This window comes from Bradyrhizobium nitroreducens (assembly GCF_002776695.1).
Classification (GTDB): Bacteria; Pseudomonadota; Alphaproteobacteria; order Rhizobiales; family Xanthobacteraceae; genus Bradyrhizobium; species Bradyrhizobium nitroreducens.
The window spans coordinates 7219015-7276685 of the sequence record NZ_LFJC01000003.1 but is presented as its reverse complement, the minus strand read 5'-3'; the positions used below and the strand labels follow the sequence as shown (position 1 = coordinate 7276685).

General features: G+C 65.0%; 43 protein-coding genes (2 of these 43 only partly in view). 21 read left to right on the top strand and 22 right to left on the bottom strand.

What is annotated here, in order from left to right; all coding sequences use genetic code 11:
- Positions 1-474 carry the 3' end of an MFS transporter gene (locus TSA1_RS34445; protein ID WP_100180194.1) on the top strand. It extends 735 nt beyond the left edge of the window, so 474 of the gene's 1209 nt are visible here — the last part of the coding sequence; the start codon falls outside the window, past its left edge; its stop codon occupies positions 472-474.
- A gap of 250 nt (positions 475-724) precedes the next feature.
- Positions 725-2440, top strand: coding sequence for an N-acyl-D-amino-acid deacylase family protein (locus tag TSA1_RS34440; RefSeq protein ID WP_100180193.1), 1716 nt, complete (start codon positions 725-727; stop codon positions 2438-2440).
- Between the two features lie 183 nt (positions 2441-2623).
- On the opposite strand, the gene TSA1_RS34435 is transcribed toward TSA1_RS34440, so the two are convergent.
- On the bottom strand, positions 2624-3973 hold the full coding sequence (locus tag TSA1_RS34435) for an MFS transporter (RefSeq protein ID WP_100180192.1): 1350 nt from the start codon (positions 3971-3973) through the stop codon (positions 2624-2626).
- Positions 3974-4118: 145 nt separating this feature from the next.
- Here TSA1_RS34435 and TSA1_RS34430 point away from each other — a divergent pair, with 145 nt between their 5' ends.
- The 4 genes from TSA1_RS34430 to TSA1_RS34415 are packed head-to-tail and all read left to right on the top strand — an operon-like array spanning position 4119 to position 8719.
- Positions 4119-4772 (top strand): ABC transporter ATP-binding protein, encoded by a 654-nt coding sequence (locus TSA1_RS34430; protein ID WP_100180191.1) that lies wholly within the window; start codon positions 4119-4121, stop codon positions 4770-4772.
- Positions 4769-7231: an ABC transporter permease gene (locus TSA1_RS34425; protein WP_100180190.1), complete on the top strand. Its 2463-nt coding sequence runs from the start codon at positions 4769-4771 to the stop codon at positions 7229-7231. Before TSA1_RS34430 ends, TSA1_RS34425 begins: the two co-directional genes overlap by 4 nt.
- The gene (locus TSA1_RS34420; RefSeq protein ID WP_100180189.1) at positions 7221-8303 is read left to right on the top strand and encodes a lipocalin-like domain-containing protein; all 1083 of its coding nucleotides are present in this window, start codon (positions 7221-7223) and stop codon (positions 8301-8303) included. Before TSA1_RS34425 ends, TSA1_RS34420 begins: the two co-directional genes overlap by 11 nt.
- A 29-nt stretch (positions 8304-8332) precedes the next feature.
- Positions 8333-8719 carry an MAPEG family protein gene (locus TSA1_RS34415; RefSeq protein WP_100180188.1) on the top strand — a complete coding sequence of 129 codons (387 nt, stop codon included), beginning with the start codon at positions 8333-8335 and terminating at the stop codon, positions 8717-8719.
- A 132-nt stretch (positions 8720-8851) separates the two neighbouring features.
- Here the strand turns inward: TSA1_RS34415 and TSA1_RS34410 are convergent, their stop codons facing one another.
- The 3 genes from TSA1_RS34410 to TSA1_RS34400 all read right to left on the bottom strand — a co-directional run bounded on the left by TSA1_RS34410 (position 8852) and on the right by TSA1_RS34400 (position 14736).
- The gene (locus TSA1_RS34410) at positions 8852-10045 is read right to left on the bottom strand and encodes an ABC transporter substrate-binding protein (protein ID WP_100180187.1); all 1194 of its coding nucleotides are present in this window, start codon (positions 10043-10045) and stop codon (positions 8852-8854) included.
- A gap of 321 nt (positions 10046-10366) precedes the next feature.
- The gene (locus TSA1_RS34405) at positions 10367-13534 is read right to left on the bottom strand and encodes an efflux RND transporter permease subunit (RefSeq protein ID WP_100180186.1); all 3168 of its coding nucleotides are present in this window, start codon (positions 13532-13534) and stop codon (positions 10367-10369) included.
- Positions 13531-14736, bottom strand: a complete 1206-nt coding sequence (locus TSA1_RS34400) for an efflux RND transporter periplasmic adaptor subunit (protein WP_174719203.1) — start codon at positions 14734-14736, stop codon at positions 13531-13533. Before TSA1_RS34400 ends, TSA1_RS34405 begins: the two co-directional genes overlap by 4 nt.
- A 542-nt stretch (positions 14737-15278) precedes the next feature.
- Between TSA1_RS34400 and TSA1_RS34395 the strand changes: the two genes are divergently transcribed.
- From TSA1_RS34395 to TSA1_RS34365, 7 genes are all read left to right on the top strand, one after another.
- The gene (locus TSA1_RS34395; protein ID WP_174719202.1) at positions 15279-16433 is read left to right on the top strand and encodes an iron-containing alcohol dehydrogenase; all 1155 of its coding nucleotides are present in this window, start codon (positions 15279-15281) and stop codon (positions 16431-16433) included.
- A gap of 17 nt (positions 16434-16450) precedes the next feature.
- Positions 16451-18001 carry an AMP-binding protein gene (locus TSA1_RS34390; protein WP_100180183.1) on the top strand — a complete coding sequence of 517 codons (1551 nt, stop codon included), beginning with the start codon at positions 16451-16453 and terminating at the stop codon, positions 17999-18001.
- A gap of 414 nt (positions 18002-18415) precedes the next feature.
- Complete coding sequence (locus TSA1_RS34385; RefSeq protein WP_100181498.1) at positions 18416-20014, top strand: ABC transporter substrate-binding protein; 1599 nt, start codon at positions 18416-18418, stop codon at positions 20012-20014.
- A gap of 127 nt (positions 20015-20141) precedes the next feature.
- Positions 20142-21089 carry an ABC transporter permease gene (locus TSA1_RS34380; RefSeq protein ID WP_100180182.1) on the top strand — a complete coding sequence of 316 codons (948 nt, stop codon included), beginning with the start codon at positions 20142-20144 and terminating at the stop codon, positions 21087-21089.
- A gap of 9 nt (positions 21090-21098) precedes the next feature.
- On the top strand, positions 21099-21992 hold the full coding sequence (locus TSA1_RS34375) for an ABC transporter permease (RefSeq protein WP_100180181.1): 894 nt from the start codon (positions 21099-21101) through the stop codon (positions 21990-21992).
- Complete coding sequence (locus tag TSA1_RS34370; RefSeq protein WP_100180180.1) at positions 21992-22999, top strand: ABC transporter ATP-binding protein; 1008 nt, start codon at positions 21992-21994, stop codon at positions 22997-22999. Before TSA1_RS34375 ends, TSA1_RS34370 begins: the two co-directional genes overlap by 1 nt.
- Positions 22996-23991, top strand: a complete 996-nt coding sequence (locus tag TSA1_RS34365; RefSeq protein ID WP_100180179.1) for an ABC transporter ATP-binding protein — start codon at positions 22996-22998, stop codon at positions 23989-23991. The genes TSA1_RS34370 and TSA1_RS34365 overlap by 4 nt, the downstream gene beginning before the upstream one ends.
- On the opposite strand, the gene TSA1_RS34360 is transcribed toward TSA1_RS34365, so the two are convergent.
- Entirely contained in the window at positions 23986-24762 is a 777-nt protein-coding gene (locus tag TSA1_RS34360) for a hypothetical protein (RefSeq protein WP_100180178.1), read from the bottom strand. The two genes, TSA1_RS34365 and TSA1_RS34360, sit on opposite strands and share 6 nt — an antisense overlap.
- A 136-nt stretch (positions 24763-24898) precedes the next feature.
- On the opposite strand from TSA1_RS34360, the gene TSA1_RS34355 reads away from it, so the two are divergent.
- Entirely contained in the window at positions 24899-25474 is a 576-nt protein-coding gene (locus TSA1_RS34355) for a hypothetical protein (RefSeq protein WP_245448489.1), read from the top strand.
- 5 nt (positions 25475-25479) lie between these two features.
- Here the strand turns inward: TSA1_RS34355 and TSA1_RS34350 are convergent, their stop codons facing one another.
- The 7 genes from TSA1_RS34350 to TSA1_RS34320 all read right to left on the bottom strand — a co-directional run bounded on the left by TSA1_RS34350 (position 25480) and on the right by TSA1_RS34320 (position 34360).
- Positions 25480-27468 (bottom strand): acetyl/propionyl/methylcrotonyl-CoA carboxylase subunit alpha, encoded by a 1989-nt coding sequence (locus tag TSA1_RS34350; protein ID WP_100180177.1) that lies wholly within the window; start codon positions 27466-27468, stop codon positions 25480-25482.
- Positions 27465-29081 (bottom strand): acyl-CoA carboxylase subunit beta, encoded by a 1617-nt coding sequence (locus TSA1_RS34345; protein WP_100180176.1) that lies wholly within the window; start codon positions 29079-29081, stop codon positions 27465-27467. Before TSA1_RS34345 ends, TSA1_RS34350 begins: the two co-directional genes overlap by 4 nt.
- A gap of 97 nt (positions 29082-29178) precedes the next feature.
- Positions 29179-30045: a beta-keto acid cleavage family enzyme gene (locus TSA1_RS34340; protein WP_100180175.1), complete on the bottom strand. Its 867-nt coding sequence runs from the start codon at positions 30043-30045 to the stop codon at positions 29179-29181.
- 198 nt (positions 30046-30243) lie between these two features.
- Positions 30244-31044 carry a helix-turn-helix domain-containing protein gene (locus tag TSA1_RS34335; protein WP_100180174.1) on the bottom strand — a complete coding sequence of 267 codons (801 nt, stop codon included), beginning with the start codon at positions 31042-31044 and terminating at the stop codon, positions 30244-30246.
- Positions 31045-31279: 235 nt separating this feature from the next.
- A complete protein-coding gene (locus tag TSA1_RS34330) occupies positions 31280-31936 on the bottom strand; it encodes a glutathione S-transferase family protein (protein ID WP_100180173.1) in 657 nt (218 codons plus the stop codon).
- Positions 31936-33099 carry an acyl-CoA dehydrogenase family protein gene (locus TSA1_RS34325; protein ID WP_100180172.1) on the bottom strand — a complete coding sequence of 388 codons (1164 nt, stop codon included), beginning with the start codon at positions 33097-33099 and terminating at the stop codon, positions 31936-31938. Before TSA1_RS34325 ends, TSA1_RS34330 begins: the two co-directional genes overlap by 1 nt.
- Before the next feature lie 124 nt (positions 33100-33223).
- Positions 33224-34360, bottom strand: a complete 1137-nt coding sequence (locus TSA1_RS34320; protein WP_100180171.1) for an acyl-CoA dehydrogenase family protein — start codon at positions 34358-34360, stop codon at positions 33224-33226.
- 267 nt (positions 34361-34627) lie between these two features.
- Here TSA1_RS34320 and TSA1_RS34315 point away from each other — a divergent pair, with 267 nt between their 5' ends.
- Positions 34628-36178, top strand: a complete 1551-nt coding sequence (locus TSA1_RS34315) for an acyl-CoA synthetase (RefSeq protein ID WP_174719201.1) — start codon at positions 34628-34630, stop codon at positions 36176-36178.
- Between the two features lie 84 nt (positions 36179-36262).
- Positions 36263-37486 carry an ABC transporter substrate-binding protein gene (locus TSA1_RS34310; protein ID WP_100180169.1) on the top strand — a complete coding sequence of 408 codons (1224 nt, stop codon included), beginning with the start codon at positions 36263-36265 and terminating at the stop codon, positions 37484-37486.
- A gap of 67 nt (positions 37487-37553) precedes the next feature.
- Here TSA1_RS34310 and TSA1_RS34305 read toward each other — a convergent pair whose 3' ends face one another.
- The gene (locus TSA1_RS34305; protein WP_245448488.1) at positions 37554-39086 is read right to left on the bottom strand and encodes a glycosyltransferase family 2 protein; all 1533 of its coding nucleotides are present in this window, start codon (positions 39084-39086) and stop codon (positions 37554-37556) included.
- A gap of 52 nt (positions 39087-39138) precedes the next feature.
- A complete protein-coding gene (locus tag TSA1_RS34300; RefSeq protein WP_100181496.1) occupies positions 39139-39909 on the bottom strand; it encodes a helix-turn-helix domain-containing protein in 771 nt (256 codons plus the stop codon).
- Positions 39910-40095: 186 nt separating this feature from the next.
- Between TSA1_RS34300 and TSA1_RS34295 the strand changes: the two genes are divergently transcribed.
- From TSA1_RS34295 to TSA1_RS34285, 3 genes are all read left to right on the top strand, one after another.
- On the top strand, positions 40096-42357 hold the full coding sequence (locus TSA1_RS34295) for a marine proteobacterial sortase target protein (protein WP_100180168.1): 2262 nt from the start codon (positions 40096-40098) through the stop codon (positions 42355-42357).
- 103 nt (positions 42358-42460) lie between these two features.
- Positions 42461-43030, top strand: a complete 570-nt coding sequence (locus TSA1_RS34290) for a class GN sortase (RefSeq protein WP_100180167.1) — start codon at positions 42461-42463, stop codon at positions 43028-43030.
- Between the two features lie 162 nt (positions 43031-43192).
- Positions 43193-44185: a glycosyltransferase family 2 protein gene (locus tag TSA1_RS34285; RefSeq protein WP_100180166.1), complete on the top strand. Its 993-nt coding sequence runs from the start codon at positions 43193-43195 to the stop codon at positions 44183-44185.
- Positions 44186-44196: 11 nt separating this feature from the next.
- Here the strand turns inward: TSA1_RS34285 and TSA1_RS34280 are convergent, their stop codons facing one another.
- Positions 44197-45843, bottom strand: coding sequence for a glycosyltransferase family 2 protein (locus tag TSA1_RS34280; protein ID WP_245448487.1), 1647 nt, complete (start codon positions 45841-45843; stop codon positions 44197-44199).
- Positions 45844-46056: 213 nt separating this feature from the next.
- Between TSA1_RS34280 and TSA1_RS34275 the strand changes: the two genes are divergently transcribed.
- Together TSA1_RS34275 and TSA1_RS34270 are read left to right on the top strand one after the other, a co-directional pair.
- Positions 46057-48276, top strand: a complete 2220-nt coding sequence (locus TSA1_RS34275) for an acetate--CoA ligase family protein (protein WP_100180164.1) — start codon at positions 46057-46059, stop codon at positions 48274-48276.
- Between the two features lie 152 nt (positions 48277-48428).
- Positions 48429-49262: an MlaD family protein gene (locus tag TSA1_RS34270; RefSeq protein ID WP_100180163.1), complete on the top strand. Its 834-nt coding sequence runs from the start codon at positions 48429-48431 to the stop codon at positions 49260-49262.
- A gap of 66 nt (positions 49263-49328) precedes the next feature.
- On the opposite strand, the gene TSA1_RS34265 is transcribed toward TSA1_RS34270, so the two are convergent.
- From TSA1_RS34265 to urtC, 7 genes are all read right to left on the bottom strand, one after another.
- Entirely contained in the window at positions 49329-52208 is a 2880-nt protein-coding gene (locus TSA1_RS34265; RefSeq protein WP_245448486.1) for an autotransporter outer membrane beta-barrel domain-containing protein, read from the bottom strand.
- Positions 52209-52524: 316 nt separating this feature from the next.
- The gene (locus TSA1_RS34260; RefSeq protein WP_100180161.1) at positions 52525-53565 is read right to left on the bottom strand and encodes an aliphatic amidase; all 1041 of its coding nucleotides are present in this window, start codon (positions 53563-53565) and stop codon (positions 52525-52527) included.
- A 36-nt stretch (positions 53566-53601) separates the two neighbouring features.
- Positions 53602-53979, bottom strand: a complete 378-nt coding sequence (locus tag TSA1_RS34255) for an FmdB family zinc ribbon protein (protein WP_100180160.1) — start codon at positions 53977-53979, stop codon at positions 53602-53604.
- A 97-nt stretch (positions 53980-54076) separates the two neighbouring features.
- Positions 54077-55306 carry a formamidase gene (fmdA, locus tag TSA1_RS34250; RefSeq protein WP_018316778.1) on the bottom strand — a complete coding sequence of 410 codons (1230 nt, stop codon included), beginning with the start codon at positions 55304-55306 and terminating at the stop codon, positions 54077-54079.
- A gap of 28 nt (positions 55307-55334) precedes the next feature.
- Positions 55335-56024, bottom strand: a complete 690-nt coding sequence (urtE, locus tag TSA1_RS34245; RefSeq protein ID WP_097661593.1) for an urea ABC transporter ATP-binding subunit UrtE — start codon at positions 56022-56024, stop codon at positions 55335-55337.
- A gap of 10 nt (positions 56025-56034) precedes the next feature.
- Entirely contained in the window at positions 56035-56790 is a 756-nt protein-coding gene (gene urtD / locus TSA1_RS34240) for an urea ABC transporter ATP-binding protein UrtD (protein ID WP_100180159.1), read from the bottom strand.
- Between the two features lie 64 nt (positions 56791-56854).
- A protein-coding gene (gene urtC / locus TSA1_RS34235) for an urea ABC transporter permease subunit UrtC (RefSeq protein ID WP_174719200.1) crosses the window boundary here: on the bottom strand, positions 56855-57671 show its 3' portion. The gene runs 329 nt beyond the window's last position; only the last 817 of its 1146 coding nucleotides appear in the window; its start codon lies off the right edge, out of view — the gene reads right to left on this strand; the stop codon is at positions 56855-56857.

Below are 57671 nucleotides of genomic sequence, written 5' to 3'. Positions count from 1 at the left end.
AGCGGGTATGGCGCGTCCTATTCCTCGGCCAACGTCATGCTGACCGCGTTCCTCGGCTGCAGCGCCGCGGGCGTGCTGGCCGGCGGCTTCCTCGCCGACCATACCGAGCGCCATGGCTATGTCGCCGCCGCCTGTTTTGCCGTGAATGCAGCGCTCGTGCTGCTGATCGCGCTGGTCACGTTGCCGGGCTGGGCGCTCACCGCCGCGATGGCGACGGCAGGTTTCCTCTCCGGCGTGATCGCGCCGTCGCGGGACATGCTGGTGCGCAATGCCGCGCCGGCGGGCGCCGCGGGCCGCGCCTTCGGCATCGTCTCCACCGGCTTCAATCTCGGCGGCATCGTCTCACCGCTGCTGTTCGGCTGGATCATGGACCAGAGCGCGCCGCATTGGGTGTTCGGTGCGTCCGTGATCTTCATGCTGGCGACGGTGGTGCTGTCGCCGTTCACGGAGCGGAAGCGGGCCAAGGCCAATTGATCGGTCGGTATCGCTGCGAATTCAGCTGTCGTCCCTGCGAAAGCAAGGGACCCATATCCACAGGGAGTGATTGTCGCGCGAAGCTGATAACTACGAGTCTTCGCCAAACATCTCCCTGTGGTTATCGCGACGAGCGCAAGCGCTCGCGCGGAGGTCCCGGATCGGCGCGCGCTTAAGGGCGCGCTTGTCCGGGATGACGAACCAATAAATCAAACGCAACAAGCAAAACAGCAAAACGGGAAGAAACACCATGAGCACCCCTGATCTCGTCATCCGCGGCGGCACCGTTGCGGATGGAAACGGCGGCGAGCTGTTCGAGGCCGACGTCGCCATCACCGGCGGGACGATCAGTGAGGTGGGCAAGGTCGCCGCGAAGGGCCGCGAAGAGATCGACGCGCGCGGCAAGCTGGTGACGCCGGGCTTCGTCGACGTCCACACGCATTATGACGGCCAGGTCACCTGGAGCCAGGACATCACGCCATCCTCACAGAACGGCGTCACCACCGCGATCATGGGCAATTGCGGCGTCGGCTTTGCGCCGTGCAAGCCTGAAGACCACACCCGCCTGATCCAGCTGATGGAAGGCGTCGAGGACATTCCCGAACCGGTGCTGAGCGCCGGCATTCCCTGGGCCTGGGAGAGCTTTCCGGACTACATGGACTGGCTCAGCAAACGCGATTTCGACATCGACGTCGGCGCGCAGCTGCCGCATGCGGCGCTGCGCGTCTATGTCATGGGCGAGCGCGGCGCGCGCCGCGATCCCTCGACTGCGGAGGACAATGCGGCGATGGCGAAGCTCGCTGGCGAAGCGGTGCGCTCGGGCGCGCTCGGCTTCTCGACTTCGCGCACGCTCAACCACCGCACGTCCACGGGCGATTTCACGCCGACCTTGAAGGCGGGCGAGGACGAGCTCACCGCCATTGCCGGTGCCATGCACCGGCAGGGCCGCAGCGTGCTGCAATTCGTGCTCGACCTCTCGACCATCCACGAGGATCTGCCGATGATGCTGCGGGTGGCCGACAGCACGAAGTGTCCGATCTCGTTCTCGATCACGCAGAATGACAGATCGCCGAACCGCTGGCGCCAGACCCTGGACGAGATCAATGCGGCCGCCAAGCGCGGCCTCTCCATCACTGCACAGATCGCCGCGCGACCGGTCGGGCTGCTGCTCGGGTTAGAGCTGTCGCGCAACCCGTTCCAGACCCATCCGAGCTACAAGGCGATCGCGCACCTGCCGCTTGGCGAGCGGCTGGCGCGGCTGCATCAGAGCGAAGTGCGCAAGGCGATCCTGAGCGAGACGGCGACCGCGACCGACGATCCGCTGTTCTTTCGGCCCAACTACGACAAGATGTTTTTGCTCGGCGATCCCCCCGATTACGAGCAGCCGCCGGAGAACGCGCTGGGCCCGCAGGCGCGCAGGCAGGGACGCCAGCCGGAAGAGCTTGCCTATGATGCGATGCTGTCGGACGAAGGCCGCGGCATGCTCTATGTGCCCTTCCTCAATTATTCCGACGGCAATCTCGATGCGACGCGCGAGATGCTGATCGACCCGCAATCGGTGCCGGGCCTGTCCGACGGCGGGGCGCATTGCGGCATCATCTGCGATGCCAGCTTCCCGACCTATCTCTTGACGCACTGGACGCGGGACCGGACGCGCGGCGAGAAGCTATCGATCCCGTTCGTGGTCGCGGCGCAGGCACGCAAGACCGCGCTCTCCGTCGGCCTCACCGACCGCGGCTTGATCGCACCCGGCTACAAGGCCGACGTCAACGTGATCGACTATGACCGCCTGCACCTGCATCCGCCCAAGGTGCATTACGATCTGCCGGTCGGCGGACGGCGGCTGTTGCAGGATGTCGACGGTTATGACGCCACGATCGTCTCGGGCGTGGTGACGCGGCGGCAGGGCGAGGCCACGGGTCGGCGGCCGGGCAAGCTGATTCGGGGTGCGCAGGGGATGAACTAGGCGGTTGTTGCCGCTTACCCTCCCCTGGAGGGGGAGGGTCGCTACGCATGCAGCGAAGCGGAATGCGTAGCGGGGTGGGGTGACAGTCTCTCCGCACGAGAAGGTGCCCGTGTTGAGGGATCACCCCACCCCGCTCGCGCTTCGCGCGATCGACCCTCCCCCTCCAGGGGAGGGTAGGAGCCCTTACGTCGGGGACACCGCGCCCTTCAGCGCCGTGGCTTGCGCGGCCGCACCGCGCGTCAGTCTGGCCTTTTCCGTGTTCGGCCAGAGCAGCAGCAGGCCGAGCAGGCCGGAGCCGACCATGATCACGGCGTTGATGGTGAAGCCTGTCATGTAGCCGTCGAGCGTGCTGCCGGCGCGCTGGATCATCGCTCCCATCACCGCCGGCGCGATGATGCCGGCGAGCGTGTAGAGCGCGCTGTAGATGGCGAGGACGGCGCCGCGCTGCGACGTCGGCGTGAACTCGCCGAGCATGGGCGGGCACACGACATAGATCGCCCCGCACAGGCCCGAGCCGACCACGAGCAGCGCGATCTGCAGGCCTGCGCCCTGAACATGCGGCATCGTCGCCAGGATCAGTCCGCCGATCACCAGCGGCACCGAGCCAAGCACGCCGCGCGCCGCGCGGGTGTTGTAACCGCGCGCCATCATCACTTGCGAGATCCACCCCGTGAGAATGACGGTGGTGGCACCGAACACCCAGGGCAGGATCGAGATGAAGCCGGCCTGGCTCTGCGAGAAGCCGAGTCCCTTGACGATGAACGGCGTGAACCAGGTCAGGCCGAGCGAAAGCGCCCAATAGGCGCCGAAGGTCGCCGCGACGCAGCCGATGAAAGTGCGCGAGGTGAGAAGCTGCAGGTAAGGGATCTTCTGCTCGGACGCGGCCAGGACCTGGGTGTCCTCCAGCGGCCCCTCCTTGCCGAGCGCGAGCCAGGCACAGACCCAGATCAGGCCGACGACGCCGAGCGCACCGAAGGCATAGTGCCAGGAATGATTGACGATGACCCAGTTCAACGCCGGCACTGCCAGGATCACGCCGAAGGCGGAGCCCTGCGACAGGATCGCGGTCGGCAGCGTGCGCTTCTCGTCGGGGAACCATTTGTAGATGGCATGCGCCGCGACCGAGAAGGCCGGGCCTTCACCCGCGCCCAGCGCGATACGGCAGATCAACAGCGTGGTGAACGAGACGGTGCCGACCATCGGAAACTGCGCCAGCGCCCAGATCACCGCGAGCACGAGCAGCACCCAGCGCGTCGGCACCTTGTTGACGATAAAGCCGACCACGATGCCGGCGATCGAGAACAGGAAGAAGAATGAGGAGCCGAGCAGGCCGAACTGCTCCGGGCTGAGCTTCAGATCGGTCATGATCGGAACGCCGGCGAGGCCGACGACGATCTTGTCGGCAAAATTCACGACCATGAAGAGAAAGAGGAGAAACGTGACGGTCCAGGCGCCCTTCGGCGTTGGCTTTGCCGAACCCCTGGATTCCCCTGCCGTCCTGTCCGCCGTTTCAGGCGTTCCCTGAGCGCTCATCGTTCTCCCCGCATGTCTTTTATGGCACTTTTTTGATTTTGCCGTCCTGGAAGCTAACAACGCCTTCGAGACCAACGCAACCCGGCATTTCCGCAGCAAGTGTGCTACGCAACAATTCCGCTAATTCCGTCCGGCGCCATTCATCGTGCTGAGCATCCGAAACCTTTCCAAGACCTTCTCCTCGGCCGGCGAACCGGCCCATGTGCTGCGCGGCGTTAATCTCGACCTCAAGGCCGGCGAGCGCGTCGCGCTGACCGGCGAGTCCGGCAGCGGCAAGAGCACGCTGTTGCACCTGATCGCAGGGTTAGATGCCGCCGATGGCGGCACGATCCGGCTCGAGGACGTCGAGGTCACCAATCTCTCCGATGCGGGACGCGCAGCCTTGCGGCGCGATCGGATCGGCCTGGTTTTTCAGCAGTTCAACCTGATCCCGAGCCTGTCGGTCGCGGACAATCTGGCCTTTCAGGCACGGATCGCCGGCCGTCATGACGCGGCCTGGATGAAAGAGCTGATCGAACGGCTCGGGCTCGGCCCGCTCCTGAAGCGCTATCCCGAGCAATTGTCCGGCGGACAGCAGCAACGCATCGCGATCGGTCGGGCGCTGGCGACAAAGCCCTCGCTGCTCTTGGCGGACGAGCCGACAGGCAATCTGGATGAGGCCACCGCCGAGGACGTGCTCGCACTAACGCGCGATCTCGTCGCGCGCACGGGCTGCGGCTTCCTGATGGTGACGCACAGCATGCATCTGGCCGGCACACTCGACCGCCACCTCACCCTACATGCGGGGCGGATCGCATGAGGCGCGCGCTCTGGATCCTCGCGGTGCTGCTGAGCCACTGGCGGCGTCACAAGATGCAGTTCGCGACGCTTCTGGTCGGGCTGATCGCGGCGACCGCGCTGTGGAGCGGCGTGCAGGCCATCAACCAGCAGGCCCGCAGCGCCTATGACCGCGCCGCAGCGACGTTCGGCGGCACCCGCACCGCGATGCTGGTTGCGCCGAATGCAACAACCTTCTCGCAGGACCTGTTCGTCAAGCTGCGCCGCGCCGGCTGGCCGGTGTCGCCCGCGCTGGAGGGCCGGGTGCAGATCAACGGGCGCTCGGTGCGGCTGCTCGGCATCGAGCCGGTGACGCTGCCGGTCGAAATCGGCAATGCGCCGCGGCTCGGTGCCTCGGACCTCGGCAGCTTCGTAGCGCCGCCGGGCCAGACATTGGTGGCACGGGAAACGCTGAGAGACCTGCAGGAGACGGAAGGCGCGGCACCGCCGATCAGCAACGGCGCAAGGCTGCCGCCGCTGCGGGTGCTGCCGCAGCTCGTGCCCGAGGTGCTAGTGGTCGATATCGGCGTGGCGCAGCGCCTGTTGAACAAGCCGGATCAGCTCTCGCGGCTTCTGATCGGCAAGCCGAAGAGCAAGCCCGCGCCGCTGGCAAGCATCGTCGGCGACCAGTTGCAGCTGATCGAGCCGACCGCGGAAACCGAGCTGGAACGCCTCACCGACAGCTTTCATCTCAACCTGACCGCGTTCGGCCTGTTGTCGTTCTTCGTCGGCCTCTTCATCGTCAATTCGGCCGTCGGCCTCGCCTTCGAGCAACGGCTGCCGATGCTGCGGACGCTGCGCGCCTGCGGCGCCTCGGCACGGCTCGTCAACACGGTGCTGGTGGTCGAGCTGGTCGCACTGGCGCTGGTCGCAGGATTGATCGGCCTCGTGTGCGGCTATTTCATCGCGGCGGCGCTGTTGCCCGACGTCGCGGCGTCGTTGCGCGGACTCTACGGCGCGCAGATTCCGGGGCAGCTCAGCCTGCGGCCGGAGTGGTGGCTCGCCGGCATCGGCATCAGCATTGCCGGTGCGCTCGTTGCGGCGACGACCAGCCTGATCAAGGCGATCAGGATGCCGGTGCTGACGACCGCGCAGCCGCGCGCGTGGCAGCAGCGGCAGCGGCGCTGGCTGATCCTGCAGAGCTGTGCGGCCGGTGTCGTGTTCGCGCTTGCGCTGCTGTTGCTGCGCTATGGCGAATCGCTGATTGCGGGCTTCGGCGTGCTGGCGGCCCTGATGCTCGGCGCGGCCTTGATCCTGCCGGCCCTCCTCGAACTCCTCCTGCTCGCAGGCCAATGGACCGCGCGAAGACCGCTTGCGCTGTGGTTCTGGGCGGACAGCCGGCAGCAGCTCTCCGGATTGTCGCTGGCGCTGATGGCACTGCTGCTCGCGCTCGCCGTCAATGTCGGGGTCTCCACCATGGTGGAGACGTTCAGCCGCACCTTCATCGGCTGGCTCAACGGTCGGCTTGCCGCCGACGTTTACATCAGCGCCTCCGACAACGCGCAGGGCACGGCGATCCGCAACTGGCTGAAGGAGCGCAGCGACGTGCAGGCGGTCCTGTCGGGCGGCCGCGCCGAGGTGCAGCTTCAGGGCCAGCCTGTCGAGCTGTTCGGCCTGCCGGATCACGCGCTCTATCACGAGCGCTGGCCGCTGCTGGAAGCCGCGCCGCGCGCCTGGACCCGGCTGGTGCCGGGCAATGCCGCCTTCATCAGCGAGCAGCTCAGCCGCCGGCTGAATGTGCGCGTCGGCGACGTCGTCGAGGTGCCGGCACCTAGCGGAAGCTGGGAGCTCGACATCGTCGGCATCTATGCCGATTACGGCAATCCCAGGGGACAGCTGACCGTCAACGTCGCGGCGCTGATCCGGCAATTTCCGCAGACGCCACAGACACGGATCGGGCTTATCGTCCCACGGGAAAAGATTCCCGGCCTGATCGCGGCCCTGCAGAAGCAGTTCGCGCTCGGCGACCGCAGTGTCGCCGACCAGGCCACGGTGAAGGCGGAATCGATCCGCATCTTCAACCGCACCTTTGCGGTGACATCGGCGCTGAATGCGTTCACGCTCGGCGTCGCCGGCATCGCGCTGTTCACGAGCCTGTTGACGCTGGCCAACTCCCGCCTGCCGCAGCTTGCGCCGCTGTGGGCGATCGGCATCACGCGGCCGCGGCTGGCCGCGATCGAATTGACCAAGACGCTGTCGGTCGCGCTGTTCACATCGCTGCTCGCCGTGCCGCTCGGGCTATTGGTGGCGTGGTGCCTGATCGCGATCGTGAACGTGAAGGCGTTCGGCTGGCGGCTGCCGTTCCATGTGTTTCCGCTGCAATTGATCGAGCTGGTCACGGTGGCGCTGCTGGCCTCGCTGCTTGCGGCGCTGCTGCCGGTGATACGGCTGGCGCGGATGCAGCCGGCCAGCCTCGTCAAGGTGTTCGCCAATGAGCGCTGATCGAATCTCGCGCCGCGCCTTCGCCGGCGGCATCGCCGCGCTGGCGCTCGCACGCCGCGCCGGCGCACAAGGCTATGCCGGGCTCGGCGAGCGCGCGGACGGATTTGCGAAGGTCGTGCCGGGAAAGCTGTTCGCCTTTCCGGCCGATCACGGGCCGCATCCGGAGTTTCGCATCGAGTGGTGGTATCTGACGGCAAACCTCGTCGATTCCAGCGGCGCGGCTTGCGGGCTGCAATGGACGCTGTTCCGCCAGGCGGCGCAGCCGGGCCCGCAAGGCGAAGGCTGGGCCAATCAACAGGTCTGGATGGCCCACGCGGCCGTGACGCGCGCCGGCACCCACCGCTTCAACGATATCTTTTCACGCGGCGGCATCGGGCAGGCCGGCGTCGCGGCAAAACCGTTTGCGGCCTGGATCGACGATTGGGAGATGAAGGGTCTCGAGCGCACCGACGATCGTAGCCTGGCGCCGCTGACGCTGAAGGCGTCCAGCACCGATTTCAGCTACGCGCTGACGCTCGAGGCCGATCGTCCGGTCGTGCTGCAGGGCGATCGCGGTTACAGCCGCAAGTCGGAGCGCGGCCAGGCGTCCTATTATTACAGTCAGCCGTTCTACCGCGCCCGCGGCACGTTCACCATCGACGACAAGCCGGTCGATGTCTCGGGTCAGGCCTGGATGGACCGCGAATGGAGCAGCCAGCCGCTCGACACCGATCAGACCGGCTGGGACTGGCTGTCGCTGCATCTCGCGTCCGGCGACAAGCTGATGCTGTACCGGCTGCGGCAGAAGGACGGCAGGGACTATCCGTTCGGCAATTGGATCAGCGCCGCCGGCGACACGCAGATGATTGCGGGCAGCGATATTCAAATGACACCGAAGGCGACGACGGAGGTCGCGGGACGCAAGCTGCCGGTGGAATGGCAGATCGCGATCCCGTCGCGATCGTTCGCGATCCTCTGCAAGCCGCTCAACCCGAAGGCCTGGATGGGGTCCGGCTTCTCCTATTGGGAAGGGCCGATCCACTTTGCCGGGACGCATGACGGCGTTGGCTATCTCGAGCTGACCGGCTATTGAAGCAGCGACCTCTTCAAGGGATTTTCGCGATGTACCACTTCACCGCCCTCGTCACGCTGCTGGCGATCGCGTTTTATTTCTTCACCTGCATCAACGTGTCGCGCTCGCGCAGCAAGACCGGCGTCAAGGTGCCGGCAATGTCGGGCCATCCGGATTTCGAACGCGCCTTCCGCATCCAGATGAATACGCTGGAATGGATGCCGATCTTCCTGCCGGCGCTGTGGCTGTTCGCGGTCTATATCGGCGACGGCATCGCGGCAGGGATCGGCGCGGTCTGGATCATCGGACGCGTCGTCTATTTCATCGGCTATTCGAAGGCGGCCGCCAAGCGCGGCCCGGGCTTTGCGATCCAGGGCATCGCGGCAATTGCCCTGTGGGCAGGGGCGCTGGGGGCGGTGGTGTTGCGGCTGGTGTGAGGCAACGCCGCCGCCACACCCTCGCTGTCGTCCCGGATCGGCGCTACGCTCCCGACAACGCTGGCGCGTTGCCGGGGACTGCGCTTGTCCGGGACGACGGCGACAGTGTGGCGCTCGCTGTGCCCTTTCCCCTCACTTCGTCAGCGGACAGCCGCTTTCCTTGGCGGTGAAGAAGGCCTTGTCGCCGGGGACGGTGGCGAGCAGCTTGTAGTAATCCCAGGGCTTCTTCGACTCCGAGGGCTTCTTGACCTCGAACAGATACATGTCGTGGACCATGCGGCCGTTCTCGAGCACCTTGCCGCCCTGCGCGAAATCGTCGTCGACCGGCAGCTCCTTCAGCTTCTTGACGACGGCATCGGGATCCTTGGTGCCGGCGGCCTTGACCGCCTTGAGATAGCTCAGCGTCGCCGAATAGGTGCCGGCCTGGATCATGTTCGGCATCCGCCCGGTGCGCTTGAGGAAGCGTTCGCCGAGATTGCGGCTCTTGTCGTTGACGTCCCAGTAGTAGCCTTCCGTCAGCACCAGTCCCTGCGCGGCCTGCAGGCCGAGGCCGTTCACCTCGGCCAGCGTCATCAGCAGGCCGGCGAGCTTCTGGCCACTGGCGACGATGCCGAACTCGGACGCCTGCTTGATCGAGTTGGTGGTGTCGAGGCCGGCATTGGCGAGGCCGACGATCTTGGCCTTGGAGCTCTGCGCCTGCAGCAGGAAGGAAGAGAAGTCCGAGGAGTTGAGCGGCACGCGCACCGAGCCGACGACCTTGCCGCCATTGGCGGTGACGATCTCGCTGGTGTCCTTCTCCAGCGCATAGCCGAAGGCATAGTCCGCGGTGAGGAAGAACCAGGTGTCGCCGCCGGCCTTGGTCAGCGCGCCGCCGGTGCCGACGCCGAGCGCGCGGGTGTCGTAGGCCCAGTGGAAACCGTAGGGCTGGCAGGCATCGCCTGTCAGACGCGAGGTCGCGGCGCCGACGACGATGTCGATCTTCTTCTTTTCCTTGGACAGCTCGTGGATCGCGAGCGCGACCGATGAGGTCGTCAGCTCCGTGATCATGTCGACGTTCTCGACGTCGTACCAGCGCCGCGCGATCGAGGTGGCAAGGTCGGGCTTGTTCTGGTGGTCGGCGGTGACGAGCTCGATCTTCTGGCCCAGCACCTCGCCGCCAAAATCCTCGATCGCCATCCTGGCCGCCTCGACCGACCATTTGCCGCCGTAATCGGCGTAGACGCCGGACTGGTCGTTGAGGATGCCGATCTTGACGCCTTGTGCGGCGGCTGGCGCCGCCAACACCAGGGCGGAAGTTGCGACGGCGGCCAAAAGTGCTGATTTCATCTGTTAACTCCCAGCAGTGTTCTGTTTTGAAATCGCGCGGATATTAGTGAAGAACCCCGGGCCTGCCCATCCATTTCAGGTTGGTCGTTAGTATGGAGGTGTGCCGAGGATGGCGCGACAAAACGAGCTGTCGTCCCGGACAAGCGCGCCTTAAGCGCGCGCAGATCCGGGATCCATAGCCACAGGACTTGGTTAGGCGAAGACTCGTGGTTGCCATTCTTCGCCAAACCACTCCCTGGGTTTATGGGTCCCGGATCTGCGCTGACGCTTGTCCGGGACGACACCGAGGATGGCGATAGGCCGGTGGCCACCTGACTCTCGTCAGGCCACCACCGCCGGCTTCTTCCCCTCGTTCCGCCCTTCCGCCAGGTTCCGCACCACCACGTAGAAGATCGGCGTGAACAGAAGTCCGAACAGCGTCACGCCGATCATGCCGAAGAACACGGCGACGCCGACGGCCTGCCGCATCTCCGAGCCGGAGCCCGACGAGATCACCAATGGCAAGACACCGAGGATGAAGGCGAAGGACGTCATCAGGATCGGCCGCAGGCGCAGCCGGCAGGCGTCGATCACGGCCTCCAGCCGCGGCTTGCCCTCGTTCTCGATGTCGCGCGCGAACTCGACGATCAGGATCGCGTTCTTGGCCGCCAGCCCCACCAGCACGACGAAGCCGATCTGGGTGAGGATGTTGACGTCCTGCCCCATGATGCGCACGCCGATGGTGGCAGCGAGCAGGCACATCGGCACGATCAGGATCACCGCGAATGGCAGGGTCCAGCTGCCATATTGCGCGGCGAGCACGAGATAGACGAACAGCACGCAGATCGGGAACACGTAGAGGCCCGCATTGCCGCCGGTGATCTGCTGATAGGACAGATCGGTCCATTCGAAGGTGAAGCCGCTCGGCAGGGTGTCGTCCGCCAGCTTCTTGATGGCGTTGAGCGCCGTGGTCGAGCTGGTGCCCGGTGCCGGCTCGCCCTGGAGCTCGGACGCGGCATAGAGATTGTAGCGCGCGACGCGGTCGGGACCAGAGACATCCCTGAACTCGACCACGCTGCCGAGCATCACCATGTCGCCCGCGGCGTTTCGCGTGCGCAGGCGCGCGAGGTCGCTCGGCTCTTTCCGGAACGGGAAATCGGCCTGAGCCGTGACGTGGTAGGTGCGCCCGAACAGGTTGAAGTCGTTGACATAGGTCGATCCGAAATAGGTCTGGATCGTGTCGTTGATGCCCGAGATGGGCACACCGAGCTTTTGCGCCTTGGTGCGGTCGATGTCGACGAACAGCTGCGGCGTGTTGGCCGAGAACGGCGAGAACACCGTGGGAGCGAGCAGCGAGGGCGATCTGCGCGCCGCGGCGACAAGCTCGTCGGTGGCTGCGGCGAGCATCTCCGGTCCGCGGCCCTGGCGGTCCTGGATGCGGATGGTGAAGCCGCCGCCGGTGCCGATGCCCGGCACGGCCGGCGGCGGGATCACGATGATGAAGGCGCCCTGGATCGCGGACAGGCGCTTGCGCAGCTCGGCCGTGATCGCATTCGCCGTGAGCCCTTTCTTGATCCGGGCCTCGGGCTCGTCGAACACCGGGAATAGCGCGGCCGCATTGCCGGCCTGGGTGCGGGTGGCGCCGGAGAAGCCGGCAAAGGCAGCGACGCGGATGATGCCGGGCGTATCCAGCGCGATCCGCTCGATCTCGCGCACGACCTCGGTGGTGCGCGCCAGCGAGGCCGCGCCGGGCAGTTGCGCGGAGACGATGACGTAGCCGCGATCCTGCGCCGGAATGAAGCCTTGCGACGTGGTCGCGATCAGCCAGCCGGCACTGCCGATCAGCACGACGTAGATCAGGATCATCACCACCGAATGCCGAATGACGAGATTGGCAAGACCGGCATAGCCGTGCGCCAGCCGGTCGAACACACGGTTGAACACGCCGGTGAAGGCACCCCACGCCCGCGCGATGACGTTCCAGGCGGCCGGCGGCCGCTTCTCCGCGTGCGGCGTGAGGATCTGCGAGGCCAAGGCCGGCGACAGCGTCAGCGAGCAGAAGCAGGAGATCGCGGTCGCGACGGCAATGGTGACGGCGAATTGCTGGAAGAACTGCCCGGAGATGCCGCCGAGGAAAGCGGTCGGCACGAACACCGCGCAGAGCACCAGCGCGATCGAGACCAGCGCGCCGCCGACCTCCTCCATCGTCTTCAGCGCCGCGTCGCGCCGGCTTAGGCCGTGCTCGAGATGCCGTTCGACATTCTCGACCACCACGATGGCGTCGTCGACCACGATGCCGACGGCGAGCACGAGACCGAACAGCGTGAGATTGTTGATGGAGAAGCCCAGCGCCGCCATCACCGCAAAGGTGCCGACCAGCGACACCGGGATCGCGATGATCGGAATGATCGCGGGCCGCCATCCCTGCAGGAAGACCAGCACGACGATGACCACGAGCAGCATGGCCTCATAGATGGTCTTGATCAGCTCGTGGACGGACTGGGCGATGAACTCGGTGGGATTATAGCCGATATTGTAGTCGAGGCCCTTCGGAAAACTCTCCTTCAACCTCGTCATGGTGTCGGTGATGTTCTTGGCGGTGGCGAGCGCGTTGGAGCCGGGCCGCTGCGTCACCAGCATGGCAACCGCGGATTTGCGCAACAGGAAGCTGTTGGTGGAGTAGGAGAGCGCGCCGAGCTCGATGCGTGCGACGTCGCGCAGCCGCACCGTGCGGCCGTCGGAGCCGGCCTTGATCAGGATGTCTTCGAACTGCTTCTGGTCCTTCAGACGGCCGGTGAAGGTGAGGTTGGGCTGGAAGGCGCGATCGGCGATCGGCGGCTCGGCGATCTGGCCGCCGGCGATCTGCACGTTCTGGGCGCGGATCGCCGCCAGCACCTCGGCCGAGGTCAGGCCGAGATTGGCGATCCGATCGGGATCGAGCCACAGCCTCATTGAGTAATCGCGCGCGCCGAACATCTGGATGTCGCCGACGCCGTCGAGACGCAGCAGCTGGTCGCGGACCTGGAGCAGCGCGTAGTTGGAGATGTAGAGCTGGTCGAAGGTGTCGTCGGGCGACAGCATGAACACGACCATCAGGATGTCGGGCGAGTTCTTGCGCGTGGTGACGCCGTTGCGCTGGACCTCCTCGGGCAGGCGCGGCTGCGCGATCGCGACGCGGTTCTGCACCAGCACCTGGGCCTTGTCGAGATCGGTGCCGAGCTTGAAGGTGACGGTGATGGTGAGCTGGCCGTTCGAGGTCGCCTGGCTGTAGAGATACAGCATGTCCTCGACGCCGTTGATCTCCTGCTCGATCGGAGCTGCCACCGTGTCGGAGACGGTCTGCGCGGAAGCGCCGGGATATTGCGTGGTGACGACGACGGTCGGCGGCACCACTTGCGGATATTCGGACACCGGCAGCGTGGTGTAGGCGAGCGCGCCGACGATCAACAGCACGATCGACAGCACCATCGCCAGGATGGGCTGGTTGATGGAGAGACGGCCGAGATTCATGACTTGCCACCGGCTGGAGCTTGCGCGGTCTTCGGCGCGACCTTGGCACCGACACGGGCACGCTGGATGCCGTTGACGATGACGCGGTCCTCCGCCTTCAACCCGTCGCGGATCACGCGCAAGCCGTCGTCCAGCGGGCCAAGCACCACGGGACGCGCCTCGACGGTGTCGTCGGGCTTCACCACGAACACGATCTTGCGGGACTGGTCGGTCGCGACGGCGACGTCCGGAATCAGCAGTGCTTCATAGGGCGCGCTGCCGATCAGCCTGACGCGGCCGAACTGGCCGGGCAGGATCGACAGATCGGTGTTCTTGATCACCGCGCGGCTGCGCAGCGTGCCGGTCGAGACGTCGAGGCGGTTGTCCAGGAAGTTGATGGTGCCTTCATGCGACGGCTTGGTCTCACCGGCGAGCGTCACCTGTACCGGGTTCGCGGTGTCGCGCGAACTCGGGCGCCGCCCCTCGAACCACAGCTTGCTGTATTTGATGAAGGTGGCCTCATCCATGTCGAAATAGACGTAGATCGGATCCAGCGTGACGATCGAGGTCAGCAGCGTCGACGTGCCGGTATCGCTGCCCTGCACGAGATTGCCGGGACTGACGAGATGGCGGCTGACGCGGCCCGTCAGCGGCGCCGTCACATGCGTGAATTCGATGTTGAGGCGAGCCACCTTCAGCGCGCCTTCGGCCTGCATCTCGGCGGCGTGCGCTGCCTGCAGGGCCTGACGCCGCTGATCGACCACCTGCTCGGAGACGGCGCTGGTCTGCACCAGGCTGAGGCCGCGATCGAGCTCGCGCTTGGCCAGCTCCACCTTGGCCCGCGCATCCGACAGCTGGCCCTCCGCCTGCGTCGCCACCGCCTCGAACGGGCGCGGGTCGATCACGTAAAGCAGGTCGCCCTGATGCACGATGGCGCCGTCCTGGAATTCGACCGAGTTGACGAAGCCGCCGACGCGCGGGCGCACCTGCACCTCCTCGACCGCCTCGAAACGTCCGGTGAACTCGTCCCAATCGGTGACGGTGCGCTTGACCGGCTGGGCCACCGTCACCGGCGCCGGCGGCGGAGCCGCTGCTTGCGAGGCCGGCTTGTCGCAACCGGTGAGGGCGAATGCCGCACCAAGCAGCGCGGCGGTTGCACTCAATCGAGTCAGAAGGAAATCGTGCCTTTTGACAAACCGCTCGCTTCGATCCGGTCCGCTCATCCCAGGTCCTCGCATAAAAGCCGCAGAAAACGCAGGGTACGTCTCTACCTGCGGGCGCCACAAGATGGGTGGCCAGGATGAACTCTTCAAGACCGCGATGCGCGCAATGCCTGGACAGACGCCCTGGCCGGATGACGGGTTGACAGCGAGATGGCCGGCTTCGCACGGGACGATGAGCCGGCGGATTGCCAAGGGCGTTATTCGCCGGGCTCGTGAAATTGGGAAGGGCAAGATGTCTGCGGCGCGATCGGTGTCACCCTCCCCTGGAGGGGTCCGGGACGAGCATAGCTCGCCCGTGGGTCGCAGCGCATGGAGCCCAGCGGAATGCGATGCGGGGTGGGGTGATCTCTCCACACGGGCACTGTTGGACGTGGAGAGACCGTCACCCCACCCCGTCTCACATCTCGCTGCGCTCAATGTGAGCCGACCCTCCCCCTCCAGGGGAGGGTAAAGAAGGGCCAGCGTCTTCGCGCATGACGGAGGCCGGCGGCTCGGCTAGATTACCTCCACAAAAACAAGACGAATTGTCCGGGAGGACAGGCGTGCACCAGGGACGTGTCGTTTTCGGCGCGATCGAGGAGGTCGTGTTCGGCCATCCTGCAGCAGGCGCCATCGTCGCGCAGATGGACCGGCTGGGAGCGCGCCGCGCCTTCCTGATGGTGTCGGGCACGCTCAACCGGCAGACCGACGAGATCGGGAAGATCACACAAGCATTGGGCTCCCGCTGCGCCGGCCTGTTCGACGCCATGCCGGCGCATACGCCGCGCGAGGCGGTGATCGCGGCAACAAATGCGGCCCGTGAAGCGGCTGCCGACCTGATCGTCACCGTCGGCGGCGGCTCGATCACCGACGGCGCCAAGGCGGTGCAACTCTGTCTCGCCAACGGCATCGACACGATCGACGGCATCGACCGCATCCGCGTGCATAAGGGCGTCGCGCCCGAGATGATTGCGCCGACGGTGCGGCAGGTCAGCGTGCCCACCACGATCGCCGGCGGCGAGTTCAGCGCGATTGCCGGCGTCACCGACCGCAGCGCGCATGTGAAGCAGATGCTGCGGCACCCGCTCAGCGTCCCGCGCGCGACCATCCTCGATCCCGCCATCACCGTGCACACGCCGGAATGGCTGTTCCTGTCGACCGGCATCCGCGCCGTCGACCATTGCGTCGAGGCGATCTGCTCGCGTGAGACCCATCCCTATGCCGACGCGCAATCGGTGAAGGGCCTCGCCATGCTCGCCGACGCGCTGCCGCGGGTGAAGGCGGACCCTGCCGATCTCGACGCGCGGATGGACGCGCAGATCGGCACCTGGCTGTCGATGGGTGCGCTTTCAGCCGGCGTGCCGATGGGCGCGAGCCACGGCATCGGCTATGTGCTGGGCGCAGGCTTCGACGTGCCGCACGGCTACACCTCCTGCGTCATGCTGCCGGCGGTGATGCGCTGGAATGCGCGCGACAACGCGGAGCGGCAGATGATCGTCGCCGCCGCGATGGGCTATCCCGGCCACGCCGCCGCCGACGTGCTCGATGCCTTCATCCGCGCGCTCGGCATGCCGCGCAGCCTTCGCGAGGTGCATGTGGCGCCCGAGCATTTCGACGACATCGCCGAGCAGGCGATGCGCACGAACTGGATTCCGCGCAATCCGCGCAAGATCGAAGGTCCTGCCGATTTGCGCGAAATCCTGCTTCTCGCCGCATGATCCAAGCCGGAGGATAGATGTACACAGGTCACCAAGCCCGCCTGCGCCCGCTGCAGCCCGCCTTCATCATGGCCTCGACCGGCGAGGCCGTCACCTATCGCGAGCTCGAAGCGCGCAGCAACCGGCTGGCCCATCTCTTCCGCAAGCACGGCCTGAAGCGGCTCGACCATTACTCGATCTTCATGGAGAACAATTCGCGCTACCTCGAGGCCTGCGGCGCGGGCGAGCGCTCCGGACTGTATTACACCTGCATCAACTCCTTCCTGACGCCGGGCGAGCTCGCCTATCTGCTCGTCAACAGCCAATCAAAGATCTTGATCACGTCGGTGGCGAAGCTCGACATCGCCCGCGAGGCGATCCAGGCTTGTCCCGACATCAGGCTCTGCATCGTCGCCGACGGCCCCGGCGAGAGCGAGCGCATCGTCGGCCTTGCGGACGTGACCGCGGACATGCCGGCGACACCGATCGCCGACGAATGGCTCGGCACCGCCATGCTCTATTCGTCAGGCACGACAGGGCGGCCGAAAGGCATTCTGCGTCCGCTGCCGGAGGAGCCGCCGAAGCACAATCTGCCGCTGTTCGATTTCCTGACCAAGCTCTGGCACTACCGCGAGGGCATGGTCTACCTCTCGCCGGCCCCGCTCTATCACTCCGCGCCGCAAGCCGCCGTGAACCTCACGATCCGCATGGGCGGCACCGTGATCATCATGGAGAGTTTCGATCCCGAGCGTTACCTCGAGCTGGTTCAGCGCTGGGGCATCACGCACACCCAGCTGGTGCCGACGATGTTCTCGCGCATGCTGAAGCTGCCGGAAGAGGTCCGCAAGCGCTACGACCTGTCGTCGCTGGAGATCGCGATCCACGCCGCCGCGCCCTGCCCGGCCCTGGTCAAGGACGACATGATCAAATGGTGGGGGCCGATCATTCACGAATATTACGGCGCCACCGAAGGCCTCGGCTTCACCGCCTGCAACAGCGAGGAATGGCTGAGCCACCGCGGCACCGTCGGCAAGGTTCTGCTCGGCGACCTCCACATTCTCGACGAGAACATGAAGGAATGCCCGATCGGCACGCCCGGTCAGGTCTGGTTCAAGACGGGCTCGCCCTTCGAATATTTCAACGACCCGGAGAAGACCAAGGAAGCGCGCTCGGCCGACGGCAGCATGAGCACCGTCGGCGATGTCGGCTATGTCGATGCCGACCGCTTCCTGTACCTCACCGACCGCGCGACCTTCATGATCATCTCCGGCGGCGTGAACATCTATCCGCAGGAATGCGAGAATCTCCTGATCACCCATCCGAAGGTGGCCGACGCCGCCGTGTTCGGCGTGCCCAATGCCGATCTCGGCGAGGAGGTGAAGGCGGTGGTGCAACCGATGCCCGGCGTCGTGCCGGACGCGGCGCTCGCCGAGGAGCTGATCGCGTTCTGCGCCAAATCGCTGGCGCGGCAGAAGGTGCCGCGCTCGGTCGATTTCGAGAAGGAGTTGCCTCGGCTGCCGACGGGGAAGCTGTACAAGCGCCTGCTGCGGGACCGGTACTGGGGCAACAAGGCGTCGCGGATCGTGTGAGGGGCGTCCGTCCAGTCGCGCGAGATGCCTCCATACAAAAGGTGTCATCCCGGGGCGCGACGAAGTCGCGAACCCGGGATCCATAACCACAGGAAGTGGTTATCGCGCGAGCAGACAACTCCGAGACTTCGCAAAACTCCTTCCTGTGGCTATGGATCCCGGATCTGCGCGCGCTTCAGGCGCGCTTGTCCGGGACGACGGCGGAAATTTTCGGCGCGACTGCGCGCAACATCGATGCCAGGAACCATCTCTTCGCACCTGCACTCTCACATTGGGAGACGATGAAAGACTTGCGGCCTTGCGTCATCCGAATTGTCGAGGCTGCATGCGACCTTACCGGGGTTGCCTCCCCTGACTTGCGTGCTATCGTCAGCTCAAACAGGCTGCAAAAGCCGATGTCCAGGGAGGATGAGCATGCGGAGCGTGTGGGCGCTCGCCGCAATGGCGGCGCTATCTGTGCTAACGGCCTCAACCGCCACGCTCGCCGGCGAGCCCAAGCAGGGCGGCGTCCTGCGAATGTATCACCGCGACAGTCCGGCCAACGCGTCGATCCTCGAAGGCGCCACCTATTCGGTCAACGTGCCGTTCATGGGGGTCTTCAACAATCTCGTCATCTACGACCAGCACATCGCGCAGAACAGTCCTGACACCCTCAGGCCCGAGCTGGCCGAAAGCTGGTCCTGGAGCGGCGACAACAGGAAGCTGACGTTCAAGCTGCGCCAGGGCGTCAAATGGCACGACGGCAAGCCGTTCACCTCGGCCGACGTCAAATGCTCCTTCGACCTCCTGATGGGCAAATCGCAGCAGAAGCTGCGGCAGAATCCACGCAAGGCCTGGTACAGCGAAGTCAACGAGATCACGACGAACGGCGATTTCGAGGTGTCCTTCGACCTGAAACGGCCGCAGCCCTCGCTGCTGGCGATGCTCGCGTCCGGCTATACGCCGGTCTATCCCTGTCACGTCTCGCCGGCCGACATGCGCACCCATCCGATCGGGACCGGCCCCTTCAAATTCGTCGAGTTCAAGGCCAATGAATCGATCAAGCTGACGCGGAATCCCGACTATTGGAAGAAGGGCCTGCCCCATCTCGACGGCATCGAGTACACGATCATTCCGAACCGCTCGACCGCGATCCTCGCCTTCGTCGCCGGCAAGTTCGACATGACCTTCCCGACGCACATCACGATCCCGCTCCTGAAGGACATCAAGTCGCAGGCGCCGAACGCGACCTGCGTCGTCGAGCCGACCAACGTGTCGACCAACATCATCGTCAATTCGAGCTCCGCGCCGTTCGACAACATCGATATCCGCCGGGCGATGGCAATGGCACTCGACCGCAAGGCCTTCGTCGACATCCTGTTCGAAGGCCAGGCCGATATCGGCGGCACCATGCTGCCGCCGCCTCAGGGCATCTGGGGCATGCCCAAGGACAAGCTCGAGACCATTCCGGGCTACGGCCCGAACCTGAATGCGAACCGCGAGGAGGCGAAGAAGCTGATGCAGAAGGCGGGCTACGGCCCCGACAAGCATCTGGCGGTGAAAGTCTCGACGCGCAACATCGCGGAGTATCGCGACCCTGCCGTGATCCTGATCGACCAGCTCAAGAGCATCTATATCGACGGCGAGCTCGACGTCGTGGAGACCGCGAACTGGTTCCCGAAGGTCGCGCGCAAGGACTACATGCTCGGCCTCAACCTGACCGGCAATTCCGTCGACGACCCCGACCAGTCCTTCTACGAGAACTATTCCTGCGGCTCGGAACGGAACTACACCAATTACTGCAACAAGGAGATCGAGAAGCTGTTCGACGTGCAGTCGCAGGAGACCGACATCGCCAAGCGCAAACCGCTGGTGTGGGAGATCGACAAGAAGCTGCAGGAGGACGTCGCCCGTCCGATCATCTTCCATGCGCGGGCCGGCACCTGCTGGCAGCCTTATGTCAAGGGCGTCACGATCATGTCGAACAGCTCCTATAACGGCTTTCGCTACGAGGATGTGTGGCTCGACAAGTAGTGCGGCAGGCTGAAGGCTTTGGGATTTTGGTGTCGAGCATGATCTTGCCGGAAAACCGCCGCGCACTTTGCGCTAGCGCGGCCCTTCGGGTCCGGATCATGTTCTAGCGGCTCGCGGAGGGCGAAGGATGTTTGCCTATCTGGTGCGACGCCTGTTCCTGATGCTCGTGACCCTGTTCGGGATATCGATCGTCATCTTCCTCTTGCTGCGCATCGTGCCCGGCAACATCGTCGACATCCTGTTCGCCGCCGCCGGCTATGTCGATCCCGCCGACAAGGCCAATCTGGAGAAGGAGCTCGGCATCGACCAGCCGCTGATCGTGCAATATTGGCACTGGATCAGCGGCTTTGTGCGGGGCGATTTCGGCTACTCCTACGTCTCCGAGAAGCCTGCGCTGCAGGAAATCCTGCCGCGGATTCCGATCACGGCACGGCTCGCCGGCCTCGCGCTGCTGTTCTCGGCCTCGATCGGCATTCCGCTCGGCGTCATCAGCGCGGTGAACCAGGGCACGCGGCTCGATTACACGCTGCGCGTCATCAGCCTCAGCGGCCTGTCGCTGCCATCGTTCTGGCTCGGCCTGCTCATCCTCACCGCATCGGTGGCGATGTTCGGCCAGATGCCGATCTTCAATCCGAATCCGCAGACCTGGCTCGAAGCGTTCGCTACCTACGCCGTCCCGGCCGCCGCCGTCGGCTTCCGCAGCGCCGCGCTGACCATGCGTATCACCCGCTCCTCGATGCTGGAGGTGTTGCGTCAGGACTATATCCGCACCGCACGCGCCAAGGGCGCGTCCGACGCCGCCGTGAACTACCGGCACGCGCTGAAGAACGCGATCCTGCCCGTGATCACCGTGATCGGCATCGAGGCGGCGTTCCTGATCGGCGGCCTCATTGTGACGGAGACCGTGTTCAACATCCCCGGCGTCGCCCGCTTCCTGGTCGAGGCGATCCGGTGGCGCGATTATCCGATCGTGCAGAACCTCGTGATGCTCATCGCCGTGGTCGTAGTGGTCGCGAACTTCACCGTCGATATGCTCTACGCGGTGTTCGACCCGCGGATCAGGTACACGGATTAGGAGAGCTGTTTGGCCGCAATCGACTACGATCTCGAACTCCGGCGGGCCGGCGCCCATGCGACCGGCGGGTGGCGGCGCGTGCTGTTCCTGGCGCAGCGGCATGTGCTGGGCGCCGCTGGCCTCATCATCATGACCGTGTTCGTGTTCACGGCCATCTTCGCCGATTTCATCGCGCGCTATGATCCCCTGACAATCGATTCGGCGCGCGCACTCGCTCGTCCGAGCTGGGCCCACTGGATGGGGACAGACTCGTTCGGCCGCGACGTGTTCAGCCGCATCATCCACGGCGCGCGGATCTCGCTCGCGGTCGGCATCGGGTCGACCGCGCTCGGCGGCACGATCGGCGTCATCGTCGGGCTCACCTCCGGCTATCTCTCCGGTTGGGTCGATCTCGTCTTCCAGCGCGTTTCCGACGTTCTTCAGGCGCTGCCGCTGCTGGTGCTCGCCCTGATCATGACGGCCGCCCTCGGCCCGTCCCTGCCGAACGTCATCATCGCCATCGCCATTCCGCTGATCCCGACGGTGTCGCGCGTCATCCGAGCCAACACGCTGGCGCTGCGCGAGCTGCCCTTCGTCGAAGCCGCCAAGTCGATCGGCATGAGCGAGGTCCGCATCGCGCTTCGCCATGTGCTGCCGAACACGCTGGCGCCGCTGATCGTGCTCGCCACCGCCCAGCTTGGCTCCACCATCCTCACTGAAGCCTCGCTCTCCTTCCTCGGGCTCGGCATTCCCGAGCCTTATCCGTCGTGGGGCCGAATGCTCTCGGAATCCGCCGCCGAATATGTCCGCACGGCGCCCTGGCTCGTAATCTTCCCGGGCATCGCCATCAGTCTCGCCGTGTTCGGCGCCAATCTTTTCGGCGACGCCCTGCGCGACATTCTCGATCCGAGGCAGCGCGGCTGATGGCTGACAAATCCGATCTCGTGCTCGATGTGAGGAACCTGCAGACGGTGTTCTTCACCAACTCGGGACTCTTCAGGGCCGTGGACGACGTCTCCTTTACCGTGAAGCGCGGCGAGACGCTGGCGATCGTCGGCGAATCCGGCTGCGGCAAGAGCGTCACCGCGCTGTCGCTGATGCGGCTGGTGCCCGATCCGCCCGGCCGAATCGTCGGCGGCTCCATCTCGCTCGAAGGCACCGATCTGCTGGCCCTGGATGAGGCGGAGATGCGCGCGGTCAGGGGCAACCGCATCTCCATGATCTTTCAGGAGCCGATGACTTCGCTCAACCCCGTGATGCGGATCGGCGACCAGATCGTCGAGGCGGTGCGGCTGCACCGGAAGCTGTCGAGCAAGGAAGCCGGCGATGTCGCCGTCGAGATGCTGCGGCTGGTGCGCATCCCCGAACCGGCGCGACGCGCGCGCGAATATCCGCATCAGCTCTCCGGCGGCATGCGCCAGCGCGCGATGATCGCGATGGCATTGGCCTGCCGGCCCGCGCTGCTGATCGCGGACGAGCCGACCACCGCGCTCGACGTCACCATCCAGGCGCAGATCCTGGCGCTGATCCTGGATCTTCAGAAGGAGCTCGGCACCGGCCTCGTGCTGATCACCCATGATCTCGGCGTCGTCGCGCAGACCGCGCAACGCGTGATCGTGATGTATGCGGGGCGGAAGGTCGAGGAAGCCAGCGTCGAGGCGCTGTTCGCAGCACCCAAGCACCCCTACACGCGCGGGCTGATGGCCTCGATCCCCGTCGTCCCCACCCCCGGCATTGCCGCGCCGGCACGACTGAACGAGATTCCCGGCACCGTGCCGTCGCTGGTGCGGCTGCCCAGGGGGTGCGCCTTTGCGCCGCGCTGCAAGCTCGCCATCAAACGCTGCGAGGCCGAATATCCGCCGCTGGCGGATTGGGGCGGCGGCCATCTTGCCGCCTGCTGGCGCGCGGAAGAAGTCGCGGAGGTGGCATGACCGAGGTGTTGCTCGAAGTCACCGACCTCAAGAAACATTATCCGGTGCGCGCCGGCGTGCTGCGCCGGCAGGTCGGCACCGTGCACTCGGTCGACGGCGTCTCGTTCTGCCTTCATGCCGGCGAGACGCTCGGGCTGGTCGGCGAGTCCGGTTGCGGCAAGTCGACGGTGGCGCGCAGCGTGCTGCGGCTGGTCGAGCCGACCTCGGGCCAGATCCGCCTCGATGGAAAGGATATCACCCACCTGTCCAAGACGGCGCTGCGGCCGCACCGCCGCTCGATGCAGATCGTGTTTCAGGACCCGTTTGCCTCGCTCAACCCACGCATGACCGCCGGCGACATCGTCGGCGAGCCGCTTGCCGTGCACGGGCTCGCGAGCGGCAAGGAGCTGGAAGCGCGCGTGGCAAGGCTGTTCGAGCAGGTCGGCCTGCGGCCCGACCAGATGCGCAATTTCCCGCATCAATTCTCCGGCGGCCAGCGCCAGCGCATCTGCATCGCGCGCGCATTGGCGCTGGGGCCGCGCCTGATCGTCTGCGACGAGCCGGTGTCCGCGCTCGACGTCTCGATCCAGGCGCAGGTGATCAACCTGTTGATCGACCTGCAGCGGCAGCACGGCTTCTCCTATCTCTTCATCGCGCACGACCTCGCCGTGGTCGCCCATATCAGCCACCGCGTCGCCGTGATGTATCTCGGCCGCATCGTCGAGATCGCCGGCAAGGACGAGCTATTCCGCAACCCGCGCCATCCCTATACGCAGGCCCTGCTCGCCTCGGTGCCGATCGCAAACCCGCTGGCGAAGAGGCTTACGCCGCTGGTCGACGGCGACGTGCCGAGCCCGGTCAATCCGCCGCCGGGCTGCGCGTTTCACACCCGTTGCCGGTTTGCGATGGAGCGGTGCAAGACGGAGCGGCCGGCCTTGCTGGAGACGGGCGACGGGCATCAGGTGGCGTGTCTGTTGAACGAGGGGACGGGACGGAGCAACACGATCTCATAGGAGCTCCTGGCCTTGATATGGGTAGGAGATCGTGCGATCGCGCAACGCCCGGACCACCGGCCACGCCGCCATCGCGGCGGCGAGATGCTTGAGAGTGTGGCCCGAGACAATGTGCGCTGTCGCGTCGAACACGATCACATCGCCGAGCTCGAACAGCTTCGCCAGCACATAAAAGAAGATCACGCCGCCGAGCGGCACACCGAGCGCACCGGGCCGGGGACGCGTCAACGCCAGCCCCACGGCCAGCGCCATGCCGCCGAACTGCACGACCACCCATGGCGTGAGATTGTCGCGCGCGACCCAGGCCGCCAGCAGGCCCGCGATCATCATCAGGACCAGCACCGCCTCGCCGGCGCGGACGCTGATACGCTCGCTGGCGGCAATGCCCAGGAATCCCGCAAACGCCACGGCCATACCGAGGCGGTCGGCCACAAGCCGTTGCGGCATGTCGGGGTCCAGATGGTAGAAGCCCGAGCCCAGGCAGGTGAGGATCAACCCTACGAAGAACCAGCTGGCACCGACGGGCGCATCATGGCGGGCGCGCAGCCGCTCCGAGCCCCAGACGCCCATCGCGAGGAAGGCGAGATTACTGAGCACGTCGCCGGCGTTGGGCACGCCAAGCCAGGTGCGGCCATCGACGAAGTGCGGGATGTGCCAGGCGACGGCGGGCAGCGGGGGCGCCAGACATGCCGTCAGCGTCAGGACGGCGATCGCGCCGACCAGGTAGCCTTCGCGGGCTTGCAGCACCCCGAACGAGAGCCGGCGGGGCATGGACGGGAGTGCGGCGGCGTTCGCTCGGGTGGGGTCATCGGGGCGCATCGAAAACTCCGGAATTGAACAACGTTCAATATTCATAGGCGATAATTGAACAAAGTTCAATATAGATGTTGATCGCGTGCCGTCGGATATGAATCCCATTGAAATCATGCAGAATTCCGGCCGCGAGCCTGAGACGGCGGACGGGAGCGAAAGACTTGCTTGTGAGTTCGCCCACACAGGCTCGAGCCATTCGGTGTCAGGCTTCCTGTGTCTCGATCGACGCGCGCCCTCTAACGGAATGGATCCGATGATGCCTCTGTCCAGACCTCTGACCGTTCTCTTCGGCCTCCTTTTCACGTCAGCCAGTTGCACCGTCGCCCGCGCGGAGACGATCGACGTCTCCGACAATCACGGTGGATCGGTCGCCGCCTACAACGCGCGCTGGACCGAGCTCGCCCGCCAGGGCGTGAATGTCCGCATCGTCGGCCCCTGCCAATCCGCCTGCACAGTTCTGCTGGGCCGGATTCCCCGCGGCCGGATCTGCGTGACACCGGAGGCAAGCTTCGGATTCCATCTTGCGCACCGGGCTGACGCCACGACGACGCTGCGTCGCGCCTACGCGGCGGACATCACCTCCTGGATCAATGCCCATGGCGGCCTCACCCAGGATTTCATCTGGATGCGGGCGCCGGACACCTACCGGTACTTCAAGAAATGCTCGTAGCCGTCTCACGCGGCAGGCGAAGCAACCTCGATCTCCGCGACGATCCTGCCCGTGGTGACCTGCTCGCCCTCGGCGACATCGATCGCGGCGACCACACCGTCGATGCCGGCCTTGTGGACGTGCTCCATCTTCATCGCCTCCAGCGTCATCACCGGCTGACCGGCGGCAACGCGGTCGCCCGGCTTGACCAGCACGGCGACGACGCGCCCGTTCAGGGCGGCGCGCACCTTGCCGTCGCCGCCGTTGCTTGCGGCGGCTTTCGGCGCGGCGAGGGTCAGGTCGATCACCGCGAGCGGAATGCCGCGGTGCTGGAGGTAGAGCCGATCGCCGTCGCGCAGGAATTTCGCGTTGTCCATCACGCCATCGTGGCGGAAGCGGATCGTATCGGCGTCGAGCTGATCGATCTCGAACCTGTCCTGACGATCGGCGGCGGCGACAACGTAGCTGCCGTCGCGTTCGCGCGTGATTTCGAGCTCCAGCGCCTGGCCGGCGATCTCGATCTTCGCCGGCAGCGGGAAGGTTGCCGACAGGCTCCGCCCACTCTGCCATGCAGGTGCACGCGGATTTGTGACATAGAGCAGCAAGCCGGCCAGCGCCGTGTCGAATGCCGCATCCGCCCGCGGCGCCAATAGTTCGTCGCGGTGGGCGCCGATGAAGGCCGTCGTCGCCTCGCCCCTGGCAAAGCCGGGGTGACGCAGACACGACATCAGGAACGACTGGTTGGTGGTCACGCCCAACGCGGTGAGCTGCTCAAGGCCGACGATCAGCCGCCCCCTCGCCTCTTCGCGCGTGGTGCCATGGCTGATCACCTTGGCGATCATGGAATCGTAGAACGGAGGAATCTCCGCTCCCGATTGCAGCGCGTGCTCGACGCGGATGCCCTCCGGTACCTGCCAGCGCGCCATGCGGCCGGACTGCGGCATGAAATCGTGCATCGCATCTTCCGAGCAGAGACGGACCTCGATGGCGTGGCCGGAGAACTTGATGTCCTGCTGCCTGATCGGCAGCGCCTCGCCGCGCGCGACGCGCAGCTGGAGCTCGACCAGATCGAGTCCGGTGATCGCCTCGGTGACGGGGTGCTCGACCTGGAGACGCGTGTTCATCTCCATGAAGTAGAATTCACCACTCGCGTCGAGCAGAAACTCAAGCGTGCCGGCGCCCTCGTAGCGCAGTGCCTTGACCGCGGCGACCGCGACCTCGCCCATTTTCGCGCGCAGCTCAGGCGTCACGGCGGGCGACGGCGCCTCCTCGATCAGCTTCTGGTGGCGCCGCTGCACCGAGCAATCGCGCTCGCCGAGATGGATGGCGTTGCCATGGCTGTCGCCGAACACCTGAATCTCGATGTGCCGCGGGTTCTGGATGGCGCGTTCGAGGATGACGGTGGGATCGCCGAACGCGGCCTTGGCCTCCGACCGCGCACTGCGCAGCGCATCCGGAAACGAAGCGGCGTCAGCGACCAGCCGCATCCCGCGGCCGCCACCACCCGCGACCGCCTTGATCATCACGGGAAAGCCGATCTTTCTGGCCTCCCCGAGCATGACCTCGTCGCTTTGGTCTGCCCCCTGATAGCCGGGCACGCAGGGTACGCCGGCCTTCTTCATGATCTCCTTGGCGCCGGCCTTGTTGCCCATCGCCTCGATCGCCTGCGGCGACGGACCGATGAAGACGAGGCCGGCATCCTTGCAGGCTTGCGCGAAGTCCTCGTTCTCGGCGAGGAAGCCGTAGCCGGGATGCACGGCATCCGCGCCGCTCGCCTTGGCCGCCGCGATGATGGCGGGAATGTTGAGATAGGATTGCGCCGGCAGGGCTTCGCCGATGCGCACGGCCTGATCTGCTTGCTTGACGTGGAGTGCATCGCGATCGGCATCCGAATAGACCGCGACGACGCCAAGGCCGAGCTGCCGCGCGCTGCGCATGACGCGTAGTGCGATCTCGCCGCGGTTGGCAACCAGAACTTTGAAGAACGGGTGGTGTTGCACTGATCCGTTCCTCATGGGCGAGCCACCGAAAACTGCATCCGCTGCGGCGTGCGCGCATCACCCTCGCGGCAGATCGCGAGCACTTCGGACAGTACTGCGCGGGTATCGCGCGGATCGATCACGCCATCGTCGAGCACGCGGGCGCTGGTGGAGAAAACGTCCATCTGGCCGTCGAATACGCCGATGATCTGCGCCTTCATCGCGTCGAGCTTTTCCTTCTCGACCGGCTTGCCGCGGCGCGCGGCAGCGGCCTCGGTCACGATGGCCATGGTCTCGGCCGCCTGCTCGCCGCCCATCACGGCAGTCTTGGCATTGGGCCACGAGAAGCAGAAGCGCGGGTGGAAGCCGCGGCCGCACATGCCGTAATTGCCGGCGCCGAACGAGGCGCCGCAATAGATGGTGATCTGCGGCACCGTCGCCGAGGTCACGGCCTGGATCATCTTGGAGCCGTGCTTGATCATGCCGGCTTCCTCATAGGCCTTGCCGACCATGTAGCCGGTGGTGTTGTTGAGATAGAGGATCGGCGTGCGGGTCTGGCAGCAGGCCTGGATGAAATGCGTCGCCTTGTTGGCGCCGGCGGGATCGAGCGGCCCGTTATTGGTGATGATGCCGATGGCCTGGCCCTCGATGCGGGCGTGGCCGCAGACGGTTGCCGGGCCATAGTTCGGCGCCATCTCGGTGAAATCGGAATCGTCGACGATGCGCGCGATCACCTGCTTCATGTCCACGGGGCGCTTGTGGTCCATCGGCATGATGCCGAGCAGCTCGTCCTGGTCGTAGCGCGGCGGCTTGAATTCCGGCGCCACCCGACCCGGCCGCTCCCATTGCAGCGCCGCCATGATCTCGCGGGCGATGCGCAAGGCATCACGGTCATCCTCGGCGAGATAATCGCCGAGGCCGGACACCTGTGTGTGCATCTCGGCGCCGCCGAGCTCTTCCTCGGTCGCGATCTCGCCGGTCGCGGCCTTCAGCAGCGGCGGCCCGGCAAGGAAGGCGCGGGTGCGACCGCGCACCATGACGATGTAGTCGGACAGGCCCGTCTGATAGGCACCGCCAGCGGTCGACGAGCCATGCGTCACCGTGACGACCGGCAGGCCCGCTGCCGAGAGCCGTGCGAGGTTGCGAAAGATGTTGCCGCCGCGGACAAAGTCCTCGACGCGGTAGCGCAACAGATTGGCTCCGGCGCTTTCGACCAGCTGGACGTAGGGCAGCTTGTTCTCCAGCGCGAGCTCCTGCACACGCAGCGTCTTGTCGAGGCCGAAAGGCTGCAACGCGCCGGCGTCGATGCCGGCGTCATTGGCGCTGACCATGCAGCGGATGCCCGAGACGAAGCCGATGCCGGCGATGACGCCGCCACCAGGCACGCTCCTGGCCGCATCCGGCACGTCGAACATGTAGCCGGCGAGCGTGGACAATTCGATGAAGGGCGCGCCGGGATCGAGCACCAGCGCCACGCGCTCGCGCGGCAGCAGCTGGCCGCGCTTGTGGAAACGGTCCTTTGCCGCCGCCGACGCCGCGCGCGTGCGCTCCTCCAGCGCGCGCATGCGGTCGATCAGGCCGAGCATGCCGTCGCGATTGGCGTGGTAGGCGGCGCTGCCGGGGGAGATGGTGTTTTCGAGAATGGACACGGTTTACTCCGTCATTCCGGGGTGATGCGATAGCATCGAGCCCGGAATCCCGAGGTTCCGGGTTCGCGCTTCGCGCGCCCCGGAACGACGAGGATGTTCAGCGATTCGTCCCAAAGATCTTCCGCGCCTCGGCGGGGCTTGCGATCTCGCGGCCGGCACGGCGCGCGCAGGCAGCGATGGCCTCGATCAGCTGGCCGTTCGACGTCACCTTCTTGCCGTCGGCGAGATAGAAGGCGTCTTCGAGGCCGGTACGCAGATGGCCGCCGAGCTCGGCGCAGCGCTGGTGTAGTGGCCAGATCTCTTCGCGGCCGATGGCGGTGACCTGAAACTGCGCTTCCGGCCGCTTCAGCTTGATCAGGATCGGCAGCAGTTCAGGGTCGGCAGGCATGCCGGAGGCGACGCCCATGACGAAATTGTATTCGAGAGGTCCTTTGTACATGCCGACCTGGTGATACATGCCGACGCAGCGGACGATGCCGACGTCGAAGCACTCGAACTCCGGAATGGTACCGACCGCGTTCATGACGTCGAGATAGTCCTTCACCTTCTCGACCGCGTTGTCGAACATCATCGGCGGCCAGGCCCAGGTGTTGTCGGACTTCACCTTCAGATAATTCAGCGAGCCGGCGTTGCAGGCGGCGATCTCCGGCTTGGTTTCGCGGATACAGTCGAGCGCGCCGGAGTAATTCGGCCCCGATACGCCGGAGGTGTGGTTGATGATCACGCCGGGGCAGGCTTCGCGGATCGCCTGCTGAATCTCCTTGCTGACAGCGACCTCCCAGGACGGCAGATGTCCCTTGCCCGGTGCCTGCTGGCGCAGATGGATGTGCATGATGGACGCACCGGCATCGAACGCAGCCTTGGCCTCGCGCGCCATCTGCTCGGGCGTCACGGGCACGTTGTGCTGCTTCGGATCGGTGAGCACGCCATTCAGCGCGCAGGTGATGACGGCCTTGTCGCTCATGCCAAAAATATCTCGCACGTTGAGAATTCAACGGCTGCGATCATGTGATGGGTGGCATGCGGCTTCTTGCGCGGAGAAGCTGAAGACAGGACGAGCTTTCGTGGGGTGGGCAAAGCGAAGCATGCCCACGTCTTTACCCGTTTCCGAGAGGTGGTGGGCACGGCGCAAGCGCGCCCTTGCCCACCCTGCGAGAGCGAGCTAGCTCGCCTCGGCGAGCCGCACCGTCTCGGTGCTGCGATAGATCGCAAGATCCCGCGAGCCGACGAAGATCGCGCGCGGCTTCAACCCGTAGAAGCGACGGATCGAGTGGCTGAAATGGGTCGAGTCGGGATAGCCGATGTCCTGCGCGAGATGGGCGAGGTTGAGATCCTGGTTGGCGAAGTGTAGCAGATGCCGCGCACGCTTCCAGGCGCGGAAGGAGCGGAACGAGATGCCGGTCTCCTCCTTGAACAGATGCAGGAAGCGCGAGGCCGAGAGGCCCGCTTCGGCCGCGCACGTGTCCGCCGTCACCGGCTCGCCGGAGAAGCGCCCGATGCGCGCAACCGCGCGCATCACGCGAGGATCGAGCACACGGCGCGGCAGCGCCTCGCCAAAGCACATCTCGTCGAACTCGGCGGTGGTGATGTCGCCATAGCGACGCTGGCGCAGCAATGTGTAAGCGGCAAGGATTTTTCGGGCGTAGACGGCCTGATCGGGCCCGGTCAGCCGTTTGGCCAAAGCCTCGATCACGCCATCCGGCATGCTCTCGGGCTCGAGCGTCACGCTGATCGCGGTGCGATAATCGCTGGCGATGGAATGCCGCTGGTTCGGCAGGGTGACGAACAGCTCGCCGGTGGCGAGGGCGTCGTCGATGGTCAGGTGCAGATTGCCCTTCACCGCCACATAGACATGGCAACAGCCCGGGGTTCGCTTGCGGGGGCGACCGAGCAGGCCCGCGTAAAACACCCGCTCCGGCGTGATCAGCATCAGATGGTCGGATTCGCGACCGTTATATTCCATTGGGCTCCTCCTCGCGCGGCTCTCTGGCCGCTGCGGACGGAGGTCACCTTAGCGGAAATTTGGGCGCTGTCACGACGGGATAGCGCTGTCATGGACGCGCAAAAAAACGTCGTTCCGGGACGGCCAAAGGACGGCCCCGGAACCTCTCGCTACGACTTCGAGCTTCTCGGGTGCGCAAATGCGCACCCGAGTCCGCGCTATTGCGCGCCGCGGAATGACAGCCTCCCTTATTTCCTTACGCCCTCACTCTCGGCGCAACATTCTGCTCCGCGCCGGCCTTCCGCTCCGCAGCAACCGCGCGCTTGAAGCCCTCGCGCTGCTGCAACCGCGCCCAATAGGCTGCGACATTTGGCCCAAAATCCTTGGCGAGCCCGATATTGTCGGCCAGCCGAAGCGCATAACCGATGACAATGTCAGCGGCGGTGAAGCGGCCGGCGCACAAGGTTTCGGCATTCGCCGTCGCTGCCTCGACGGCGCGCAGGCGTCCCAGGAACCACTTCGCATAGTCGGTGGCGACCTGCGGATTGCGCCGCTCCTCCGGCTCGAGCTGGGTGTATCTGAGCACCAGCGTCTGCGGAAAGGTTAACGTGGCATCGCTGAAATACATCCAGTTCAGGAACGCGCCATAGGCGGGATCCGCGACGTCCACCATCAGGGGCGTCGGGGCATATCTCGTGCCGAGGTAATGGCAGATGCCGGAGGACTCCGTCATCTTCGTCTCGCCGTCGACCATGAAGGGGATCGTGCCGAGCGGATTGATCGCCAGATATTCCTTGGCAAAGACCCGCGGCGGGAACGGCAGCATCTTCAGCTCATAGGATAGCCCCATCTCCTCCAGCATCCAGAGCGGACGGAACGAGCGTGCGGCGTCGCAGTGATAGAGCGTGATCATCAGGAGCTTCCTTTGCTGCCGGGCAGCGTACCCATCATCTTGCACAGGACCATCAGCATGACCTCGTCGGCGCCGCCGCCGATCGAGGTGAGGCGGCTGTCGCGATAGGCGCGGCTGACCGGCGTCTCGTTGGTAAAGCCCATTCCGCCCCAATACTGCAAGCAGGCGTCGGTGAGCTCGCGTCCGAGGCGGCCGGCCTTCAGCTTGGCCATGGTGGCGAGCCGCGTCACGTCCTCGCCGGCGACCAGCTGCTCCGCGGCGCGATAGATCAGCGCGCGCAAGAGCTCGACCTCGGTCTGCATCTCCGCGAGCTTGAAGTGCACGACCTGATTGTCGAGGATGCTCTGGCCGAAGGCCTTGCGGTTGCGCGTGTATTCGATGGTCTGCTCGATGATGTATTCATGCGCCTTCAGGCAGGCTGCCGCGCCCCAGAGCCGCTCCTCCTGGAACTGGATCATCTGGTAAGTGAAGCCCTTGCCCTCCTCGCCGATCCGGTTGCGCTTGGGCACGCGGACATTGTCGAAGAAAATCTGCGCGGTGTCGGACGAGCGCATGCCCATCTTGTCGAGCTTGCGGGCGATCGTGACGCCCTTGCTCTTCATGGGCACGCAGATCAGCGATTTGTTGCGATGGACGGGGCCGTCGCCGGTGTTGGCGAGCAGGCAGATCCAGTCGGCCTGGGTGCCGTTGGTGATCCACATCTTGCCGCCATCGATGACGTAATCGTCGCCATCGGAGCGCGCCTGCGTCTTGATCGAGGCGACGTCAGATCCCGCGCCGGGTTCGGAGACACCGATGCAGGCGACGAAATCGCCCGCGATCGACGGCGCCAGAAATTCGCGCCGCACCTCGTCCGAGCCGAACCGCGCCAGCGCCGGCGTTGCCATGTCGGTCTGCACCCCGATCGCCATCGGCACGCCGCCGCAGGTGATGGCGCCCAGCTCCTCCGCCATCATCAGCGCATAGGAATAGTCGAGACCGGAGCCGCCGAATTCGACCGGCTTGTTCAGCCCGAGGAAGCCGAGGCTGCCCATTTTCTTGAACAGCTCGTGCGCCGGGAAGATGTCGGCCTTCTCCCAGTCATCGACGTGAGGATTGATCTCGTTGGCGATGAACTTTTGCAAGCTGCGGCGGATGTCGTCGTGGTCGGCGGTGAATAGCATTTTGCCCTCTCGTCATTCCGGGGCATCGCGCAGCGATGAACCCGGAATCCATTTCCCTACGGTGTCTGGAGCTCGATGGATTCCGGGCTCGACGCTTCGCGTCGCCCCGGAATGACGGCGTCCATCACAACCCCATCTGCCGCGACGCCAGATCCTTCATGATCTCCTCGGTGCCGCCGCCGATGGCGTTGACCTTGACCTCGCGGTAGATGCGCTCGGCCTTGATGCCGCGCATGAAGCCGGCGCCGCCGAAGATCTGCACGGCCTCCGAGGCACAGAACGCCATGGTCTGCGTCGCCTGGTTCTTCATCATGCAGATTTCCGCAACCGGGCTCTCACCCTGCTCGAGCCGCCAGGCCAGCATCTCCAGCATCGCTTGCGAAGCTGCCACCTTTTGCGCCATGTCCACGATCTTGTGACGGATGACCTGGTGCTGGGCGAGCGGTTTGCCGAAGGTCTTGCGCTCCTTGGCGTAAGCGATCGCCTCGTCGAGACAGACACGGGCGAAGGCGGTGCAGCCTGCCGCCATGCCCATGCGCTCACTGTTGAAGTTCTGCATGATGATCTTGAAGCCCTGGCCCTCTTCGCCGATCAGATTTTCGGCCGGCACGCGGCATTCGTCGAAATGCAGCGTCGCGGTGTCGGAGGCCCACCACCCCATCTTCTTCAGTTTCGTCCTGGTCAGGCCGGGCGTGTCGCCCTCAATCAGCAGCAGGCTGACGCCGCCGGCACCTTCGCCGCCCGTGCGCACGGCTACGGTCAGGTAATCGGCACGCATGCCTGACGTGATGAAGGTCTTCTCGCCGCTCACGACGTAGTGATCGCCGTCGCGCCGCGCTTTTGTGGCGAGGTTGGCGACATCGGAGCCGCCGCCGGGCTCGGTGATCGCAAGCGCCGAGATCTTGTCGCCCGACAGCACCTGCGGCAGCACGCGGGCCTTCACCTCGGAGCGTGCGGCCCGCGCGATCGGCGGCGAGCCGATGGTGTGGCTCATCAGGCTGGCGCTGACGCCGCCGGCGCCGGCTCGCGCCAGCTCCTGGCTTGCCACGATCTTCATGAACTGGTCGGCGGCGATCCCGCCATACTCCTCGGGAAATCCCAGCCCCAACAGGCCGATCTCGGCCGCCTTGCGATAGAGCACGCGCGGGAATTCGCCGGCCTCGTCCCACTCATGGGCGAACGGGGTGATCTCCTTCTCGACGAAGCGGCGCATGACGTCGCGGAAGGCGTCGTGCTCGGCGGTATAGAACGGGCTCATCATGGCACACTTGCCTTCCGGGGCGGATTCGTCGCGGCAACCATGGCTGGAACCTTGGCGGCTCACTTGCGCGGAGTGGCTGACTGGAGCGGAGGCCCCTGGCGTGGAAGCAGCCTAGCAACTCAACGCAAGACGATTTTCCCCGCACGCAGGCCAACTCTGGCGCAAAAAAACGTTGCTGCACAGACTCCGGCTGGCCTCAGGGCCACGCCGGGCATGGTGCACGGACAACAAGAAGGCGGGCGGCAAAAGACCGCCGAGGGAGGAATTTTGGCCGTTCGTTATTACGACTGGATCATTCACCATGGCCGCCGCACACCTGACAAGGTCGCGGTGATCGACCTCGCGAGCGAGCGCCGCTTCACCTATTCGCAGCTCGATGGCCGCGTCTCACGCCTCGCCTCGTTCCTGCGCCACTCACTCAATGTCGCTCGCGGCGACCGTGTCGCCGTGCTGGCGTTGAACACGACCGATACGCTGGAGGTGCAATTCGCCTGCGGCCGCCTGGGCGCGATCTTCGTGCCGCTGAACACCCGCCTCACCGTTCCCGAGCTCCAGTTCATCACCGGCGACTGCGCGCCGAAGGTGATGATCCACGATACCGATCTCGCCGAGACGGCGCTGAGCGTGGCAAGACTCTGCAACATCCCGACCAGCCTGCTGCTCGGCCCCGGCGGATCCTACGAGGCCGGCATCGCGGCGGCCAAGCCGCTCGCCCGCGCCGAGGAGGTCACGCTCGATGACGTCTCCACCATCATGTACACGTCGGGCACCACGGGCCATCCGAAGGGCGCCACCATCACCCATGGCATGACTTTCTGGAATTGCGTCAATCTCGGCGGGCCCGCCTGCATCGGACCGTCCTCGGTGCTGCTCACCGTGCTGCCGCTGTTCCACACCGGCGGGCTCAATTGCTACACCAATCCGGTGCTGCACGCCGGCGGCACCGTGATGATCATGCGCGTCTTCGACCCCGGCATCGCGCTCGGCCTGATCAACGATCCCGCGCAAGGCATCAACGTGTTCTTCGGCGTGCCCGCGATCTACCAGTTCATGGCGCAACACCCCGCCTTCGCGACGACTGACCTCTCCCGCCTGATCGTCGGCGGTGTCGGCGGCGCCCCGATGCCGGTGCCGCTGCTCAAAGTGTGGGAAGCGCGCGGCGTCGCGCTGCAGCAGGGCTACGGCATGACCGAGACCTCGCCGGCCGTGCTGGTGCTCGACCGCGAGGATGCGGCTCGCAAGGCCGGCTCCGCCGGCAAGCCCGTGCTGCACACCGAGGTGCGCATCGTGCGGCCCGACGGCAGCGATGCCGAAATCGGCGAGCTCGGCGAGCTCTGGGTGAAGGGCCCGAACATCACGCCGGGCTACTGGAACAGGCCGGAGGCGAACAAGACCTCCTTCACCGACGGCTGGCTGCACACCGGCGATGCGACGCGCGTCGACGAAGAAGGTTTCTACTACATCGTGGACCGCTGGAAGGACATGTACATCTCCGGCGGCGAGAACGTCTATCCGGCCGAGGTCGAGAACGTCCTGCACCAGCTCAACGCGATCGCCGAAGCCGCCGTGATCGGCGTCCCTGATGCGCAATGGGGCGAGGTCGGCCTTGCCATCGTCGCGGTCAAGCCCGGCCAGAAGCTGACCGAGGCCGACGTCTTCGCGCATTGCACGGCCAATCTGGCGCGCTTCAAATGTCCACGGCAGATCCGCTTCGTCGACGCGCTGCCGCGCAACGCCACCGGCAAGATCCACAAGCCGACCTTGCGCAAGGAATTCTCGGTCGCCTCCGAGGTCGACAAGAAAGTCGCCAACGCCTGACCGGAGCGCCCCTCGCGGGCGCTTTTTTGTTTTTGACGTGCCTGCCAACCCAGAAGAAACCCAAAGAAACCCCAAGGAATTTCCATGAAGAACAAGAAACTCGCCCTGCTCGCCGCGGTAACCGCCCTGACAGTGCTCTCCACCCAGGGCGCTTTCGCGCAGAAGAAATACGACACCGGCGCCAGCGACACCGAGATCAAGATCGGCAATGTCGAGGCCTATTCCGGTCCCGCTTCCGCCTACGGCATCATCGGCAAGACCGAGGAAGCCTATCTCAAGATGATCAACGACCAGGGCGGCATCAACGGCCGCAAGATCAACTGGATCTCCTATGACGACGGCTATTCGCCACCCAAGACCGTGGAGCAGGTCCGCAAGCTGATCGAGAGCGACGAGGTGTTCCTGGTGTTCAACGCGCTGGGCACCCCGACCCAGACCGCCGTGCAGAAATATCACAATGCCAAGAAGGTGCCGCAGCTGTTCCTCGCTACCGGCGCCAGCAAGTGGAACGACCCGAAGAACTTTCCCTGGACCATGGGCTTCCAGCCCAGCTACCGGGTCGAGGCGCGGATCTTCGCCAAGTACATTTTGCAGACAAAGCCTGACGCGAAGGTCGCGATCTTCTATGCCAACGACGATTTCGGCAAGGACTACGTCGCCGGCATCAAGGAGATCTTCGGCGCCAAGGCCTCTTCGCTGATCGTCGCCGAAGAGAGCTACGAGACCACCGAGCCGTCGATCGATTCCCACATCGTCAAGCTGAAGGGCACCGGCGCCAACGTCTTCGTCAACATCTCGACCCCGAAATTCGCGGCCCAGGCGATCAAGAAGATCGCCGAGCTCGAATGGAGGCCGATGCATGTCATGACCGACGTCTCGATCTCGATCGGCGCCGTGATGAAGCCGGCGGGCCTCGACGCGTCGGAAGGCGTGCTGTCCGCCGGCTATTTGAAGGATGCGGCCGATCCGCAGTGGAAGGACGACGAGGGCATGAAGAAATTCATGGCGTTTGTCGGCAAGTACATGCCGGGTGCGGACATCACCGACACCAACCTGGTCTACGGCTATGCCGCCGCCCAGACGCTGGTGCAGACCTTGAAGCAGTGCGGGGACGACCTGACGCGCGAGAACGTGATGAAGCAGGCCGCAAGCCTGAAGGATTACGCGCCCGACACGCTGATCCCCGGCATCAAGATCAACACCAGCCTGAACGACTTTGCTCCGATCGAGCAGCTCAAGATGATGCAGTTCAAAGGCGGCAAATGGGACCTGTTCGGCGACGTCATCAGCGCCGAAACCGGGGGCTAGCTCTCCTCACGGGCGGAGCCGCTTCCCTGGGGAAGCGGCTCCGCATCGGTGTGAAGGCCATGCCATCTCAATCCGGCTTCAGCGGACCGGCGACAACTCGGCTTTGCTGGCCCGGCTCGGACTGAATCGAAGACCCGGTGTCCCGGCTCACCTCGATCGATTCCACGGCAAGGCCGAGGCGGCGGGTATCACCGATGCCCCTGAGCAGGGGGCACGACCACGCCAGAATGGCGGTGCCTGAGGCCGGCAGATCGAGTTCGATCGTGTAGACGTCGGCCCCGATTGCGATCGCGGCGCCACCCACGCGTGCACCATCGAGATAGAAGTGCGGACCGATCTCGCGCAGCGATGCGCGCAAGGCCGGGCTTCGAATCCGAACGATGTTGCGACCTTCGCTGCCCCGGATCCGAACGGCGGCCTGCGGCTCGCTCCAGCGGAAGCTGTGTCCCGCCGACGATTCGAGCGCATGGAAACCGGCTTGCCCGAGAACGCGATCTCCCAGGAATCTCGCCGCGGGCCCGGCCTGGCCGCGAAGGCGACGGATGCATTCAAGCCTCTGCAGATGGATCAGCGAGGCGATGTAGCGCCTCATCCATTTCGCGATCGCTTCGCTCGACCCGATCAGGATCAATGCGCTCAGGCCGGCCTGCGCCTGCATCACCGCCAGGCGCGCAGCGAGGCGCGCCGGAAGATCGCCGCATAAAGCAAGTGTACCCCATTGCCAGAACGCGCGCAGTTTTTCGCCAGGCCGCTTCCAGCCTCGGCCCGCGAGGCTGTAATGCGCGAGCGCATTCATCGCCGCACGCGCGAGCGATCGGTCGAAACCCACCCATTCGACCCATTCGACCGGCACTTCGAGCAGCTCGCTGCCGGGATCGCGGCGCGCCTCGCCGAGATAGCGGATCTCGCCCTCAACGAAATCGAGCGTGAACGTCTTCAGCTCGCCGATCTCGCCGATGTAATAGTGGTGGAAGCGTGCCTCTTGCAGATAACCGATGGTATGGCCTCTCGCGTGATAGGCCGCAGCCAGAACCCATTCGGCGAAATGACCGAGCTCCTTGCGCAGGCCCCCGCATTCCCAATAGACGTCACGCCGCGTCACGAAGCACTGATCGAGCACCTTGCGCCAGGGATGCTGCGTCATGCCGAACTCGATGTCGGCCTGGTACATCGCAGCCTCGGCTTTCGAGAGCCGATTGTGGCAGATCGGGATCGAATGGCAGGAGAAGCCGGCCCAGTCGGGATGAAGCTCGATGGCACGGATGCACTGCTCGATCACGTCGGCCTCGGGCCAGCAATGCGACTCCGTGAAGAACAGATGGCTGCCTCGGGCTTTGGTTGCACCGAATGCGCACAGACCGATGTCGTGCTCGGAATCGGTGAACTCGAGGCGGGCTTCGTCGCCGGCCAGCGCCTTCAACTCCTCGCGCCCCTTGAACTCGGGCGGCACGACCAGGATGATCTCGTAGAGGGACTTGTCCGCGGTCTGTGAGGTCCAGCCGAGCCAGGACTGCTCCCATTGCCCGCGGTGATATTCGAGCGGGATGATGATGGAGAACAGCGGTGATCCGCCGCCATGTCGCGCGGGCACGTCCTGCATGGTTGATCCTTATAGACGCATGCGACGCCGCTGCAGGACTATTTCTTGCGGACTATAGCGTCAAAAACAGCGCGAAAGGCTCTTCCACCGTGCGACGCAAATGTTTTCGATACAGGGCATGGTTGGCATCATCCGCTGCAATCCGCCCCAATGTCGGCTTCGGAACGTTCCGGAGCGGCACATAGGCGATCGGTGCCGCGATGGGCGTGAGCTGCGAGCCGGGGCCCGCGCGCAGCGTCGAGATGATGCCGTACATCTCGCCGGACACTGTCGGCCGTGACACCGTGATCACCCGGTGCTGGCCGTGCTTGATGATGACGAGATAGATGAAGCCGGACTGATGAGGGACGGCGACCTCGCCGGTATGCTCGTAGGCCGCGTCGGTCCGGTCGCCCTCGCGGAAAACCAGTGAGGAGACCTTCGGCTCCCAGACGATCTCGGTGCGGTAGGCGAAGATGGCGTCCTTGTCGCCGAACGATGGCCGCAACGTGATGTAGACGTCCTCGATCCAGGTCACGGCGCGATGCGCATAGGAGCCGAGACTGTCGGGAGCGACGTCATTGGCGGGCTGAGGCGCCACCACGACGGGGCTCTTGCGCAAGGAAACGCCCAGCGCCTGCTCAAGCCGGACCGTCGTCGCCAGCGTGAACGGCCGCCGGCCGCCGAGCACCTTCTCCAGCGTCGACAGGCTGAGCTTGGCCTGCTCGGCCAGCATCTGCCGGGAGATCCGGCGCCTCGCAAGCTCCTCGCGAATGGTCTCCGCGATCTCGCGGCTCTGCTCGTCCGAAAGCTGCTTGTCGGTGAATTTGTCCTGCGTCTGCATCATTGGCCCTGCCTTGGGAGGGCCATTCTAGCAGGCCGGACAAACCAGCACAAAACCGCACATGGCCGCCCCGGCTTTGGTGCTCCCGGCCGGCCATGGCGGAACATTGCCGATCATTCTGCTCGCGACATCGGGCCCTCCCGGCGAATGCTCGGAGCCAGCAAACGTCCTTCGGGAGCAAGCCAAATGGACACCTACGACACAGCCGACATCGACGATCATCCCGTGTTGAGGGGGCTGATCAAGCTTGGATTGTTTCTTCTCGCGCAGGGCGTCGCGGTGATGCTGATGGCCTTCGTGGCCCTGCTCGTCAGCTTCGGGACGAGCTGGTCGGCAACGACCGATCAGGCCAGCCTGCTCCAGCCCGGCGATGCATGGTCCGGCACGCTGCTCCTGAAGGACGACGGCGTCACCACGGAGGCGATCCGCCTCGGTATCGACGTCGACGTCACGGTATCGGGCCCGACTCTGCGCGCCCGGGTCACACAGATCTTCCGCAACCCGACCAGGGATTGGGTCGCGGCAACCTATGTCTATCCGCTCGCGACCGGCGGCGCCGTCGATACGCTGAAAATGGTGGTCGGCGATCGTATCATCGTCGGCGACATCAAGGAGCGTCAACAGGCGCGCGTGATCTACGAGGAAGCGCGCCGCGCCGGTCAGAAGGCCGCGCTCACCGAGCAGGAACGGCCGAACATCTTCACCAACTCGGTCGCCAATATCGGTCCCGGCGAAACCGTGCTGGTGCAGATCGAATATCAGGAGCCCGTGCATCAATCCGGCAACGAATATTCGCTCCGTCTGCCGCTGGTGGTCGGACCGCGCTACAATCCGGCGCCGATCGTCCAGAGCGTCGACTTCCGCAAGGACGGATCGGGCTGGGGCGCGGCGACCTCGGACCCGGTGCCGGACCGCGACCGCATCTCGCCACCCGTGCTTGATCCCGCCAAGACTGCTCCGGTCAATACGACCACCATCACGGTGCACCTGAAGGCAGGCTTCGTGCTGGGCGAGGTCAAGAGCTCCCATCATAAGGTCAAGATCGAGAGTCCGGACAACATGGCACGCGTCGTCACGCTCGCCGACGGCGTCGTCCCCGCCGACCGCGACTTCGAGCTGACCTGGAAGCCCGCCGCCGAGAAGGCGCCGTCGATCGGCCTGTTCCGCGAGCATGTCGGCGATTCCGATTATCTGCTCGCCTTCGTCACCCCGCCCAGCGCCGAGCAGACGACACAAAAGCCGCTGCCGCGAGAGGTCGTGTTCGTGATCGACAATTCGGGGTCGATGGGCGGCACCTCGATCGTCCAGGCCAAAGCGAGCCTCACTTACGCGCTGTCCCGCCTTCAGCCGGCCGACCGCTTCAACGTCATCCGCTTCGACGACACCATGGACGTGTTGTTTCCAGCTTCCGTGCCGGCAGACGCCGCACATGTCGGCGAGGCCACCTCGTTCGTGAGCGCATTGCAGGCGCGCGGCGGCACCGAGATGGTGCCGGCGATGCGCGCCGCGCTGGCCGACAAGCTCGGCGACAGCGCGATGGTTCGCCAGGTCGTGTTCCTGACCGACGGCGCGATCGGCAACGAGCAGCAATTGTTCGAAACCATCACGGCGATGCGCGGCCGCTCGCGCGTCTTCATGGTCGGCATCGGGTCGGCGCCCAACACCTATCTGATGACCCGTGCGGCCGAGCTCGGCCGTGGCGCCTTCACCCATATCGGCTCCGTCGAGCAGGTCGAGGAACGCATGCGCGGCTTGTTTGCCAAGCTCGAAAACCCGGCCGTGACCGGCCTCTCCGCGAAATTCTCGGAGGCCAAGGCCGACGTCACGCCTGCGATCATTCCCGACGTCTATCGCGACGAGCCGCTGGTGCTGGCGGCGAAGCTCGACAAGCTTGCAGGCTCGCTCGAGATCAAGGGCCGCGTCGGCGACCGTCCATGGTCGGTGACGCTGCCGCTGCAAAATGCCGCCGAAGGCAAGGGCCTGTCGAAACTCTGGGCCAGGCGCAAGATCGGTGACGCCGAGGTGGCGCGCACCATGCGGGAGCTTACGCCGGAGGAGGCCGACAAGGCGATCCTGGCGCTGGCACTCGACCACCAGATCGTCACGCGCCTGACCAGCCTTGTCGCCGTCGACAAGACGCCGAGCCGCCCCGAAGGCGCAGCCCTCAAGCTCAGCGAATTGCCGATCAACCTGCCCGCCGGCTGGGATTTCGAGAAAGTGTTTGGCGAGCGCCCGCAGCTCCCAACGCAATTGCGCGAGCGCCATGCGGATGCGGCGACTTCACCGGCCGCGCGGCGTCCGGCGCCTGCCGCGCCCGATGCGATCCGGCTACCCAAGACGGCAACCTCGGCCGAGCTGAAGATGATCGCGGGTCTGATCCTGATCGCGCTCGCCCTGATCCTGTTCGTGTTCAACCGGCGTCGGCCCTTGCTCACCGACGCTGCTTGAGAGAGGAGCTTCCCCGAACTCCTCTGTTTAGCGCGCGCGGTCGCCCGTCCCGTACACAACGGCCGCGCGCGTCTTTTTTGGGTCATTGCGAGCGCAGACACAAATGCCCCGCCTCGTCTCTCCTCTGGTTCTTGCCCTGATCGGACTCATACTGTTCGGCGACGGCGCCTACATCCACGCCAAGGCGTGGCTTGCCCAAAGGCTGCTGGAGCGCGCCTTCGACAGGAGCGTTGCGACGGGCGAGGTGGTCAAGCCATGGTCATGGGCCGACACCTGGCCGGTCGCGCGGATCGAGGTGAAGCGGATCGGCGCCACCGCCATCGTTCTGGAAGGCGCCAGCGGCCAGGCGCTTGCCTTCGGGCCCGGCCATATCCCCCAAACGGCTGACGCCGGCGAGCGCGGGGTTGCCGTATATGCGGCACATCGTGACACGCATTTCCGCTTCCTGCGGAACGTTTCCGTCGGAGACGTCATTGAGATCACCCGCCGCGACGGAAAGCGTTTCCGCTATCGGGCAGACTATTCGGCCGTTGTCGATGCCGACGCGTCGGGCATCGATCGTTCGGCGCAGGGTGTGGAACTCGTGCTCACGACATGCTGGCCGTTCGACGCGATCACGCCCGGCCCGGAGCGCTATGTCCTGCACGCTACCTCGATCGGAACAGGTGAATAGCCGTTCGCAATCCGCCTGTTACGGATCGATCGAGCCCTCTCAAATCACGCCGGAGCTGCCGGGAAGTCGCGTCGAGCGGGACCGTGAACTGGCGCTGCCGACCGGAGACCTGTAAGAAGGGCCATTGATTTTGCACGTTGTGATTTTGTGAAAGAACGATAGATGGACGACGAGTTCAGGCAGCGCCTCGAACAGCGATTGGAGCAGCTCGACAATCGCGTCGCGCTCCTGGAAAGGAATCTGGATCTCATCGCCGCCGGGCAAAGGCGATCCTCGCTCCGGAGCCTGTGGCGGCGCCCGCCGATGTGGACCTTCGAGCAATATCCGCCGCGCCTGCTCAACCTGACGACTTTCCCGCCGGCCCCCTCGATCGGCGAAAATGCGCCGCGGATCGCGATGGTGACCCCGAGCTACAACCAGGCGCAATATCTCGGCGCCACGATCGAGAGCATCGTCGGCCAGAACTATCCGAACCTGCATTATCACGTGCAGGACGGCGCCTCGATCGACGGCACGGTCGATCTCCTGAAGAGCCGCGGCGAGAGCATCAGCTGGAAGAGCGAACCCGACAGCGGGCAGTCGAACGCCATCAATCTCGGCTTCGCCGGCGTCGACAGCGAGATCATGGCCTATCTCAACAGCGACGACATGCTGCTGCCGGGGACGCTGGCCTATGTCGCCAACTATTTCATGTCGCATCCGCATGTCGACATCGTCTACGGGCATCGCGTCTTCGTCGATCGCGAAGGGCTCGAGGTCGGCCGTGCCGTGCTGCCGCCCCATGACGGACGCGCGCTGCAATATGCCGACTACATTCCGCAGGAGACGATGTTCTGGCGCAAGCGCGTGTGGGACAAGATCGGACCGATCGACGAAAGCTTCCACTATGCCATGGATTGGGACTTCATCCTGCGGGCGCAGGAAGCGGGTTTCAAATTCGTGCGCCTGCCGCGATTTCTCGCCTGCTTCCGAATCCATGATGCCCAGAAGACGGCGTCGACCTATGCGATCGGTGTCAGGGAGATGGGCATCCTGCGGCGCCGCGTGCTCGGCTTCGACCCGACGCAGATGCAGATCCGCCGCGCCATCGCGCCCTATCTCGCGAGGCAGGCCGTCTTCCACTACGCCCACAAGCTGAGCTTGTTGCGCTACTGAGCCGGCGGCCATCAGCGGCTTGGTGACGCACGGGCATCGTCATCGAGCCAGGCCCGCTCAAGGCCGATGCCGAGGGGGCGCGCGTCGGAGCTCAATCCGAGATCAGCGGGCGAGCGCGGATCGGATAGCGACAGGCTGATGGTCAGCGTCCCGTCGGCGGAAATCGCGGCGGGATCGAGCATCAACCTGCGCTGGCCCGCGAACGAACCTTTCGAAAACGACAATTGCTGCTGCGGTCCGTCGCCGACGCGGCAAATCGCCTGCAGTCGTGGATTTCCATCCGAGACGAACGCCCGGCACGCCAGCACGAGCGCGACCGGCCGTGACGGAAAGGGATCGATCGCGAAGCGGAGCACGCAATTCCTGGCGATGGACCAGGTGCCCCATTGCTCCGGCTCGCTCCACCCCTCGATCAGCGCGGCGGTACCGGCCCCGCCGCGGCTGAAATCGAGCTCCTCCGGGCCGAGCACCGGCGCGGGCACGGCAGCCTCCAGGGCAGCCGGATCGAACGGCGCCTGATCCGGAACGAACTGAGCGATCACGCGCACGGCATCCGCGATCGAGCTGAGCCCGAGCGCAGAACCATCCAGCTCGTAGAGCACGCGGTTCTGTCCTATGACGGAAATACCCTTTCCGGGGGGAGGCCGATCCGCAAGACGGGCAGGAATGATGATGTCGGCGACGTCGAATCCGTGCATGCGGGCGAGTTCGCCGATGGTCTGCACGGTCCGGTCATACAAGGGCGGGCGATTGTTGATGTCGGTCGCGAGCGCTTGCGCCAGAGCCTTGAAATCGAGCCGCACCCCGTCGTCATCCGCCAGCAGAAGACGTTTGAGGTCGAGCATGTCCTTGGCGATGAAGAGCTGGAGAGCATTCAGATCGGGGAGCTGACGATCGTCGTCGATGGGTCCGAAATCGCGCGCCCCCCGCGACGTTTCGAGCAGATTCGTGGTCTCGAAGAACAGCGCGTGGCCGGTGCTGTGCTGCGAGAAGCCGGCCATGCTCAGAGGCCGTGACAGCCGGACGAAACTCTCTGTCAGCGCGGCGTTGGCGATACCGGATGCGACGTCGGGCGAGAGGCCGATGAAGTAGCGGCCGCAGGCCGCGCGCATCCGGTCGACGACGCTGCGGCGGACGAACGAATTGTAGATCATCGGCAGATGCGCATAGTGAGCCTGGAAGCAGAAGATGCGCGCCAGCTCGCTTCGCGACGAGACGCGCCTTGCCGACGACGTCAGGTCGATCTCGGCGAGCAGCCGGTTGCGGAAGGCCGGATGATAGTAGCCCGGCCAGTAATAGCTGTAGGCATCCCAGCTCAGGAGATCGATCTTTCGGTCGGCGAGCACGCTCGACGCCGTGGCGCATGCATAGGGCATCAATCCGTCGTCGTCGCCGAGGAAGGCGATGTACTCGCCCGAAGCATGGCCGAGCGCTGCCTCCCAATTGTCGGTCATGGTCAGGACGGTCTCGCTGGCAAAATGCCTGAAACGCCCGTCCTGGAGGTCTGCGACCATCTTCGCGATCTCGGGATTGCCGCCATTGTTCTGAACGATGAACTCGCAATCGGCTTGCGCAGGCTGGCACGCCATGGTCGCGAGCGCGTGGCGAAGCGTGTCGGGACGATCGAGGGTCGGCACCACGATGGACAGAAGCGGCATGATCACCATTTGAGAGAATATGCGTCACGGTTTCCTAGCATCTTGCCGGACCGTTCGCACTTTCGCCAAAAGTCTCGTGATGCTAGCCTCATGATCAGGTCTTGTCGTCAGGCCTTGCCCATTCCGCCGCGCGGCATGGAGCCCGCTACGATCAGCCTCCGAAGCCGGCGCACGACAGCGCGTTGCAACAAGAACAAGAAGTGAGGGAAGCGCATGGAAGCTCAAGTGCCTGCCGCATCGGTTTCTCGGCGCCCATGGTCTCCACCGCCCGATGCCGGAGACATCGTCAAGGGCATCCACGCCATGCTGCACCCGCACAACATCGTGCTGGTGGGAGCGACCGACAAGCCCGGCAATTATGCCGAACGCATCTGGAATAATCTGATCAAGTACGGTTACGAGGGCGGCCTCTATCCGGTCAACGCCAAGCGCGACGCGATCTGGGGCGTCACCTGCTACAAGGATTTTGCCAGCCTCCCGGAGAAGCCCGATCACGTCCTGGTGCTGGTGCCGGCCCGCTTCGCCGTCCAGGTGATCCGCGATGCCGCCGCAGCCGGCGCGCGCTCGGCCACCATCGTCACCTCGGGCTTCAGCGAGCTGCAGGATGAGGAAAGCCAGAAGCTCGCCGCCGAATTGCAGGCGGCCATACGCGAAACGGGGCTTGCCGTCACTGGGCCGAACTGTCTCGGCAATCTGAGCGCCGGCGAAAAGCTCTTCACCAATATCGACGACCGCATCGTCACCATGGAGCAGGGTGCGGTGGCGATCGCCGGGCAATCAGGCGCCATCGTCATGGCGATCCGGCAAGCGCTGGAAGATCGGGGTGTCGGCGTCGGCTACATGGTGACGACCGGCAACGAGGCCGGACTCGAGACGCCGGATCTGATGCGGTATTTCGCCGAGGATCCGAGCATCAAGGTGATCGTCGTCTACCTCGAAGGGGTGCGCAACACCAAGGCCTTTCGTAAAGCCTGCAAGGCGGCGCGCGCGGCGAGCAAGCCCGTGATCGCGCTCAAGCTCGGCGCCTCCGAGGGCGGGCGCGCCGCGGCGATGGCGCACACCGGCGCGCTGGCAGGTTCGATCGAGACGTTCGACGCGATCGCGACGCGTGAAGGCGTGATCCGGGTCGGCGGACTCGACGAGTTGATCGAAACGACCGAGTGCTTCGTTCACTCCGCCGTTCCCAGGGGCGATCGGCTCGCTGCCGTCACGCTGTCCGGCGGCAAGCGCGGCATGCTGCTGGATGCCTTCTATGCCGAGGGCCTGAACTTTGCGCCGCTCAGCCCACACGTCGGCTCCGAGCTGGCGAAGATGCTTGGGCCGGGGTCGATCGTCGGCAATCCGCTCGACGCAGGCTTTGCCGCGGTGGTCGATCCCTCCGTCTACATGAAGTCGATCAAGCTGATGATCGACGATCCCGACATCGACATCGTCATCGTCGATGCGGAGCTGCCGAAGGCGCCGCACGAATTGCGCGAGCGCAATTTGCGCATCGTCGACGAGATGGCGCGCCAGGGCGGCAAGCCCGTGATCTACATCAGCGCGATGTCGATCGGCTTCACCGAGTTCACCAAGTCGTTGCGCAAGTCGCTGCCGCATCTCGCCGTCATGCAGGGCATGGACCGGGCGGTGACCGCGATAAAATCGCTGCTCGCCTATGCGAAGCTGCGGAAAGAAGTGCCCGACATCGTCTCCAGCTCGAAGCCCGCAGCGCGCGCCGTGCTGGAGAAGGCGCTGAGATCGGCCAGCGGCGCCGCGCTCGACGAGGTCGCCTCGAAGAAGCTGCTGAAGGCCTACGGCATTCCGATCTCCAAGGAGGCGATTGCGCAGACGGCAGCGGAGGCCGCGAAGATCGCCAAGCAGATCGGTTTCCCGGTCGTGGCGAAAGTCGTCAGCGCCGAGATCCTGCACAAATCCGACATCGGCGGCGTGGTGTTGAACCTGAACAGCGCGGCCGAGGTGAAGAAGGCATTCGCCGACATCACCGCACGGGTCGCAAAGCTGAAGGGCAAGCCGAAGCTCGACGGCATCCTGATCGCGCAACAGGTCAAGGCCGAGCTCGAGCTCGTCGTCGGGGCCTCGCTCGATGCCGAGATGGGAGCGGTCGTGCTGTTCGGTACCGGCGGCATCGACATCGAACTGATGAAGGACGTCGCGCTCGCCGGCGCGCCACTGGACGAGGCCGAGGCAGGGCTCCTGATCGGCCGCACCAAGGCCGGCATCAAGATGCGCGGCTACCGCGGCAAGCCGGCCCTGCACGAGGCCTCCGCAGTGAAAGCGCTGGTCGGCCTGTCCAATCTGATCGCGGATGCGGGCGACCGAATCGCCTCGATCGACATCAACCCGTTCCTGATCAACACCAGGACGGGCGTCGCGGTCGATGCCCTGATCGTCCTCAACAACGCCGCGGCAAAACGCGCGGCCGGGCATTGAGACGCCTAAAGCCCGTAGGGCGGATTAGCGAAGCGTAATCCGCCGCATTTGACGAGTGGAGAAGAAGGCGGCGGGTTACGCTTCGCTAACCCGCCCTACTTACCATCGCGGCCTTCTTCCAACTTCCCTGCTTTGGCCTTAGACTCAGCCGCATGGCACGCGCGAGCAATCTTGTGATCGGAACGGCGACGCTGGCGGTGATCGCCGTGGCGTTCGGTGGCCTGCTCGGCGTGCAGAAATGGCGCACCATCCAGAGCCGCAGCCAGTTGCGCGTGGTGTTCGAGGGCGGGTCCGCCAGCGGCCTGCGCCGCGGCGGACCGGTCAATTTCGACGGCGTGCCCGCGGGCCAGATCCTGTCGATCAAGCTGGACAGTCCGCGCAGGATCGTGGCGCTGGTGATGCTCGACAACACCGCGCCGATCCGCAAGGACACCGTGGCGGGCATCGAGTTCCAGGGTCTCACCGGCGTTGCCGCGATCTCGCTGATCGGAGGCGCTCCCACTGCGCCCCCGGTGCCGCTGGACGCGGACGGCATCCCCGTGCTGACCGCCGACCTCAGCGACGCCGAATCCATCGTCGAGACGCTGCACAGCGTCGATCGCACGATCGTCAGCAATGCCCCCGCCATCAAGGACGGCCTGCGCACGTTCGAAAATTACACCGCCGATCTCCGGAGCAAGGGCGGCGAGATCGATTCCGTCATGGCGAAGGTCGACAGCGCCTTCGCGGGTTTCGACAAGGCGGTCACGAAGATCGAGGGTGTGATGCCCGGCTTCGTCGACGGCAAGGCCGACGAGCTGTTCGAGAAGATCAAGGGGCTACACGAGCTTGCCGACGTCATGAAGAAGAAATCGGCGGGCTATCTCGAGGATATCCGTCGCTCGCTGCTCGACGTCAGCGAGGCCGCCAACAAGATGAGTGGGACGCCAACCCCCGCCGCTGCGGCCCCGCGCCCCCCGCGCAAGCCGTCGCAGAAGAAGCAGTAGCGGCCTCTTTCTGATCCTCCCCTGGAGGAGGATGGCCGTCCCGCTTGATCCAGCGGCGACGATGTCTCACCAGGCGTAGCGCACGAGGCCCTTGCCGGCGTAGGAGCGCGTGACGTTGGAGAACTCGCCCTCGAAGGTCGCCGATGCGGACCAGCCGTTCATCCAGTTCATCTGTGCTGATGCGGTGGTAAGAGCCGAATCGCGCGCCTGGGCCGCGCCGTTCACGACGAAGGCCGACCCCGGCAGCGTCTGGAACACCGCTGCTGCCGTGCGGTCCGGATTGTAATCATGCGCCCAGGCCAGGCGGCCGCGCAGGGTCACCAGGCCGCCGGCCGCGGCAAATGACCGATCCGCGCGCAGACCGAGCTCGGTGCGGGTGCTGGTCACGTCCTTGGCGGCATAGTTGAGTGCGAAGACGTTGCTGCCGGCCACGGCCGATTCGGCATAGGATGGCAGGCTGAACAAGGTGGCCTGCAGCGCAGCATAGGGCGTGACGCCCGCCCACTGCATGGCATGGCGATAGCCGCCCTCGATGCGGCCCGAGAGCGCATTGGCGTTGAACTGTGCCCGCAACTGGTCATAGCCGGCCGCCGTCACGACGCGGTTGGTCGTGACATCCTGCCAGCCATAGGCGAGCGCCGCCGTGATGTAGGCCGGCCCCGCCGTATGACGCACGAACGCGCCAGCCTGGAACAGATCGGAGCGGCCCCAACCGAGACCGTTGACATTGAAGGCGGTCCCGCCGCCCGCGAGCGCAAAGCCCACAATCGTCGATGGCGAGAAGCGGTAATCGAGGCCCACGGCGGTACCATAAACGCTGCTGGAGGTGTTGCTCGAGCCGAGGCCTGCATTGCCATCGGTGGTCTGCGAGCCGCCGTAGCCGGCTGCCCAGACATCCCAGCGCTGCTCGAACGATGCAGCCGGAGCCTTGCGGGCAATTGAAGCGAACGCGTCGCGCGCGCTCGTGCGGGTCGCCGCATAGGCACTCGCGCTCGGGTCATCGGCAAAGGGGGGCGCCCCGGGCGAGCCGCTGCGCCCCGAGCCGAACACATCGGTCAGCAGATTGATGAACAGGTTCATCGCCTCAAAGGTCGTCTGCTGAGACCCCGTTACCGACTCGCCGGAGGCTTGGCTCAGGCCCGCCGGCGAAAGATTGGCGAGCGCCACGGGCAAGCCGCCGGTACTGTTGAAATAGTTGGTCAGCACGTTGGCGACATTTTGCTGATTGATGTTGAGCCCGCTGCCATAACCCAACGCAAGATCGAGAAAGACGTTGTTCGGATCGTAGCTCAGCGTAGCGTGCAAGTTGGGCGACAGTCCGGCGACCACGGGGTTGAACGTGTCGGGCAGCGTGGCTGCATTGAGAATGGTGTAGTGCTTCGTGATCGTGCCGGTCGGAACCACGACGACGGTGGCGCCGGCCAGCGTCGCGGTGCCGCCCACGATCGCAAGGCCGTTGCTCGCCCCCGAGACCTGCACGACGTAGCTGGACGCCGACGTGAAGGTGAGATTGCCCGCAACGTTCAGCGCGCCGGTCGGATTGCCGGGCGCAAACGCGCCGCCATTGACGGAAACGGCGGTCACCGTGCCGCTTCCGCCGAACGTGCCGCCCGGAGCGACCGAAACCGTGCCGTTGATCGTGCCCGAGAGCAGCAGGGTGCCGCCCAGCACGTTCCAGTCCTGGTTGCCGGTGCCCGTCACGGTCCAGGTCGAACTGTCGACCTTGTTGAACGTCGAGAAGCCGTCATATTGGAGACCAAGTCCGATCAGGTCGAGGTTGAACCTGTCCTTGCCGAGGCCGCCGAGCTGGAATGTGTCGGTGCCGGAGCCGAACACGGTTCCGTTGATGACGCTGCCGGGACCGAGCGTGAGCGTATTGCCGCCGCAACCGCAGAGCTCGATCGCCGCAGCACCTGTCGCGGCGTTGATCGTGCCGGAGTTGAAGACGGTTCCGCCGCCGCTGAGCATGATGCCCGTGCCGCCTGCACCGACGGTGATGGTCCCGGTATTCACGATCCCGTTGGTCGTGCTCAGCGTGGTAACGTCGATCCCGACGCCGGACGCGCCGACAGTGATCGTCCCCGCGTTGACGATGATGCCGTCATCCGAGAGCACGACGATGCCTTCGGCCGACCCCACGCCCGAGATCTGCCCGCGGTTGGCGATGGTTACGCTGGCTCCGGTGATGAGGATGCCTGCTCCGCCCAGCCCGACGTTGATCGTTCCATTCTGGTTGACCTCGGCCCGGTTACCCTGCACCGAGATGCCGGCCGATCCGCCGCTTCCCGTCGTGATCGAACCGCCATTGGTCACCTTGGCATCGTCGCCGAGCACGGCAATGCCCGCGCCGCCGGTGCCTGCGGTAATGGATCCGAGACTGGTCGCCGTCTCGAAATTACCCTGCATGAAGATGCCGACGGCGTTCTGCCCGACCGTGATGGTGCCGGTCGCCGTGTTGGTGACGCTGTTGCTATCGTTGATCGCCAGGATGCCGCCCGACGGCCCGCCCGACGAATTGCCGACGGCAATGGAGCCGGCATTGGTCACCGTCGCACCGCCGAAGAGATAGACGCCGATCGCATCGGCCAAGCCCGTGATCGATCCGGTCACGGTGTTGGTGACGGTGTTGTTCTGGCCACCGAAAATAGCCGTCCCCGATGCGCCGACCGACAGCGTGCCGGCGTTGGTGATGGTGTTGCCGTCGTTGACACTGATCGCCGCGGTGCCGTTGTCGCTGACGGTGGCGCCCGCGAGCACATTGACGGTGAGCCCGTTGACGCCGCCGCCGGCGGCAAAGCCGTTGGTGTCGGTCCCGCTGCATGTGACGGTCTGGCCGCTCGCTGCCGGATCGGGCGCGCATTGCGCGCGGGCCGGCGTGGTCGGAAGACCGACGCCGGACAGCACCGCCGCGAGACACGCAGCCGCCAGCGCGACGCGCGGCCGCAACTGTCCCCTCGATCGCGATCGATACACCACCACGAAGCCCCGAACTCCGGCGCCCTCAGCAGCGCCGCCGGCAAATTAGGGGACTGGGCTCGCCCGTGAAACTACGGAATCGGCCGATCGACCTGCCCAGGTCACAATCGTACCGACTCTGCCGGCCTATGTTGCAACCGGGTCACGCTTTTGGCGCGTTGCCTCCCGATCTGCGCAGGTCGGCGGCGGCAAAACGTCCATTGTTATGGACAGGCGTTCACATCGGTGAACGCCTCCTCACCGAGCAAAACGCGGTGCGGGCCGATCGACCGGCTCGCGCAGCCGCTCAGTAGTTGGACGGAGCCGACTCGTTGGGAATGCCGTCGATCGGACATTCCGCCGTGCCGGGCGTCGACCGCGTCATGGCTTCCACCATGTCGCGCGTCCCTTCGGGATCGTTGATCCAGTTCTTGTAGAAGTCATACGGGCAGGCCGCGACGCCGCGCGGGCTGTCGCCGGAATTGATCATGCCGGTGTAGCCGCGGTGGACCAGCTTGTAGAGATGGTTTTGCGACTGGCCGTTGCGGCGCGCGTCGCGGATCAGATGCTTCGAGAGCTGCGCGTATTGGATGCCGTAATCCTCCTCGCCGCATTCGCCGAGCGTGCGGCCATCGAAGCCGATGATCGCGGAGTGACCGAAATACGAGTAGACGCCGTCGAAGCCCGCGGCATTGGCGACCGCGACATAGACGTTGTTGGCCCACGCCATCGCCTTCGAAATCATGACCTGCTGCTCCTTGGCCGGGTACATGTAGCCCTGGCAGCGCACGATCAGCTCGGCGCCCTTCATGGCGCAGTCGCGCCAGATCTCCGGGTAGTTGCCGTCATCGCAGATGATCAGGCTGACCTTGAGGCCCTTCGGTCCCTCGGAGACATAGGTGCAATTGCCGGGATACCAGCCCTCGATCGGCACCCAGGGCATGATCTTGCGGTACTTCTGGACGATCTCGCCCTTGTCGTTCATCAGGATCAAGGTGTTGTAGGGCGCCTTGTGCGGATGCTCCTCGTGGCGCTCGCCGGTCAGCGAGAACACGCCCCATACTTTCGCCTTGCGACAGGCCTCGGCGAAGATCGCGGTCTCCTCGCCCGGCACCACGGAGGCCGTCTCGTACATCTCCTTGGAGTCGTACATGATGCCCTGCGTGGAATATTCCGGGAAGATCACGAGGTCCATGCCGGGCAGGCCGACCTTCATGCCGACGATCATGTCGGCGATCTTGCGGGCGTTGTCGAGCACCTCGGCCTTGGTGTGCAGGCGGGGCATCTTGTAGTTGACGACTGCGACGCCGACCGTGTCGTTGCTGCTGGAAATGTCACCATGAAGCATGTTGGGCGCTCCTGTCTTCTCTTGGTTTGAGGTGCGTCAGTGGCTGATCATCCAGGGCCGCGCCGTCGGGAAGCCCTTGGCGCCGCTCTTCGTCTTCGTCACCAGCCGCGCCGGCTTCTTCTTGTCCGCCGAGCTCTTGTCCTTGACCGTCTTGCCCGACGAGCAGCAGCCGCAGCCGGGACCATGCGAAGCCTTGTATTGCGCCAGCGTCTGCGGCGCGTGCGAGCTGCGCTCGTTGACGGCGTGTGCCTTGCGCTTGTCCGCCGGCATGCAGAAGAAATTCGGTGCGGTCAGGATCACCCGCGGCGCCATCGTCTCGCAATGCGGGCAGCTTTGCGGATCGTCGCATTCCGCCATCGGGCGCAGATCCTTGAAGGGTCCGCAATCGTCACAGAGATATTCGTAGACCGGCATTTACATCATCCCCAACGCTCTTGCCTGTTCAACACGCCTGGCGGCGGATGCGGGGCGACCAGAAACGCCGGCCGTCCCGCATCCCGTCGCGCAGGGATCACTTGTCCGGCGAGATCGGCATCTGGATATCGCCGGTGATGTGCTTGATGGGACCTGCTGCCGACGGCATCACGTCGAAGTCGAAGATCTCCGTCGGCAACCATAGCGTGGCGCAGGCGTTGGGCACGTCGACCACCCCGGAGATGTGGCCCTGGCACGGCGCGGTGCCGAGGATCGAATAGGCCTGGGCGCCGGAATAGCCGAACTTCTTCAGGTACTCGATGGCGTTGAGACAGGCCTGACGATAGGCGATGTGAACGTCGAGATAGTGCTGCTTGCCGGCCTCGTCCACCGAAATGCCTTCGAAGATCAGGTAGTCCTTGTAGTTCGGCGTGATCGGCGACGGCTTGAAGATCGGATTCTTGATGCCGTATTTCGACATGCCGTCCTTGATCACTTCGACCTTCAGATGCAGCCAGCCGGCCATCTCGATGGCGCCGCAGAAGGTGATCTCGCCGTCGCCCTGGCTGAAGTGCAGGTCGCCCATCGACAGACCCGCACCGGGCACATAGACCGGGAAGTAGATCTTCGAGCCGCGCGAGAGATCCTTGATGTCGCAATTGCCGCCATGCTCGCGCGGCGGCACGGTGCGTGCGCCCTCCGCACCGATCTTGGCCTTGACGTCACCCTTGGCGCGGCCGCCATGGGCAGTCGCCGCGAAGGGCGGATTCGCGAGACCCGGAACGCGGGTCGGATTGGTCGAGATCAGCTCGGCCTCGCGCTTGTTCCAGGTCTCCAGCATCTTCGGATCGGGCAGACAACCGATCAGGCCGGGATGGATCAGGCCCGCAAAGTTCACGCCGGGGACGTGGCGCGATGAGGTGTAGAGGCCCTTGATGTCCCAGATCGACTTCTGCGCCAGCGGGAAATGGTCGGTCAGGAAACCGCCGCCATTCTGCTTGGAGAAGAAGCCGTTGAAGCCCCACAGGCTCTCCTTCATCGGGCCGACGTCGAGCAGGTCGACGACGAGGAGATCGCCGGGCTCGGCGCCCTTGACGCCGATCGGACCGGACAGGAAGTGCACGATCGACAGGTCGATATCGCGCACGTCGTCGGCGGAATCGTTGTTCTTGATGAAGCCGCCGGTCCAGTCATAGGTCTCGATGATGAAATCGTCGCCGGGATTGACCCAGGCCACGATCGGGATGTCGGGGTGCCAGCGGTTGTGCACCATGTCATTTTCATAGGCCGATTTGGTGAGATCGACCTTGATCAGTGTCTCTGGCATCGAGATGCTCCCCTTTGACTACGGTTGGTTAGACGGACAGATATTTCGAGACCTGTGCGGCATCGACGGCGTCGCGCGGATCGTCGCGGACGATCTCGCCGTTCTCGATCACGAGCACCCGGTCGGCGATCTCGAGGGCGAAGCTCAGGACCTGCTCGGACACGACGATCGAGAGCCCCTTCTCGTCGCGGATGCGCTTCAAGGTGCGCGCCATGTCCTTGATGATCGAGGGCTGGATGCCTTCGGTCGGCTCGTCCAGCAGCAGCACCTTCGGCTTGGTCGCGAGTGCGCGGGCAATGGCGAGCTGCTGTTGCTGGCCGCCTGAGAGATTGCCGCCGCGGCGGCCCTTCATTTCAAGCAGCACCGGAAACAGCTCGTAGATGTCGCCCGGCACCTCGGATTCGCCCGCAACGACAAGGCCCGTCTCGATGTTCTCCTTCACCGTCATGGTGGAGAAGATCATGCGGCCCTGCGGCACATAGGCGAGGCCCTTGGCGACGCGCTCATAACTCTTGAGGCCACCGAGCTCGGCGCCGTCCATGGTCACCGATCCGCTCTTCGCGGGCAGGATGCCCATCAGCGACTTCATCAGCGTGGTCTTGCCCATGCCGTTGCGGCCCATGATCGCGACGATCTCGTTCGGCGCGACCTTGACGTTGAGCCCGTGCAACACCTCGCTCTGGCCGTAGGCGACGTGAAGATCCGAAATTGCCAGCATCGCGTGCTCCTTAGTGGCCGAGATACACTTCGATGACCTTGGGATCGTTCTGCACCTTCTCCATGGTCCCCTCCGAGAGGATCTGGCCCTGGTGCAGCACGGTGACCTTGTGCGCGATGTCCTCGACGAACTTCATGTCGTGCTCGATCACGAGTACCGAACGGTTCTTGATGATGCGGTTGAGCAGCTCGGCGGTCTTGGCGCGCTCGGACACGCTCATGCCGGCGACGGGCTCATCCAGCATCAGGAGGTCGGGATCCTGGATCAGCAGCATGCCGATCTCGAGCCATTGCTTCTGGCCATGGCTGAGCTCGTCGGCATAGGTGTTGAGCTTGTCCTTGAGGAAGATCATCTCCGCGACCTCCTCGACCCGGTCCTTCACCAGCTGGTCGCGCTGAAAGGTCAGCGAGCCGAACACGGTGCGGCCGCGCGGGAACGAGATCTCGAGATTCTCGAACACGGTGAGGTCCTCGAACACCGACGGCGTCTGGAACTTGCGCCCGACGCCGGTCTGCACGATCTCGTTCTCCCGCATCTTCGTGAGCTCCTTGCCACGAAACTGGATCGAGCCCGAGGTCGCCCTGGTCTTGCCGCAGATCAGGTCGAGCACCGTGGTCTTGCCGGCGCCATTGGGACCGATGATGACGCGGATCTCGTTCTCCTCGACGTAGAAGGAGAGGTCCTTGACCGCCTTGAAGCCGTCGAACGAGACGGTGAGTCCGGAGACCGCGAGCAGGAAATCCTTGGGCTGATGACCGATGAGCACGATCTATCTCCTTACTGTCAGTGTGGCATCGGCGTCGTGGTGTCCGACGAGCATGACGATCTCCTCACTCCGCCGGTGCTGCGCCGTCGGCGACCGAATTGCCGCTCCAGTCCGACTTCGACTTGCGCGAGGCGAACAGCCGATCGATTCGTGGCTGCACGTAGTCGGCCCACAGCCCGGACAGGCCGTTCGGGAAGGCGAGCACGACCGCGATGAACAGCGCGCCGAGGCCGAACAGCCAGAGTTGCGGGAAGGATTCCGACAGGCTGGTCTTGGCGAAGTTCACCAGGATGGCACCCCAGATCGCGCCGAAGATCGACATCCGCCCGCCGACCGCGGTGTAGATCACCATCTCGATCGACGGCACGATGCCGACGAAGGACGGCGACATGAAACCGACATTCAGCGCGAACATGGCGCCGCCGATCGCGGCGAACACCGCGGCCATGCAGAAGGCAAAGATCTTGAAATTGGCGACGCTGTAACCGGAGAAGCGAACCCGATCCTCCTGCTCGCGCATCGCCACCAGGATGCGACCGAGCTTGGTCAGGCGGATGAACTGCGCGATGCCGATGCAGACGAACAGCAGCACGACCTCGACGAAGTACAGGATGATCTTGGCGTGGTCGGGCCGGATGTCCCAGCCCTTGAGCGTGCGCAGGTCGGTCATGCCGTTGATGCCGCCGGTATAGCCCTGCTGGCCGACGATCAGGATGGTGAGGATGGCGGCGACGGCCTGGGTGATGATCGCGAAATAGGTGCCGCCGACGCGGCGCTTGAACATCGCCGTGCCGATGATCAGGGCGAAGATGCCGGGGACCAGGATGATGGCGAGGATGGTGAAGGTGAGGCTGTGGAACGGCTGCCAGAACAACGGCAGC

Coding starts and splice junctions, on each gene's coding strand:
- TSA1_RS34255 (WP_100180160.1), bottom strand. CDS start 53,979: ATGCCGGTCTACGAATATCTCTGTGACGATTGCGGACCCTTCAAGGAT.
- TSA1_RS34290 (WP_100180167.1), top strand. CDS start 42,461: ATGCCCCGCCTCGTCTCTCCTCTGGTTCTTGCCCTGATCGGACTCATA.
- TSA1_RS34350 (WP_100180177.1), bottom strand. CDS start 27,468: ATGAGGAACGGATCAGTGCAACACCACCCGTTCTTCAAAGTTCTGGTT.
- TSA1_RS34280 (WP_245448487.1), bottom strand. CDS start 45,843: ATGCCGCTTCTGTCCATCGTGGTGCCGACCCTCGATCGTCCCGACACG.
- TSA1_RS34405 (WP_100180186.1), bottom strand. CDS start 13,534: ATGAATCTCGGCCGTCTCTCCATCAACCAGCCCATCCTGGCGATGGTG.
- TSA1_RS34435 (WP_100180192.1), bottom strand. CDS start 3,973: ATGAGCGCTCAGGGAACGCCTGAAACGGCGGACAGGACGGCAGGGGAA.
- TSA1_RS34295 (WP_100180168.1), top strand. CDS start 40,096: ATGGACACCTACGACACAGCCGACATCGACGATCATCCCGTGTTGAGG.
- TSA1_RS34340 (WP_100180175.1), bottom strand. CDS start 30,045: ATGAGCGACAAGGCCGTCATCACCTGCGCGCTGAATGGCGTGCTCACC.
- TSA1_RS34270 (WP_100180163.1), top strand. CDS start 48,429: ATGGCACGCGCGAGCAATCTTGTGATCGGAACGGCGACGCTGGCGGTG.
- TSA1_RS34385 (WP_100181498.1), top strand. CDS start 18,416: ATGCGGAGCGTGTGGGCGCTCGCCGCAATGGCGGCGCTATCTGTGCTA.
- TSA1_RS34305 (WP_245448488.1), bottom strand. CDS start 39,086: ATGCAGGACGTGCCCGCGCGACATGGCGGCGGATCACCGCTGTTCTCC.
- TSA1_RS34410 (WP_100180187.1), bottom strand. CDS start 10,045: ATGAAATCAGCACTTTTGGCCGCCGTCGCAACTTCCGCCCTGGTGTTG.
- TSA1_RS34425 (WP_100180190.1), top strand. CDS start 4,769: ATGAGGCGCGCGCTCTGGATCCTCGCGGTGCTGCTGAGCCACTGGCGG.
- TSA1_RS34355 (WP_245448489.1), top strand. CDS start 24,899: ATGAATCCCATTGAAATCATGCAGAATTCCGGCCGCGAGCCTGAGACG.
- TSA1_RS34400 (WP_174719203.1), bottom strand. CDS start 14,736: ATGAGCGGACCGGATCGAAGCGAGCGGTTTGTCAAAAGGCACGATTTC.
- TSA1_RS34420 (WP_100180189.1), top strand. CDS start 7,221: ATGAGCGCTGATCGAATCTCGCGCCGCGCCTTCGCCGGCGGCATCGCC.
- TSA1_RS34275 (WP_100180164.1), top strand. CDS start 46,057: ATGGAAGCTCAAGTGCCTGCCGCATCGGTTTCTCGGCGCCCATGGTCT.
- TSA1_RS34325 (WP_100180172.1), bottom strand. CDS start 33,099: ATGCTATTCACCGCCGACCACGACGACATCCGCCGCAGCTTGCAAAAG.
- TSA1_RS34285 (WP_100180166.1), top strand. CDS start 43,193: ATGGACGACGAGTTCAGGCAGCGCCTCGAACAGCGATTGGAGCAGCTC.
- TSA1_RS34260 (WP_100180161.1), bottom strand. CDS start 53,565: ATGCTTCATGGTGACATTTCCAGCAGCAACGACACGGTCGGCGTCGCA.
- TSA1_RS34320 (WP_100180171.1), bottom strand. CDS start 34,360: ATGATGAGCCCGTTCTATACCGCCGAGCACGACGCCTTCCGCGACGTC.
- TSA1_RS34380 (WP_100180182.1), top strand. CDS start 20,142: ATGTTTGCCTATCTGGTGCGACGCCTGTTCCTGATGCTCGTGACCCTG.
- TSA1_RS34415 (WP_100180188.1), top strand. CDS start 8,333: ATGTACCACTTCACCGCCCTCGTCACGCTGCTGGCGATCGCGTTTTAT.
- TSA1_RS34335 (WP_100180174.1), bottom strand. CDS start 31,044: ATGGAATATAACGGTCGCGAATCCGACCATCTGATGCTGATCACGCCG.
- fmdA (WP_018316778.1), bottom strand. CDS start 55,306: ATGCCAGAGACACTGATCAAGGTCGATCTCACCAAATCGGCCTATGAA.
- TSA1_RS34390 (WP_100180183.1), top strand. CDS start 16,451: ATGTACACAGGTCACCAAGCCCGCCTGCGCCCGCTGCAGCCCGCCTTC.
- urtE (WP_097661593.1), bottom strand. CDS start 56,024: ATGCTGGCAATTTCGGATCTTCACGTCGCCTACGGCCAGAGCGAGGTG.
- TSA1_RS34440 (WP_100180193.1), top strand. CDS start 725: ATGAGCACCCCTGATCTCGTCATCCGCGGCGGCACCGTTGCGGATGGA.
- TSA1_RS34370 (WP_100180180.1), top strand. CDS start 21,992: ATGGCTGACAAATCCGATCTCGTGCTCGATGTGAGGAACCTGCAGACG.
- TSA1_RS34360 (WP_100180178.1), bottom strand. CDS start 24,762: ATGCCCCGCCGGCTCTCGTTCGGGGTGCTGCAAGCCCGCGAAGGCTAC.
- TSA1_RS34300 (WP_100181496.1), bottom strand. CDS start 39,909: ATGCAGACGCAGGACAAATTCACCGACAAGCAGCTTTCGGACGAGCAG.
- TSA1_RS34330 (WP_100180173.1), bottom strand. CDS start 31,936: ATGATCACGCTCTATCACTGCGACGCCGCACGCTCGTTCCGTCCGCTC.
- TSA1_RS34365 (WP_100180179.1), top strand. CDS start 22,996: ATGACCGAGGTGTTGCTCGAAGTCACCGACCTCAAGAAACATTATCCG.
- TSA1_RS34310 (WP_100180169.1), top strand. CDS start 36,263: ATGAAGAACAAGAAACTCGCCCTGCTCGCCGCGGTAACCGCCCTGACA.